At 55.2% G+C, this 57,671-nt stretch carries 50 protein-coding genes and 3 tRNA genes (2 of these 53 only partly in view); 22 read left to right on the forward strand and 31 right to left on the reverse strand.

What is annotated here, in order from left to right:
- A protein-coding gene (locus tag PT275_RS03540) for a catalase (protein WP_277152394.1) crosses the window boundary here: on the forward strand, positions 1-917 show its 3' portion. The gene continues 538 nt to the left of window position 1, outside the view; only the last 917 of its 1,455 coding nucleotides appear in the window; the start codon falls outside the window, past its left edge; the stop codon is at positions 915-917.
- 243 nt (positions 918-1,160) lie between these two features.
- Here the strand turns inward: PT275_RS03540 and PT275_RS03545 are convergent, their stop codons facing one another.
- Positions 1,161-2,177 (reverse strand): MsnO8 family LLM class oxidoreductase, encoded by a 1,017-nt coding sequence (locus PT275_RS03545; RefSeq protein WP_277152396.1) that lies wholly within the window; start codon positions 2,175-2,177, stop codon positions 1,161-1,163.
- Positions 2,178-2,455: 278 nt separating this feature from the next.
- Between PT275_RS03545 and PT275_RS03550 the strand changes: the two genes are divergently transcribed.
- The 3 genes from PT275_RS03550 (at position 2,456) to PT275_RS03560 (ending at position 4,502) form a co-directional block, all read left to right on the forward strand.
- A complete protein-coding gene (locus tag PT275_RS03550) occupies positions 2,456-3,016 on the forward strand; it encodes a TetR/AcrR family transcriptional regulator (RefSeq protein WP_277152398.1) in 561 nt (186 codons plus the stop codon).
- 41 nt (positions 3,017-3,057) lie between these two features.
- Positions 3,058-3,480, forward strand: coding sequence for a hypothetical protein (locus PT275_RS03555; RefSeq protein ID WP_277152400.1), 423 nt, complete (start codon positions 3,058-3,060; stop codon positions 3,478-3,480).
- 83 nt (positions 3,481-3,563) lie between these two features.
- The gene (locus tag PT275_RS03560) at positions 3,564-4,502 is read left to right on the forward strand and encodes a methyltransferase (protein WP_277152402.1); all 939 of its coding nucleotides are present in this window, start codon (positions 3,564-3,566) and stop codon (positions 4,500-4,502) included.
- Between the two features lie 95 nt (positions 4,503-4,597).
- Here the strand turns inward: PT275_RS03560 and PT275_RS03565 are convergent, their stop codons facing one another.
- Complete coding sequence (locus PT275_RS03565) at positions 4,598-5,008, reverse strand: cupin domain-containing protein (RefSeq protein WP_277152404.1); 411 nt, start codon at positions 5,006-5,008, stop codon at positions 4,598-4,600.
- A gap of 125 nt (positions 5,009-5,133) precedes the next feature.
- Complete coding sequence (locus tag PT275_RS03570) at positions 5,134-5,997, reverse strand: aldo/keto reductase (protein WP_277152406.1); 864 nt, start codon at positions 5,995-5,997, stop codon at positions 5,134-5,136.
- 373 nt (positions 5,998-6,370) lie between these two features.
- On the opposite strand from PT275_RS03570, the gene PT275_RS03575 reads away from it, so the two are divergent.
- Positions 6,371-6,811, forward strand: coding sequence for a GNAT family N-acetyltransferase (locus tag PT275_RS03575; RefSeq protein ID WP_277152408.1), 441 nt, complete (start codon positions 6,371-6,373; stop codon positions 6,809-6,811).
- Positions 6,812-6,978: 167 nt separating this feature from the next.
- On the opposite strand, the gene PT275_RS03580 is transcribed toward PT275_RS03575, so the two are convergent.
- Both PT275_RS03580 and PT275_RS03585 read right to left on the reverse strand, forming a co-directional pair.
- The gene (locus PT275_RS03580; RefSeq protein WP_277152410.1) at positions 6,979-7,719 is read right to left on the reverse strand and encodes a Fic family protein; all 741 of its coding nucleotides are present in this window, start codon (positions 7,717-7,719) and stop codon (positions 6,979-6,981) included.
- A complete protein-coding gene (locus PT275_RS03585; protein ID WP_277152412.1) occupies positions 7,712-7,897 on the reverse strand; it encodes a hypothetical protein in 186 nt (61 codons plus the stop codon). The genes PT275_RS03580 and PT275_RS03585 overlap by 8 nt, the downstream gene beginning before the upstream one ends.
- A gap of 483 nt (positions 7,898-8,380) precedes the next feature.
- On the opposite strand from PT275_RS03585, the gene PT275_RS03590 reads away from it, so the two are divergent.
- The 3 genes from PT275_RS03590 (at position 8,381) to PT275_RS03600 (ending at position 10,065) form a co-directional block, all read left to right on the forward strand.
- Entirely contained in the window at positions 8,381-9,298 is a 918-nt protein-coding gene (locus PT275_RS03590; protein WP_277152415.1) for a CPBP family intramembrane glutamic endopeptidase, read from the forward strand.
- 147 nt (positions 9,299-9,445) lie between these two features.
- On the forward strand, positions 9,446-9,721 hold the full coding sequence (locus PT275_RS03595) for a type II toxin-antitoxin system prevent-host-death family antitoxin (protein WP_277152417.1): 276 nt from the start codon (positions 9,446-9,448) through the stop codon (positions 9,719-9,721).
- Between the two features lie 179 nt (positions 9,722-9,900).
- Positions 9,901-10,065, forward strand: coding sequence for a hypothetical protein (locus PT275_RS03600; protein ID WP_277153646.1), 165 nt, complete (start codon positions 9,901-9,903; stop codon positions 10,063-10,065).
- Between the two features lie 276 nt (positions 10,066-10,341).
- Here PT275_RS03600 and PT275_RS03605 read toward each other — a convergent pair whose 3' ends face one another.
- Complete coding sequence (locus PT275_RS03605) at positions 10,342-10,827, reverse strand: hypothetical protein (protein ID WP_277152419.1); 486 nt, start codon at positions 10,825-10,827, stop codon at positions 10,342-10,344.
- Between the two features lie 310 nt (positions 10,828-11,137).
- Positions 11,138-11,211: transfer RNA gene (locus tag PT275_RS03610), tRNA-Pro, on the reverse strand.
- A gap of 284 nt (positions 11,212-11,495) precedes the next feature.
- Between PT275_RS03610 and PT275_RS03615 the strand changes: the two genes are divergently transcribed.
- Positions 11,496-12,689 (forward strand): ABC transporter permease, encoded by a 1,194-nt coding sequence (locus PT275_RS03615; RefSeq protein WP_277152421.1) that lies wholly within the window; start codon positions 11,496-11,498, stop codon positions 12,687-12,689.
- Positions 12,690-12,835: 146 nt separating this feature from the next.
- On the opposite strand, the gene PT275_RS03620 is transcribed toward PT275_RS03615, so the two are convergent.
- The 12 genes from PT275_RS03620 to PT275_RS03675 form a co-directional block, all read right to left on the reverse strand.
- On the reverse strand, positions 12,836-13,492 hold the full coding sequence (locus PT275_RS03620) for an NUDIX hydrolase (RefSeq protein WP_277152424.1): 657 nt from the start codon (positions 13,490-13,492) through the stop codon (positions 12,836-12,838).
- A 122-nt stretch (positions 13,493-13,614) separates the two neighbouring features.
- Entirely contained in the window at positions 13,615-14,529 is a 915-nt protein-coding gene (locus PT275_RS03625; RefSeq protein WP_277152426.1) for a Nif3-like dinuclear metal center hexameric protein, read from the reverse strand.
- Between the two features lie 101 nt (positions 14,530-14,630).
- Entirely contained in the window at positions 14,631-17,672 is a 3,042-nt protein-coding gene (gene polA / locus PT275_RS03630; protein ID WP_277153647.1) for a DNA polymerase I, read from the reverse strand.
- Positions 17,673-17,934: 262 nt separating this feature from the next.
- Positions 17,935-18,747: a response regulator gene (locus PT275_RS03635; RefSeq protein ID WP_277152428.1), complete on the reverse strand. Its 813-nt coding sequence runs from the start codon at positions 18,745-18,747 to the stop codon at positions 17,935-17,937.
- A 92-nt stretch (positions 18,748-18,839) separates the two neighbouring features.
- Positions 18,840-18,913 (reverse strand) — tRNA-Leu (locus PT275_RS03640).
- 251 nt (positions 18,914-19,164) lie between these two features.
- A complete protein-coding gene (gene pyk / locus PT275_RS03645) occupies positions 19,165-20,613 on the reverse strand; it encodes a pyruvate kinase (RefSeq protein ID WP_277152430.1) in 1,449 nt (482 codons plus the stop codon).
- Positions 20,614-20,753: 140 nt separating this feature from the next.
- Entirely contained in the window at positions 20,754-21,743 is a 990-nt protein-coding gene (locus tag PT275_RS03650; protein ID WP_277152433.1) for a TerC family protein, read from the reverse strand.
- A gap of 187 nt (positions 21,744-21,930) precedes the next feature.
- Entirely contained in the window at positions 21,931-23,262 is a 1,332-nt protein-coding gene (locus PT275_RS03655) for an MFS transporter (protein ID WP_277152435.1), read from the reverse strand.
- A 322-nt stretch (positions 23,263-23,584) separates the two neighbouring features.
- The gene (gene uvrB, locus PT275_RS03660; protein ID WP_277152437.1) at positions 23,585-25,699 is read right to left on the reverse strand and encodes an excinuclease ABC subunit UvrB; all 2,115 of its coding nucleotides are present in this window, start codon (positions 25,697-25,699) and stop codon (positions 23,585-23,587) included.
- Positions 25,700-25,841: 142 nt separating this feature from the next.
- Positions 25,842-26,564 (reverse strand): dephospho-CoA kinase, encoded by a 723-nt coding sequence (gene coaE / locus PT275_RS03665; protein ID WP_277152439.1) that lies wholly within the window; start codon positions 26,562-26,564, stop codon positions 25,842-25,844.
- Between the two features lie 109 nt (positions 26,565-26,673).
- Positions 26,674-28,158, reverse strand: coding sequence for a 30S ribosomal protein S1 (gene rpsA, locus PT275_RS03670; protein WP_277152441.1), 1,485 nt, complete (start codon positions 28,156-28,158; stop codon positions 26,674-26,676).
- A 139-nt stretch (positions 28,159-28,297) separates the two neighbouring features.
- The gene (locus PT275_RS03675) at positions 28,298-29,194 is read right to left on the reverse strand and encodes a bifunctional methylenetetrahydrofolate dehydrogenase/methenyltetrahydrofolate cyclohydrolase (RefSeq protein WP_277152443.1); all 897 of its coding nucleotides are present in this window, start codon (positions 29,192-29,194) and stop codon (positions 28,298-28,300) included.
- A 381-nt stretch (positions 29,195-29,575) separates the two neighbouring features.
- Here PT275_RS03675 and PT275_RS03680 point away from each other — a divergent pair, with 381 nt between their 5' ends.
- The 3 genes from PT275_RS03680 (at position 29,576) to PT275_RS03690 (ending at position 32,910) form a co-directional block, all read left to right on the forward strand.
- Positions 29,576-30,679: a zinc ABC transporter substrate-binding protein gene (locus PT275_RS03680; RefSeq protein ID WP_277152445.1), complete on the forward strand. Its 1,104-nt coding sequence runs from the start codon at positions 29,576-29,578 to the stop codon at positions 30,677-30,679.
- Between the two features lie 357 nt (positions 30,680-31,036).
- Entirely contained in the window at positions 31,037-32,077 is a 1,041-nt protein-coding gene (locus tag PT275_RS03685; RefSeq protein ID WP_277152447.1) for an ABC transporter ATP-binding protein, read from the forward strand.
- Positions 32,074-32,910, forward strand: a complete 837-nt coding sequence (locus tag PT275_RS03690) for a metal ABC transporter permease (protein WP_277152449.1) — start codon at positions 32,074-32,076, stop codon at positions 32,908-32,910. Before PT275_RS03685 ends, PT275_RS03690 begins: the two co-directional genes overlap by 4 nt.
- A 245-nt stretch (positions 32,911-33,155) precedes the next feature.
- Here PT275_RS03690 and PT275_RS03695 read toward each other — a convergent pair whose 3' ends face one another.
- Positions 33,156-33,767, reverse strand: a complete 612-nt coding sequence (locus PT275_RS03695) for a CarD family transcriptional regulator (protein WP_277153648.1) — start codon at positions 33,765-33,767, stop codon at positions 33,156-33,158.
- Positions 33,768-33,952: 185 nt separating this feature from the next.
- Here PT275_RS03695 and PT275_RS03700 point away from each other — a divergent pair, with 185 nt between their 5' ends.
- The 4 genes from PT275_RS03700 to PT275_RS03715 all read left to right on the forward strand — a co-directional run bounded on the left by PT275_RS03700 (position 33,953) and on the right by PT275_RS03715 (position 37,955).
- Entirely contained in the window at positions 33,953-34,702 is a 750-nt protein-coding gene (locus tag PT275_RS03700; protein ID WP_277152451.1) for a response regulator transcription factor, read from the forward strand.
- 68 nt (positions 34,703-34,770) lie between these two features.
- On the forward strand, positions 34,771-35,862 hold the full coding sequence (locus PT275_RS03705; RefSeq protein WP_277152453.1) for a HAMP domain-containing sensor histidine kinase: 1,092 nt from the start codon (positions 34,771-34,773) through the stop codon (positions 35,860-35,862).
- A 116-nt stretch (positions 35,863-35,978) separates the two neighbouring features.
- Positions 35,979-36,629 carry a S24 family peptidase gene (locus PT275_RS03710; protein WP_277152455.1) on the forward strand — a complete coding sequence of 217 codons (651 nt, stop codon included), beginning with the start codon at positions 35,979-35,981 and terminating at the stop codon, positions 36,627-36,629.
- A 9-nt stretch (positions 36,630-36,638) separates the two neighbouring features.
- Positions 36,639-37,955 (forward strand): Y-family DNA polymerase, encoded by a 1,317-nt coding sequence (locus PT275_RS03715; protein ID WP_277152457.1) that lies wholly within the window; start codon positions 36,639-36,641, stop codon positions 37,953-37,955.
- 69 nt (positions 37,956-38,024) lie between these two features.
- On the opposite strand, the gene PT275_RS03720 is transcribed toward PT275_RS03715, so the two are convergent.
- Together PT275_RS03720 and PT275_RS03725 are read right to left on the reverse strand one after the other, a co-directional pair.
- On the reverse strand, positions 38,025-38,753 hold the full coding sequence (locus PT275_RS03720; RefSeq protein WP_277152459.1) for a phosphoribosyltransferase family protein: 729 nt from the start codon (positions 38,751-38,753) through the stop codon (positions 38,025-38,027).
- A gap of 432 nt (positions 38,754-39,185) precedes the next feature.
- Positions 39,186-39,968, reverse strand: coding sequence for an HAD-IIB family hydrolase (locus PT275_RS03725; protein ID WP_277153649.1), 783 nt, complete (start codon positions 39,966-39,968; stop codon positions 39,186-39,188).
- Positions 39,969-40,092: 124 nt separating this feature from the next.
- Between PT275_RS03725 and PT275_RS03730 the strand changes: the two genes are divergently transcribed.
- On the forward strand, positions 40,093-40,530 hold the full coding sequence (locus tag PT275_RS03730) for a metallopeptidase family protein (protein ID WP_277152461.1): 438 nt from the start codon (positions 40,093-40,095) through the stop codon (positions 40,528-40,530).
- A gap of 86 nt (positions 40,531-40,616) precedes the next feature.
- Here the strand turns inward: PT275_RS03730 and PT275_RS03735 are convergent, their stop codons facing one another.
- Both PT275_RS03735 and PT275_RS03740 read right to left on the reverse strand, forming a co-directional pair.
- The gene (locus tag PT275_RS03735; RefSeq protein ID WP_277152463.1) at positions 40,617-42,335 is read right to left on the reverse strand and encodes a DUF5719 family protein; all 1,719 of its coding nucleotides are present in this window, start codon (positions 42,333-42,335) and stop codon (positions 40,617-40,619) included.
- Positions 42,332-45,472 (reverse strand): glycosyltransferase family 2 protein, encoded by a 3,141-nt coding sequence (locus PT275_RS03740; protein ID WP_277152465.1) that lies wholly within the window; start codon positions 45,470-45,472, stop codon positions 42,332-42,334. Before PT275_RS03740 ends, PT275_RS03735 begins: the two co-directional genes overlap by 4 nt.
- Positions 45,473-45,677: 205 nt before the next feature.
- On the opposite strand from PT275_RS03740, the gene PT275_RS03745 reads away from it, so the two are divergent.
- The 3 genes from PT275_RS03745 (at position 45,678) to PT275_RS03755 (ending at position 48,982) form a co-directional block, all read left to right on the forward strand.
- On the forward strand, positions 45,678-47,075 hold the full coding sequence (locus tag PT275_RS03745; protein ID WP_277152467.1) for an LCP family protein: 1,398 nt from the start codon (positions 45,678-45,680) through the stop codon (positions 47,073-47,075).
- 70 nt (positions 47,076-47,145) lie between these two features.
- On the forward strand, positions 47,146-48,447 hold the full coding sequence (locus PT275_RS03750) for an LCP family protein (protein ID WP_277152469.1): 1,302 nt from the start codon (positions 47,146-47,148) through the stop codon (positions 48,445-48,447).
- Between the two features lie 256 nt (positions 48,448-48,703).
- The gene (locus PT275_RS03755) at positions 48,704-48,982 is read left to right on the forward strand and encodes a WhiB family transcriptional regulator (protein WP_277144447.1); all 279 of its coding nucleotides are present in this window, start codon (positions 48,704-48,706) and stop codon (positions 48,980-48,982) included.
- A 221-nt stretch (positions 48,983-49,203) separates the two neighbouring features.
- Here the strand turns inward: PT275_RS03755 and PT275_RS03760 are convergent, their stop codons facing one another.
- Entirely contained in the window at positions 49,204-50,706 is a 1,503-nt protein-coding gene (locus tag PT275_RS03760; protein ID WP_277152471.1) for a PAS domain-containing sensor histidine kinase, read from the reverse strand.
- A 166-nt stretch (positions 50,707-50,872) separates the two neighbouring features.
- On the opposite strand from PT275_RS03760, the gene PT275_RS03765 reads away from it, so the two are divergent.
- Positions 50,873-51,901, forward strand: coding sequence for a hemolysin III family protein (locus PT275_RS03765; RefSeq protein WP_277152474.1), 1,029 nt, complete (start codon positions 50,873-50,875; stop codon positions 51,899-51,901).
- A gap of 125 nt (positions 51,902-52,026) precedes the next feature.
- Here PT275_RS03765 and greA read toward each other — a convergent pair whose 3' ends face one another.
- The 3 genes from greA to PT275_RS03780 form a co-directional block, all read right to left on the reverse strand.
- A complete protein-coding gene (greA, locus tag PT275_RS03770) occupies positions 52,027-52,509 on the reverse strand; it encodes a transcription elongation factor GreA (RefSeq protein WP_277152475.1) in 483 nt (160 codons plus the stop codon).
- Positions 52,510-52,625: 116 nt separating this feature from the next.
- Positions 52,626-53,033, reverse strand: coding sequence for an FKBP-type peptidyl-prolyl cis-trans isomerase (locus PT275_RS03775; RefSeq protein ID WP_277152477.1), 408 nt, complete (start codon positions 53,031-53,033; stop codon positions 52,626-52,628).
- A gap of 150 nt (positions 53,034-53,183) precedes the next feature.
- Positions 53,184-54,647: an L-serine ammonia-lyase gene (locus tag PT275_RS03780; RefSeq protein ID WP_277152479.1), complete on the reverse strand. Its 1,464-nt coding sequence runs from the start codon at positions 54,645-54,647 to the stop codon at positions 53,184-53,186.
- Positions 54,648-55,002: 355 nt separating this feature from the next.
- Between PT275_RS03780 and PT275_RS03785 the strand changes: the two genes are divergently transcribed.
- Positions 55,003-55,083 (forward strand) — tRNA-Leu (locus tag PT275_RS03785).
- A 16-nt stretch (positions 55,084-55,099) separates the two neighbouring features.
- Here PT275_RS03785 and PT275_RS03790 read toward each other — a convergent pair.
- The 3 genes from PT275_RS03790 to PT275_RS03800 form a co-directional block, all read right to left on the reverse strand.
- Positions 55,100-56,134, reverse strand: coding sequence for a Ppx/GppA family phosphatase (locus PT275_RS03790; protein ID WP_277153650.1), 1,035 nt, complete (start codon positions 56,132-56,134; stop codon positions 55,100-55,102).
- 158 nt (positions 56,135-56,292) lie between these two features.
- Positions 56,293-56,814: a DUF501 domain-containing protein gene (locus PT275_RS03795; protein ID WP_277153651.1), complete on the reverse strand. Its 522-nt coding sequence runs from the start codon at positions 56,812-56,814 to the stop codon at positions 56,293-56,295.
- A 301-nt stretch (positions 56,815-57,115) separates the two neighbouring features.
- Positions 57,116-57,671, reverse strand: the 3' portion of a protein-coding gene (locus PT275_RS03800) for a septum formation initiator family protein (protein WP_277152482.1). 104 nt of this gene lie beyond the right edge of the window; the window shows 556 of its 660 coding nt (coding positions 105-660); the start codon falls outside the window, past its right edge; its stop codon occupies positions 57,116-57,118.

The raw sequence follows: 57,671 nt of genomic DNA on the forward strand, positions 1-57,671 counted from the left end.
ACCGCGGCAACCCGGCCAGCTACCGCACCATGAACGGCTATGGCAGCCATACCTTCAAGTGGGTCACCGCCGACGGCACCGCCTTCTGGGTCAAGTACCACTTCATGAGCGAGCAGGGTGTGGTCAACATGAGCGAAGAGACCGCCACCAAAGCCGCCAGCGAAGACACCGACTACCTGCTGCACGAGCTCTTCGACGCCATCGAGTCCAAGAACTACCCGTCCTGGAAGGTCTGCGTGCAGATCCTGCCTTACGAAGAGGGTCTGAACTACAAGCACGACATCTTCGACATCACCAAGGTCGTCTCCCACAAGGACTACCCGCTGATCAAGATCGGCGAGTTCACCCTGAACCGCAACCCCGACAACTACTTCGAGGACGTCGAGGAATCCGCGTTCGCGCCGGCCAACTTCGTGCCGGGCATCGAGCCAACACCTGACAAAATGCTGCAGGGCCGCCTCTTCGCTTATAAGGACGCCGCGCGCTACCGCCTCGGTGCCAACTACGAACAGCTCAAGGTTAACCGCCCCATCAATGGGGTACACAACTACGAGCGTGACGGCAACATGACCAACAACGCGCAGGATGGCTCCGTTGACTATGAGCCGAACAGCTTCGACGGCCCGACCGAGGACACCTCCGCCCGCAACCACGGCGACCAGCTGGAAGGTAAGACCGGAAACTATGCCGCCTACGAGCCCGACAACTTCTCTGCCGCCGGCGCGCTTTACAATGTGCTGAGCGAGGAAGAGAAGCAGCGTCTGGTCGCCACCATCGCCTCCAACCTAGGTCAGGTCGAAGGCGAGCATGCCGAAGAAATCAAAGTCCTCGAGACCAAGCAGTTCTATCAGGCCGACCCCGATTACGGCACCCGCGTTGCCGAGGCGCTCGGGCTGAATCTTGACGACATCAAGTGAAACGGAGCAACTGACCTGACGCGTTCAATGCGAGTCTGAACAGTTCAGAGTGGAGTCCTTCTTGTGTACAACGCATGAGGAGGGCTCCACTTTTGTATGTTCACACCATCAAAATCCTTCAAGGATATTTGGAAAAATAAAAGGTATCCCTCTCAGCTCTTGGCGAGGAATACCTTTTGCGATATTCAGGCTATCAGCCGACAGAACTCGTCGCTGACAGCCTGAGTCCAATTCCAATGCGGTTTACAAGTACATTTCAGCCAAATACTTGTATGTGTTCTTGCGCGCTTCAAGGCTGTAGACCGGAACATGAACCATTAGCTCGTCAATCTGGTAGGCGGCGATTTCATCGTCCAAAATCTCCTTGACCTGCTGCTTTGTGCCCTTAATCAGTATCCGGTTATCATAGGCGTGCTTCAAGCGTTCCTCATCGGATTCGGTATAGACATACGATTCGGCCCTATCCGGAGACACCAACGTGGCTTGCGGATGGCCGAGCGTCAAATACGACAGTTCAAATGACTTCTCATGGCGGCGCAGCTCCTCCTCGGTTTCGGTGATGAGCACCCGGTAGTCCATACTCACGATTGGACGGTCAAAGAAGACGCTCGGTTTGAAGGATTCACGGTACTCGCGGAAGACGCTCGGCGAAATGCCAGGGTTGTAGCCGAACCATTTCACGAAGCTGTAACCTAGACCAAGCTGCGCGGCTTTCAACGCCGACTGCCCGCTTGACCCCAGCATCCATGGCTCCGGCACGTCTTCACCGGTGTTAGGAGCCGCGAAAACATTACGATACAGCGGACTGGCCTCGGTGGCCTGCGTGTCCTTGAGCAGCGCAAGGATATCGTTGATTTTGCCGTACATCTGCGGGTCCCGGTCCAGCTGCGACTGACCTTCCGACAACGCCATGATTTCCGCAGGCCCGCCGCCCGGAGCCCTGCCCAACCCCAAATCGATGCGTCCAGGAGCGATGGCTTCGAGTGTCTTGAAGGTTTCGGCGATTTTCAACGGCGAATAATGCATGATCATGGTGCCACCGGTGCCAAGCCGGATATTCTTCGTGGCAGCTGCATAGTAGGCTACCAGCAGTTCCGGCGCGATGCTGGCACTGGCCGGGAAACCATGGTGCTCGGAGAACCAATAGCGGCTGTAGCCAAGGCTTTCAACATATTGAACAAGCCCCTTGGTCTTTTGCACGTTCTCTTTCGGCGTTTCCCCGGTGTTGAGCATCAACAAATCATGAACGGCTAATCTCAAGGCTGGTCTCCCATCTGTTACTCGTATAGGAACATTTTCAATGTTGCGCTATAGTGGAATTTCTTTGCAACATCAATAACCAAACCGGTCAGACAGCTGCATTTCCTTATTTTCAACGCTACAACAATCAAGACGCAGGAATCAATGATTTCCGCTTTAGCCCGAAAAGATGCCGTTCCTAACTCAAGCGAGCTTATCGAACTTGGACACCAGGAGATAAGAAAACTTGAAATCCATAGTTTTTGACTATTCGTTCAAAAACTGGTATAGTGCCAGGTATGGCAAGACCAAGAAGTTTTGATGAACACAAGGTGCTCGAACAATGTCGCGAGATTTTCTGTATGCACGGCTACGACGCCACTTCGATCGATGACCTCGTAGCCGCTGCCGGGCTGAAACGCGGGAGTCTCTACCAGGCGTTTGGCAGCAAACGCGGGGTGTTTCTGAAAGTATTGCAAGGAACATTGGACGCTACTACGACCGGGAGCAGGGTAGCAGACAAATCTGAAACTGACGGGCATGATGAAATTCCTGCCGAAACCACTTCCGTTCCAGACCGATCCGCATCTACCGAAAAAATTATCCGAGCCGAACCGCAATCCCCCACAAACAACCTATTCTCGAAGGATGTTCTGAACCTTGTCACCATCGCCTGCTTGGAACTTGCACCACATGACGCGAAGGTCCGCGACACCATCGCACAGTGGCAATCTCTGATTCCGCCCGAACAAGCCGCACTGCTATCGCAAGCCCTCGGAGACAATCTGCTTAACCGTGCGGGCATTGTCGCAGGGCAGACAACAGACTCAATCAATTCAATCCGCATATATCCGAATTAATCAAACTTTTTAAAACCAAGATCACAAAAGGAAGTATCACTATGTCCGAAACACAGAATAAGCAGGAAAACGACAACGACGCAAGCCGTAACGATTCTAGGAATACGGGTAGCAACACCGTAACGATCGAAGGAAGGACCCTGAAAGTCGTGCCGAATGGTCTTAACAAACTTTGGTCGTTCAAGGGCAATCTCGAGATTCCGCTGAGCCACGTGGCAGGCGCGACGCTCGACCCCGGATTCAACATGTCCGGACGCCGTGCGTTCCGCAATCCCGGCCTAGCCACTCCCGGCAAAAAAGCCGGAACGTTCAAGTTTCCCGACGGAGACACTGAGTTTTGGAACATTGCCCAGCCCGAACAACCGCTGGTCGTTCAGCTGCACGATGAGAAATTCGACCGGTTGGTTCTGGGCATAGCCGACCCGAGACAGGTTGCAGATGCCATCAATGCTGCGATTGAATAAAAGACCGGGCTACGATATTCAATCGGTTTCCTGATAAGCTTGTCTCTATTGAAAAGAGACAACCGGAAGAAAGCCGATTATTTATGACTGCCAATGTTGACAACCCACAGGCGCAGGATCCCGCGAAACGCGATTCACAGGAGATCGAAGACAATCGCGAGAATTGGGACGACCGCGCCGCAGTCCATTTCAACGGCAGCTACGGGGATATTGACGCGCGGATCAATGCCTCTCCCTTGTCAAATCCCATCGTCCGGCGCGATTATGAAGTCCTGAAACCGTACCTGCCAAATCACTCAGTCGAAGGCCAGCGGCTGCTGCATTTGCAATGCCATATCGGCACCGACACTGTCTGCTGGGCCCAGCTGGGCGCGAAAGACGTCTGCGGGCTGGACTTCTCCCCCGCCTCGCTGCGTTACGCCCGTCAGATAGCCAAAAAGGCCGGAGAAGATATCACCTATGTTGAGGCCGACGCTCGTAAAGCGGCCGAAGCACTTCCCGGCAAACAATTCGACGTCATTGTCACCAGTGTCGGAACGGTGACGTGGCTTCCGACGTTGGATCAATGGGCGCAATCCATCTCCAAGCTTCTCGCCCCGAACGGCGTCTTCATGATCCGCGACAACCATCCGCTGCAGTTTGCGCTCGGCGATGACGGCTTGAGCATTGGCAACAGCTACTTCCCGGGCACCGAGGATTCGTACGATACCGAAAACACCTACACTCTGGCACCTCAGAACGAAGATTCCGACAACACCAATTCGGACAAGCCCGAAAACGAAGGCTCAGCAACACCGAAAATCACCCATACCCACAACCACAACTGGGCCCATGATTTCGATGAGATGACCACGGTGCTGATTGACGCTGGCCTACGCATTGAGAAGATCAGCGAATACGACATCTCCGACTGGCAGGCGACGCCGCTCCTCGAATTCGATGAACAAGACCAATCGTGGCATATGCCGCAAGGTTATCCGAAAATTCCACTTACGTTCTCCATTGTGGCGCGAAAAGCCTGAGCTGCATAATGATACCCACAAGTTCTACCAAGCCATCGACTACACGCTAGATAAGCTGCAGACACAATTCGGTAAAAGGCTGAAGTAAGCAGCGGTCAGTTCAGTTTGGCGTATTCTTCTGGGTCGACCGGTTCAAGCCACTCGTTCGAGGCGCTTTCCTGCGGCACCATCACGGCTACGTGAGAGAACGGTTCGTTCGGGCTGGCGCCGTGCCAGTGCTTGGTTTCCGGAGGCACGACCACCACGTCGCCGGGGCGCAGTTCGCGCACCGGCTCGCCCTCGAACTGGCAGTATCCGCGCCCGCCGACGGCGATGAGGATCTGCGTGGCCTTGTGGTGAATATGCCAATGGTTCCTGCAACAGGCCTCGAAGGTCACGTTGGCGACCCTGGCCTGATCCGTGCCACCCAGCGGGGCATTGTAGCTCTGGCCGTCAAAATACTGGGCGTAGGCATCGTTGGGATGACCCATCGGGAACGGGCTTGGATTCGTAAATGTTGTTGCCATTTTCTTTTTCTCTTTCTATCGAAATTGTTCGTAAGTGATATGCGACTCGGTTTATTAGCCTTCCGATAAGCTAAGTCAGATATCAATCGAGGTATCTGCAATTGCTGATAAAGCCGCCGGCACAATCAGCGGCCACTAAACACCGGGAAATCGCTGGCCTCGCCGTAATCTTTGACCTTCGGCATATTGCGCAGTGTCTGCATGTCTTCGGTGCTGATGCTGAAATCGACTTCGGCGTTGGCCCTGATGTGCGCTTCGGAAGAGGCCTTGGGAAGCGGCAACGTGCCAAGTTCCAAACAGTAGCGAATCATAAGTTGCGGCACCGAGACATCGTAACGTTCCGCCATCCTGGTAAGCGTCGGGTTGCCCGCCATCTCACCGTGGGCAATCGGCGAATAAGCCTCAACCAAGATGTCGTCTTTCTTCGCGGTGTCCAGCAGGTCGAAGCGCGTATTACCCACGTGCGTGAGCAGCTGGTTGACCACCGGCTTGATCTCGCCGTGCTGCAGGATGTTGTCAAGGTCGACGTCCTCGAAATTCGAGACGCCGATGGCACGCACGTTACCGGCCTTCACAGCTTCCTCCATCGCCCGCCATGCCTCAAGATTACCTTCGAAGCAATGGTCGCCCTCATGGAAGTGGCTCCACGGTTCGGGTGCATGGATGAGCAACAGATCGATGTAGTCGACGTCGAGGGCCTTGAGCGAGGCCTCAATGGAATCCTTGGCGGACTGGTAATCCTTGTGTTCGGCCCTTACCTTCGTGCTGACGAACACATCCTCGCGCTTCAAGCCCGAGGCGCGAACACCTTCGCCCACGCCACGCTCGTTCTCGTATGCCTGAGCCGTATCAACGTAACGGTATCCGCACGCGAGCGCCGTCTGCACTGCCGCCCCGGCCTTGTCATCATCAATCAGCCAGGTCCCGAATCCCAGCTTGGGAATTTTCACCCCGTTGTTCAATGTGTAATCTTCGTCGAGTATTGTCATCTTTGTTCCTTTCGAATCGCATCTATCGTCGTATAACGACATCTATCGCCAACTATAAAAACTTCAAGTGCTTGAACACCAAATTACGCCAGCAAAGTATTGGTCAGGTTCCGTCTATCGAGGCAACGGCAACCGCTTCCTCCGCCTGAATTTCGTCTGCCCGCCCGCCATGCTCTAGGACGGACTGCACAGACTAAAGGAATCCGTGGAAAGTTACAAAACTACCAACCATCAGAAAATAACGAAATCAGCAGATAAAAACTAAAGGGATATTGTTGCATCGACAGTATTTCGTGCTCACTAGGGAATTTGAAGACAAACCCACGAAACAATAAACACGGATCATTGATACGGACGTTCTAAGATTGCTGGTATGTGTGAAATTTCCATACGTCAAGCCGTCAGAAACGATGCGGCCGCACTGCAGAAGCTCAATAAGAACTGCCTCGGATATGACTATCCCCTTGACCGCACGAGTGAGCGACTTGCCGAGCTGCTGGCTAATCCGGATTGTCGCATTTTCGTCGCCGAAAAGAACGGGAATGCTGTCGGCTACGTTCAAGCCAATACTTATAAGGCGACTTATGGCGACCCTGCGGTCAACGTCATGGGACTTGCAGTTTCGCAGGACGCGCGCGGCAACCACGCAGGACGTCGACTTATGGAAGCCGTCGAGGCCTGGGCGCGCAACATCAATGCCAAAGAGGTGCGGCTCAACTCCGCCGAATTCCGCAAGGACGCCCACAAGTTCTATCAGGCCATCGGTTACACGCTAGACAAGATGCAGACCAGATTCGGAAAACGGCTCCGTTAGTGTGCATCGTATTTATCAAAACGTGACATTCAACAAAACTATTCGAATGTTCCTTCGACACGGCCGGCACCTAGTACTTTGCCATCCAACTCGGCTGCGAGTCTACGATAAGATGCCATCGGCCCACGATTGAATTTCCGACCCACAACAAAAGAAGCATCGTTCAGCTATTTTTCTTTTCTTTCCTTGTCGATATAGAGCTGATACAGTTTGGCAGACTGTGTCTCATCGATTCGGATTCCACTAGTTTGAGACGGCACATATTCCCCATGACTCAATGCCTGTAGATCAGGACCAGCGACAAGAGGCTCATCCAGAGGTTTGACAATCGTGTCGAACATTCGCTTAAGCAATGACAGGTCATCATCGTGCATAGCAGCGATTGATGCTTGATCATTGAAACTCTTTGTCACCAAGCCCCAGTCAAAATGCCAACCGGCATCATGAGCCACCAGTTCCCAGAAAATTCGTTGTGCACGTCCGTTGCCTTCACGAAAAGGATGCAGGTTGTTGAGATTGTCATAATTGACACTCAACCGCTGAATGAATGTCTTGCGGTCCATGCCCTTTAACATGGCATCTTTTTGTAAAACAGACTCAACATGGTGCGACCCGGTCGCCAGAAAAGCCACTGGCAGGAACGTTGAACCTCCCTTGGAGATATCGACGGTACGAAATTCACCGGCCCATGGATAAACTTCGAAGAATAACGACCGATGGATAGAACATAGCTGGCTGATTGTTCCTTCAGCATGCAACTGCTTGCTACGCAAAATAGCACTGGAATAAGTAACAAGCATACTTTCAGCGTGCAGCAAATCCTTCTGAGTCTTTGCACCAACCAGATTTTTCAGGACATCAGTGCCAGCAATAAGATATGGATCAACAAATCTGCCGCATTCAGGCATGGGCTAGATCCCGCCGGACACGGTCTTTAACTCGTTGGCCCCATTCCTCAACATCTATTTTGCCGAAAATGTATTCTTTCGCGTCGGCCATAAATTGCTCATCAACGTGTTGCCCTTCCATCTCAGTGGAATGAACGGCTTGATACACGTCTTGCGCACGCTTCTCGACAACAGTCATAGCGCCAGCATCTTCCTTTCAGAACAACACATCTCGAATAAATCCAGATTATCTCATCAAAGGTATATCAACTTGGGAAACTTGTATCGTTTAGATTGTTCCTGTCTTCAATTTTTAGAATCGAAATCCCCTTATACGCCGGCCGATAAAACAATGCCGGAGGAATACCCCCGGCGACTTGGAGCCTCTCCCTTTCAGAGTGAAGCAATATTCATTTTGACAGAAAACACCGTAATACGCAAATTATCTAAAATGACATATACCAGTAACTTTATGGCTCATTATCAATAACTATGTTGTCGTTTCAAAGGAGAAGATCTTCCAACAGTACCCACGAAACTTAAAATTGAATCTGGTTTACAAAGCCGGATAGGGATAAGCCAGCAAACGACGCTAAAAGCGACTACACAACAGTCCCAGAATTTCTCAATTTCGGAAAGCTTGCTGATATTATTCAGAAGTAGCATTTTTGTTGAGAGGAGCATGATGCTGACGCCAGACCACGAGGACGTGAAAACCGGAAAGAAGCAGGCCGCTGCCCGGACGCTGGTGCATTTTCTCGCCTTCATCCTGATATTCCTTGTGCTCTATGTGCCCGCCTTCATGCTGGTCAAACATGTTCTGCACATCCAGCGCCACGCCAGCGGCGAGAACCGTTGGATGCAGTCCATGTCGGTATCGGCCCCGCTGGAAGTCGCGGCGGTCGTCATCGCCTACCTCGTAGTGGTGATGTTGCTCGAAAAGCGCAGAAACCCTTACGAACTGTGGCTCTCCCGGCTCCCAGGCCTGCTGGTCGGAATGCTCGCGGGCTTCGGTGTCATTGCCCTGTGCGTCGGTATCCTCTTCCTTACCGGCAGCTATCACGTCATCGACTTCAACCCGGACTACTCGCCGTGGATGGATATCTTCGTCATGGGCGTCTGCGGCGGCATCGGCGAGGAAATCGCGTGCCGCGGCATCATCTTCAGGCTGCTCGAGGAATGGATCGGAACCTGGGGCGGCGTTCTGGTTTCCGCTCTGCTGTTTGGACTCATGCACCTGAACAACCCCGGAGCGACGCTGTGGGGAGCACTCGCCCTCGCGATAGAGTCCGGCGTACTGTTCGCGGCCATTTACGCATGGACCAGATCATTGTGGTGGGTCATCGGCTTCCATGCCATGTGGAACGTCGCCGAGGGACCGATATTCGGTTCCGTCGTCTCCGGCACCGGCAAGCAATCGTCATGGCTCATCGCGAGTTGGCAAGGCCCCGCGATCCTGACCGGCGGCGCTTTCGGCTTCGAAGCCAGCATCGTTCCAGTCGTGGTGTGCGGTGCGATTGCGATGTTTCTCTTGGTGTTTCTACAGAAGGAAGGAAAAATGGTAAAACCTTTGTGGAAACGAAGCATAAGCAGCCTATAAACGAACAGCAAAGATTATCTAAACTCACTCCTCGCTAATGATTTTAGAACCAAGTTTTATACAAAGACGCAAGAGTGAAAGCGAAATCACCTCTTACCTATATAATGATGATATACATGTAAATTTTCATGCAAATATGAGGTTGAAATGAGTATTGAAGTACCTTTGGACACGATGGTTCCTATCAGCACGTTTAGCCGCGGAGGCGCAAGCAAAGCTTTCGCGCGGGTCAAGGATGGCAGGCCAGTTACTGTGCTGCGCAACAATGAACCCACTTACGTTATCGTCGACCGACACGATTACGAAGAGCTTCGTCAGGCGCAAATCGAGCAGGAAAACGCTGAAGCACGACGTCAAGTGGAAGCCGGCGAAGGCCACACCTTCTCCAGCGTCCAAGAGATGAGGAATTTCCTCGATGCTTAAGAACATCCACTCAATACCAGCTTTCGAAAAAGACTATCGAGTCCTGAAAAAAACATCGCGACATGGATAAGTTGTGGGCTGCAGTCGACGCAATCATGACCGAAAACCGAGCGAAGCTCGATACATAATACCGTGACCACGCGCTCAAAGGGAACTGGCTGGGCTACCGAGAGCTGCACATCGAAGGCGATTGGCTTCTCATCTACCGTATCGAGGAAAACGGCATCTCATTAGTTCTGACCCGGACGGACACCCACGACAATTTATTTTCGGCCAAAATCTCGAAAAAGATCATAAGACAATACGGAAAGTCATCACGTCATTCTGGCAAAATTGGCAACTAGTCTGTAAGGCCGCAGAATAGAAGCTTTGAATAAATCTATATTTGAACTGAAACATATCTCGTAATCGAATACAACGTTTCAAATCTAAAATTCGGCATGAAGGATTTAAATCTGTGACAGCTTGTTTAGTTGACATATAAAACAACTAGTAACAGACAATACCGGAAATCACCGGAAACATTGGTATTTCAGGGGTTAAAAGCGAAAATATATGTCCGAACGGCTGCCAGTATCTCTCAGCTTTCTGCACGCACGCCCCGTTCCATGTGCTGGGTTTCATTCCGCTTCTTTAGGCACCTTGATAATTGGTTTTCGGTTGCCTTTGACTGCAAACGGGAGGCTGTTGGCCTGCTCGTAGATGTTCTGAACGAGCTTCTCGATTTCATCCGCATGGCCGGTCGTAGACAGAAACTGAGAAACGGCTTGGTCGTAGTGGTTTTTGTTGTCGGTATTCAGCCGCTTCCAATTGATGTTTTTAAAATGCTCCAACAGCGGTTGGGAATTCGGTGGAAGGCTGACCCTTCCCTGCTCGACGAGCACCGCGATGATGGGATATCCCGCATAATGCTGCCAGTACGTCGCGTTGTCGTTGGAGGAATACAGTCCGTCGGAAATCATCACCGTATAGCGTTTCATGTGGGCCGATGAAGTCACGATGGCCTTCGATTCCGGACCGCACAATTGAACACGGCCATCCGCCACCGCACTCAAAGCCTCGTATATCTTTGCAATCGGGGTTGGTTTTCTGAGAATATCAGGCATATGGAGACTTCCTTTCGATACGTCATTGACAAGGGCTAAATTTCTGAACCGGCAGCAACCAGATTACGGTTGCGACCAGACCGTCGCGATTACACTGAATACGTATGCGAAATTGCGGCCAGAGCGGTTGGATGAGTTTGCCGACGCCGTTGTTAGGGCGCGGGCTTCGGAGATGGAAAGATGACCTACAGTGTTGACTGGATGTTGACTGTAGCAGGGCATGTGCGGCAATATTGACTAATGTTAACTGTTTTGTTTTTCCATTGTTTTGGCGATACCTTGGAACCCCAGTGTTTCCAATGGCTCTAAGTCGGGATGACAGGATTTGAACCTGCGACATCCTGCTCCCAAAGCAGGCGCGCTACCAAACTGCGCTACATCCCGATGTGCCAAGCAAAACAAAGCACAATCAACAAGTATAGCGCAACCCCGGCCACACGACTCGCTAGAATGGGCAATAGCAAAAACAATAAACAAACATGAGTGCAACAGGCGTGACGAATTCTGAACCCCAATCGCTAAGCAGGCATAACGGAAACGTCCACGGCGACAGATAATAATCACAAGTTACGTGGCCATCGCCAACGTGTATCGGTCACCAACCAACAGCAAACCGAAAATCGGCACTCATCTGAAACACGAAAAACGACAACACACGAAGGGCAACAATGGGACTGCATCAGCGCACGGAGACCTCGGGACTCATCTCCTTCCTTATCTGCGCGATTACCGGAGCAAGCGGCATGGCGCTATGCGTCTCGGCACTGCCGGCCTCGTGGATGATCAGCCGACGCCAGTTCGTCATCGCCTCCATCATCATCGCTGCGTGCGGCACCATCTCCTTCATTTTCGGCTACGCACGACGCTCAAGTTCGTTCAACACGCACAACCGTTGGATAGCGATTCTCCGACGCCTGGTCGAAATCCTCGCACTCGCGACGGTCTACGCCTCCACACTGTTCCTCACCTCGTTTGCGATTCTGAGCATGGCCAACAACCTCATGGGTACGATGTTCCTCGAATACATCGTGGCAGTCTGCGCCGGTTTCTCAGGCGTCGCAGGCTACGTCACCTTCGTACAGGCCGAACTGATGGACGCGAAGACATTGGCCGGCTTATTGCCGCTTTTCGTGGTCGCCGGCGTCAGCGTCGCAGGCCTGACGACGGACGATCCGAACTGGTACACCAACAATTTCTCGCAACTTGGCGACCGCACCACCTTCGCCGCGCGCATGTTCAACTCGACCCTGGTTCTGGCCGGCATCTGCATCATTATCATCAGCTACTTCGCCATTTCCGAGCTGGTCACCTCATATCGTCAACGCCAGGAATGGAATCAGGAACAGGGCCCGCTGCACTCTAGTCATATCAAGCACTATAAGGCACGTCTGATCTGTCTTTCAGTGATGCTCGCTTTCTCCGGTATCGCCTTCATCGGTATCGGCACGTTCCGCTATACGCCGCATCCTATCCTACACAACGTATTCGCCCGTGGCATCGTCGTCGTCATGGGGCTGCTTCTGCTGACGCTCCCCTGGCTCGCCCCACAGCTTTCCCTCGCCATTTATGCGGCCGGTTACCTCGCCATCGCCGTTTGCGGATTTGTGCTTATCCAATGGCTCAACGGCGCCAATACGATGACTAACGTCGAGGCCTTGGCCGGGCTCGTCTTCCTTGGCTGGTTCATCATGTTCTCTCGTCAGATAGCCGCCATCGAGGCCGACCGTATCGCCGAGCAGGTTTTACATGCCGACGAAGAACAGTCTAAAACCGACTTGGATACGGCCAATATCGCCGAAACAATCCCGTCTTCGGTTGAGAAGAACCATCGCATGCATTCACGTATCGCGGCCACCCAGTAAGGCAACGCAACGATAAGATTACCGACTATTTAATATTTGTCACTGTGCTAAGAGTTTGTTTCATTGACAAATATTTGTAATGCGTGTGATTGAGAATCTAAAACTCACACATTCCTCGTGAAACCAACAGCACAAGAATTATGACATCAATCTTTCGCTGCCAACCGTTCATGCAAACGGCGAATCTGCTCATGCTGGATGGCGATGGTGGAATCGGCGGCCTGAATGCCGATGCCGGTGAGTTCCTGCCACGTCACCCAAGTGGACTGCACATGCTCGTCTTTGTCAAAACGACGTGGCTCCTGCGTCCAAGAAGACAAATGAACCACGAAAATATGCGCCAGCTCGTTGGTCATGCCGCCTGAGGAATAAAAATCGCCGACAAGTTCCAAACGCACCGACTGCTCGTCTTTCGGCGTCACGCCGGTTTCCTCCCGCAGCTCACGCAGCGCAGAGGTTTCGGGCTTTTCGCCGTCTTCCATCAACCCTGCCGGGAAACCGTACGTGAACCTGTCGGGTCCGACACGGTACTCACGCTCCAGCAGATATTTGTCTTGAACCTCATCGTGAACCAACATCACCACGGCCTGCGGATGGACCAGAATCTGCCTGCGGACAGGCACTTCCCTGCCGTCGGTTTTCGCGAGCGCCAACTGGCGGTCATCAATATGGAAGATGGCCCCGCGATAGACGGTCTCACTGGAAATCAAACGCACGGGTGCTTCCATGTCAACGCCGTCAGTCGAATCTTGCAGCCGCTTATTGACCTCGGCACGAATACGCTCCATCGCTTCTAAACCCATATTCCCCAACTTCCCCTACTGCAGTCCTTGACCGCAACAAATTATCACACGCCGACATATTGTTTCCGGCTAATTTCAGATTCTTCTTATTCCAAGATTCAAAGTAAGTCGGATGACATAGCCTAATTGTCAGACGCCATATTCTCATTCACGAGCGTGAATTCGTCGCGCCCCAGCACCAGTTGCCAAGGATCGGTGACGATACCGATGCGCTTGGTCTCGGGACGGAAACCGGTGGTCTTCTCCACGATATCCGCAACATCATCAAGCGCGTATCTGAACCACATCGACTCGATGGCCGAATGTGGCGTGTTGATCAGCGCCGGTTTCATGGTCGTATGATTGAGCGCCGCCTCGTACCAAGCCTGCTGCAGCGCGTCCGTGGCAGGATGGTGGCGCAAATCACTGGTGACATAGACATCGGCACCCGATATACGCACATCATTAAAATTCGAATCACCGGAACCCGGTAACACGGCAATGCGCTGCACCTCGGCATCAAGATCACCCGCCACCTGAATGCCGTACTTGGTTTTCGGCACCTCGTCGGCCACACGCTGCGCAAACGCACGTAGCGTCATCGGTTCCTTCAAGGTACCAACCCGGCCCAAACCCACCGGACGACCATCGTCCTGGCCGGTGGTAACCAGCGGTTGTTGCTTGCGCAATCCGAACGCATCGGCGGCGGCCTGGGCGACCCCGCGGTAGGCGACATCGGCGTTGGTGTGGCCGACCCACAGCCCGCAGTGTGCCCGATACAGTTTCCCGGTGATGGCGCCATGCACCCCGTAGCCCGAAACCTCGTGCACCGCACGGAAGAAGAGCGGGTGGTGGCAGACAAGCAGGTCAGCGCCCATCGCAATGGCCTTGTCGACCACGGCCATGGTCGGGTCGGCGGCGAAAACGATTTTGCCGACGGCATCGTTCAAATCGCCGACGATCAGCCCGGGATGATCCCAATCCTCGGCGAATTCGAGCGGGTAAAGCTGCTCCAACGCTCCGGCGACCTGCCTGAGATTCGGTTTCTGACCAGTCATATTGTCCTCCGTTTGTTGCTTCTTATCGCTGATATCGTTTATAACGTTTTCGTGCCAAACACGTCAGTTCGCACCGACATCACCCGGATTGACGGCCGGTATCAGTGCGCGGCGGCCTGCCAGTCGGAGCCGATGCCGATGGAAACATCCAGCGGCACGGCCAGGTCGACGGCGTGCTCCATGGCGTCACGCACCAAAACGCTGACCTGCTCGCTCTCTCCCGGCGCGACTTCCAGCACGAGTTCATCGTGAATCTGCAGGATGACGCGGCTCTTGACACCAGCCTTGCGCAGCGCATAGTCGGCGCGAATCATCGCGATCTTCATGATGTCGGCTGCCGAGCCCTGAATCGGCGCATTGAGCGCGCCACGTTCGGCGGCGTCCCGCACCTGACGACGCTGGGATTTGAGTCCCGGGAAGTAGCGTCGGCGTCCGAACATCGTCTCCGTATAGCCTTTTTCACGGGCGGTGGCGACCAGCGACTCCAGATAATCGTGCACCTTACCAAACGTGGCGAAATACTTGGTTTTCAGGACGTCCGCCTCAGCCGGGCTGATCTTAAGCTGCTGCGAAAGCCCATACGTGCTCAACCCGTAGGCAAGCCCGTAGCTCATCGCCTTGACGTGGCTGCGCTGGTCGGAAGTGATCTCATCCATTGGAATGTCATACACAAGGCTGGCCACGTAGCGATGGAAGTCCGCACCTGACTTGAACGCCTCGATCAACGATTCGTCGCCGGAAAGGTCGGCCATGATGCGCAGCTCAACCTGCGAGTAATCGCAGCTCAGCAACGATTCGAAGCCCTCACCCGGCACGAACGCGGAGCGGATCTCGCGGCCGGTGGCGTTGCGGTTGGGGATGTTCTGCAGATTCGGATCGACCGAACTCAGGCGTCCGGTGGCCGCGACGGTCTGCTCGAAGGTCGTGTGGATCCTGCCGTCCTTGCGGTTGGTGGAGTCCAGCAGCGTCTGCGCGATCTGCTTGAGCTTATTGGTCTCGCGGTGGCGCAGCAGCGCCCCGATGAAATTGCTCGCCTGCTCGTCTTGTGCGTACTTGACATACAGATCCTGCAATGTGGCAGCGTTGGTGGTGTATGAACCGGACTTGGTCTTCCGCGAAGGTTTGAGTCCCATTTCGTCGAACAGTACCGTCTGAAGCTGTTTGGGACTTTGCAGGTTGAGCTCGTGTCCGGCGGCGTCGAAGGCGATCTGCTGGGCCTGATCGGCATCGGCCGCGAATCCGTCAAGCAGCTCGTGCAACCGTCCCATATCGACCTTTGCACCTGCGTCTTCAATGCCATAAAGCACCTGCGAGACCGGCAATTCGATGGATCGCAGCAGCCCGTATTGCTTGCGCTGGTCGATCGGGGTCTTGAGGAAATCAGCGAGCGCCCGCACGATAGCGGCATCGTTCACGGCTGCCTGCCGAATTTCCCTTGAAGCGTCATCGTCGCCGGCGGAATCGCCTTCGTCACCAAAATCAAGTTCGCCCTGTGCCTGTTTAGGCTTGCTTTCGGCGATGTCGAGCTTGAGGAAATGTTCAGCGGCCTTTTGCAGCGTTTCGGCATGGAAATCGGGATGGACCAAGTAGCCGGCAAGTTTGGTGTCGAACAACGGCCGACGCAACGTCACACCAGCAGAAGCCAGCATATGCAGGTGTTCCTTGTAGCCGTGCACCACCATTGAGGTGTGGAAAATGTCCAACAAGGACTGCAAGACGGAACGCATGGCATTATCAATGGTTTCCGCGCCGAATGCGGCTGCCTCGTTATCGGCCAACAGCGCCACGGCTTCCAGTTTCGCGTTCCCCGGTTTGGAACGCCCGGAAGCGTAAAGAACCCACGAATGATTGACCTTTTCGGAACAACACATATCACGATCGACCAATTCTGGCCCTTTGGCACCGTCGATAATCGCCTGCTCGTCCGTCTTTTCGGCAGCGGCTACCTCAGCATCGTAACTGTTCTGTCTTTCCGCAAACGTCCGGCCTGAATTGTCACCCGGTTTGTCGCCCGCATGGTCGGCGCGTTCTGAGCCATCATCTTTTTCGCCAAAAGTCTGAATAATGCAATCAGGGTTGATCTTACCCGCCGGATACACTGGCGCGATGTGCTCGTTGATCCAGTTCCCCAGCTCGCCGGCATCGTGGATTTCGGTGATTTGCGGAACCTTCACACTAACTTCGTCATGACTCGCCTCGTCGGAAGTCACCGAATCCGCGTCCCCTGGCATGACCCCGCCATTGAAGGATTTGACCAGCCGGTTCTTGGAACGGTTGCCGAACTCGAGCTTTGAGAAGATCACGTTGACCTTGTCCATGTCCATGCCGCCAAGGGTAAAATCGTCAATGGTGGCACCGAGGTCAAGGTCGCGCAACACAGCGTTGACACGACGGTTGAGCTTGACCTGGTCGATGTTGTCGCGCAGCGCCTGCCCTTTTTTGCCGGGCAGTTCGTCGGCGTGTTCGATGATGCCGTCAAGCCCGCCGTACTGGTTAATCCACTTGGCCGCGTACCCGTCGCCCACGCCTGGCACACCGGGGATATTGTCGGCGGTCTCGCCTCGCATGGCCGCCAAATCCGGGTATTGCTGCGGGGTGACATGGTATTTCTCAACAATGGCATCGGGGGTCATGTGCTTCAAGTCCTTGAAGTGATGGCCAGGATAGAGCACAGTGATATCGTCATCGATCAGCTGGAAGGCATCGCGGTCACCGGAAAGCACCAGCGTCTTATATCCAGCATCCTCGCCCATCGAGGCCATGGTGCCGATGATGTCATCGCCCTCGTAGCCCTTCTTTTCCACATACTTGACGCCCAGAGCCTTCAGCAGGTCCTGAATAATCGGCAGCTGGCTCAGCAGCTCTTCGGGAGCAGCATCCCTAGTTCCTTTGTATTGCGGCAGCATCTTATTGCGGAACGTACCGCCGGCCATGTCGAAGGCAACGGCGAGATGGTCGGGCTTTTCATTATCAAGCACTTGCGCAAGCATGGTCGAAAATCCCCATACGGCATTTGTCGGTTGGCCGGCGGAAGTCGAGAAGCTTTCGACGGGCAGCGCAAAGTAAGCGCGAAAAGCAAGGGAATGGCCGTCGACTACCAGCAAAGTGCCTTTTGATTTTTCGGAACCGTTTGATTCCGTGATATCACTGGCTTTTGCGGCACCATTGGATTCTGCGCTATCACTCGCCACCGTAGCACCCTTCGATTGTTTTGTATCGCTTACTTTTGCGCTGCTTTCCGCCGCCGCGGCACCGTTCAGGTTCTTCGTGCTCTCGCTATCACTCATAAGACCGTTGTTCCTCGTTCTGTCGTTGCGTACGCCGTGTTGTCTCCACTATACAAATATCGCCTGCCGATTCATAGGCGAATCGACAGGCGACTTCATCAAAACTCAGTAATTTGGCTTAGCGCTGCTGGGGTTCCGGCTTCGGGTCGCCGTACTTGGCGATGATGGCCATAGCCAAGCGCTTCTTGGGGATACGCTGATCCATCGAGGTCTTCTGAATCCAGCGGAAGGCACCCTGTTCGGAGAAGTCCGCCTTGTCCATCAACAGGCCTTTGGCGCGATCGACGAGCTTGCGCTCTTCGAGCGTGTCCTCAGCCTTCTTGAGCTTTTCTTCGGCTTCCTTGAGCTGGGACTGGGTTTCCTTGAGCTTGCCTTCGTTCACCTCGACCGTGTCGAGCAAATCATTGATTTCGGCGAAGCGACCCATGGCGACTTCGAGCGCCGGCAGCAGCTTGGATTCCTCGTACGGCTTGGTGACGTAAGCCATGGCACCAGCGCCGGTGGCTTGTTTGACCAGGTCGGGCTGCGAATAGGCAGTGAGCATGACGACCGGCGCGATGTTCTCGTCGCAAATCGTTCCTGCAGCAGCAATACCATCCATACGCGGCATCTTGACATCCATGCAAACGACGTCGGGACGGAACTTGCGGGTAAGCTCGACGGCTTCCTCACCATTGGCGGCCTCGCCGACGACTTTGTAGCCATTGTCTTCAAGCATGGCCACCAGGTCCATACGATTCACCGACTCGTCTTCGGCCACGACAACGGTACGCTGGCGCGGCTTGCCATCATCCTCAGCCTTCTGCGGCTTGGCTTCATCGGCGACGGCATCGATGTCATCGGTGGCCGCAGCCTTCAATTCTTCATCTGTCAGAATCTGATCCATATCATTATCCATTTCTGTATTCACTTCCGCACCTGTTGTCTTCATGCCTTCTCAGTCTCTTACAACAATATGTCAAGTACAGAGCACATTAATACTATGATATATCAATCATTAAAAAGTGATAAACCCACTCAACGTGCCCTTGGTGGGACTCGAACCCACACTGCACAGATTTTGAGGCTGTTTCCTCTACCAATTGGGATACAAGGGCTTGTATCGGGCCGCAACCCAAGGGATTGCAACCATTCAAAAATAGCATAATCAAGCGACGTAGGAGTGTTGATTTCGTCATCTGCGTGTCTTCTCGCATATTCCGAACGATCCTAGCGACTTAACACAAACGGCAATCTCCGGCCCCTCAAACGTTCCCGTTTTACAAAGCCGAAAATTGCCGTTCAAGAAACGGTCAAGCCTTCAGCGAACGGCTATGTAACCGAACCAAAAAGCCTTTCCTCATGATTTTCAGTCAGTGTCGCAAGCGCCGACAGTGTGCACGTAAAGCGAGTCGGTGCGACCGGCCTTATGCTCACCTTGAGCAGAGCTCAGCACGACGATCTTGTCGCCATTGACGACCTTGCCGGCATCGCGGAGCAGCTTGTCGGTGAAGACCATCAGCTCATGACGGTTCATGTCGTGATAATCGGCATCAGTGCAGAATCCTTCGGTACCCCAGCTCAGAGCCAGCCAATGATAGGTGTGCTCGTTGTTGGTGATGCCATAAATCGGGGCTGCCGGACGTTCGCGGGAGACGCGGTGCACGGTGGAACCGGTCTGCGTGTAAGCCACGATGGCCTTGGCATTGATCTTGTCGGCCAGGTCGACGGCGGCGGAGGAAACAGCGCCGGTGCTCGACATGTCGAGGTTGTTCAAAGAGGGGATGCGGTTGAAACCATGCTCAGTGGCATAGCCGGAGATACGGGCCATCGTGTTGACGGTCTGTGCCGGATACTTGCCGACGGCGGTTTCGTTGGAGGTCATGGTGGCATCGGCACCGTCGAGGACGGCGTTGGCGCAATCGGAGGCTTCTGCACGTGTCGGGATCGGGGAATTGACCATGGATCCCAGGACTTCGGTGGCAACGATGACGGGCTTGGCGTATTCGCGGGACAGCTCGATGCAGCGCTTGGTGACCAGCGGAACCTCTTCGAACGGCATTTCAACGGCCATATCGCCACGGGCGACCATGATGCCATCAAACGCCTTGACGATCTCTTCGAGGTTCTCGACAGCCTGCGGCTTCTCGATCTTCGCGATGATCGGGATGCGACGGCCTTCCTCGTCCATGATCTCATGGGCGCGGTCGATGTCGGTGGCAAAACGCACGAAGGACATGGCGATGATATCGGCACCGGTTTGGATGGCCCAACGCAGGTCGGCCTCATCCTTCTCGGTCAATGCCGGCAGGCTCACGGCCACACCCGGCAGGTTGATGCCCTTGTGGCTGGAAACCGGTCCACCGACCAGAACCTTGGTGTAGACCTTGTTGCCCTCGACCTTGGTGACCTCGAGACGAACCTTGCCATCATCGATGAGGACGGGATCGCCGGCATGGCAATCGCCAGGCAGACCCTTGAAGGTGGTCGACGTGATATGCTCGTCACCCTCGATGTCTTCGGTGGTGATGACGAATTCCTGACCGGTCTCAAGCTGGACCTTATCTTCGCCATCGGCGTTCTTCTTGAACCAGCCGCAGCGAATCTTCGGACCCTGCAGATCGACCAAGGCAGCGACATTGCGGCCCGTGGTCTTGGAAGCCTGACGAACGTTGTTGTAGACCTTCAGATGATCTTCGGTAGTGCCGTGCGAACGGTTGAGACGCGCGACATCCATGCCGTTCTTGACCAGCTCGGTCAAGTTCTCCAGCGATTCGCTCGCTGGACCGATGGTGTCTACGATTTTTGCTTTCCTCATGAAATACCTGCCTATCTTAACTGACATGTTGATGGCGGGAATTGACCCGCAACAACTCTTCAGTCTACTAGCATTCACAAGTGTTTGTTGCCGTTACGCTGACTTTTCTGTGAGCGTTCACATTTATATGAGGTTAGTGATTATCGCTGCACCGCTTTGGCTTCATCTGATTTCATCTTGATGACGCTGACCAGCGCTGCCGTGCCGATAGCCACGATGATGACGCAAAGCGAGACCCAAGTCGGGATTTCGGGAACCTGTGCAAGTGGCCGGCCACCATTGATGAACGGCAACGAATTGCCGTGCAATGCCTCCATCACCAGTTTGACGCCGATGAATCCGAGGACAACCGCCAAACCATATGGCAAATATTCCAGCTTGTCGAGCAGCGCGCCGAGCAGGAAGTAAAGCTGCTGCAAGCCGAGAAGGGCAAAGATGTTGGAAGTGAAGACGATGAAAGGGTCTTTGGTAAGGCCAAATATCGCCGGAATCGAATCGAAGGCGAACATCACGTCCGTGGTGCCGATGGTCAGGAAAACGATGAGCATCGGAGTGAAGAACTTCTTGCCGTCACGCTCCGTACGGATTTTCTCGCCGTCATATTCGTCAGTGATCTTTACCACCTTACGAAGCGCGCGGATGATGATGTTTTCGTGGTATTCCTCTTCCTCATCGTCGCCTGTCACCAGTTTGACGGCGGTATAGATGAGGAATGCACCGAAAATGAAGAAGACCCAGGTGAACCGCTGAACAACGGCCGCACCGACAAGAATGAAGAGCCCGCGCAAAAGAAGCGCGATGGTGATGCCAACGCTCAACACATATTTCTGCAGTTTTTTGGGCACAGCGAAATTCGTCATGATAATTACAAAGACGAAAAGGTTGTCAATGCTCAGCGAGTATTCGGTAAGCCATCCCGAATAGAACTCAAGTGCCGGCTTCGAACCGGAAACCAACCAGACCAATCCGCCGAAAATAAGTGCCGCAACGACGAAGAAGGCGATGTGCTGCACGCATTCCTTGGTGGAGGGGACATGTGGCCTTCGGCCGATGACAAACAAATCGACAACAAAGAAAATCGCCAGCACCACGTATGTGACGATCATAAACGCAAGGGGTGTTTCGGCCATATTCATAGCCTACGGGGTAGCGATGACTGAACGGACCATTACCAACATAGCTCAAATTCAACGTTAAAACCCACGGCCCATCTTCACTTCGAATGGACCAAACAGAAGAAGGGCACCTTCAAAAAGCGAAACTCACGCATTTGAAGATGCCTTATATTACCGACAAACTCGCCAGAGCGAATGGTTGTCAGACGGACTGTTTGATGGCCTTCTCTTTCTTCAGGGTGAAGATGTGCAGGAAAACCGCGCAGACGGTGCAGAGCACCACAGCGACCAGCAACATGATCAAGCCGGCGTTCCAACCATAATGGTCAACGGCGACGCCGAGCAGGCTGGTGCCGAAGGTGGAACCGAGGACGTAGCTCATGAACCCACGCAGGCCGACCGTCGAACCGACGGCGAAGGGCGGGACGACTTCCATGGTCTGAACGGAATCAAGGAACTGCGGGATGTAGACCATGCAGCCGGCCAAAGCGGCGAATACGGTGACCGCCACGACCGAGGAACTCGTCCAATATCCGATGATGCAGAAGACAATGATCACCAAAGCGATAATGGCCGGAGGCATACGGTGCCCCTTGAAAAGCTTGTCGGAGATGATGCCGGCGAGCAGCGTCGAGGGGATGGCAGCCCACTCGAAGAAGGTGAAGGCCACCATCATCTGGCTATGGCTGAAGCCTTTGGCCTGGGTGAGGAAGATCGGAATCCAGGTGAGGATGCCGAAGCGGATCATATAGACGAAGGTGTCCATGAACGAGACTAGCCAGGCACCGACATTGGTGAAGACATACTTGGTGAGAATCTGCCAGGACGAAAGATCCTTGTAATCCACATCACCCTGTTCCTCCTTGGTCTCCTCAAGAGGCTCAAGACCCTCTTCCTCAGGACGGCCTTTGATGAGGAACCAGATCACCACCGCGAGGATGATCGCGATGATGGCTGGGAAGATGTAGTAGGCGAAACGCCAGTTTCCGGTTCCGACGACACCCAGCATGAAACCGGCGATGGGAGAAACCAGGCCGCCGCCGACATTATGGGAGCAGTTCCAGATCGAAGTGATGAAGCCACGATCCTTCTTCTTGAACCAGGTCGATAAAATGATGAATGCAGGCCCGACGCCCATCCCTTGGAACAGGCCCAAAAGAATAAGGATAAAGGCGATTGCCCAGATATTGACGCCGAAGAACGCCAAGCCGATGTTGAGGATGGCGCAGATGACCAGACCGGTTACCATGAAACGCTTCGGGTTGGCTTTGTCGGCCAAGGCGCTCATGAAGCCTTTGCCCAGACCGTAGGAAATCAACAGGCAACTGGAGAGCATGCCGATCTGGCCTTTGGTCAGATGCAGCTGTCCTTGAAGCTCAGGAGTGGAAAGCGTGAAGTTGTTACGCACGATGTAGAACGCAGCATAGCCAACGAACACGCCCACCAGCGACAGCCATTTATATCTGGCAAACACTGACTCGGCTTTTTCAGCAGGCACCGGCGGCTTATGCTGGATTTTCAGAAAACCTATCATATTGCTTTTCTCCCTATTTGTTTCCCATTTCCCAGTCTGTTTTGCTTTGCAAAAGACACAAAACAGCCATCATTTGCACTACCCTTCTATGGATATAGGCAAACAGACAAGAATAAATTTTATTATGGGATACTAATTAATCAATAGAGAAAAATTGGTGTGTCCAAAACCAATTGATAGAAAACAAAGATCTTTGAACGAAAATTGTCGTCTGAAATCAACAATTACAAGGTTCAACACCATATTATGAAACGCTTATAAAAGCAATCTGCATCGAGCAACGAAACAGCCAGCTAAAACAAGCCCGACGTATCAGAGGCTGTTATTTCTGGGCCTCCGTGATCTGACGAAGCTCTTTCTTGAGGTCTCGGATCTCGTCACGCAGGCGGGCGGCAAGTTCGAACTGAAGCTGCTCGGCCGCTGTGTGCATCTGATCGCTCATCTGGCGGATGAGGTCAGCCAGATCCTGCGCGGGCAGACCGGCGTTGATGATCTCGTCATGGTGCTTCTGCAAGTCGGCCTCGTCAAGCCCGGTGATGGCGATGCGTTTGTTGCTGCCGGCGCGCTTCTCATCGCGGTATCCACCAGCCAAAAGTGTTTCGGTATCGACATCTTCCTTCGCAAGCATGTCGGTGACATCACTAATCTTCTTGACCAACGGCTTCGGGTCGATGCCGTGCTTCTTATTATATTTGATCTGCTTTTCCCGTCGACGATTGGTCTCGCTGATGGCCGTTTCCATCGCGTCGGTGACCTCATCGGCGTACATGATGACAGTGCCGGAAACGTTACGGGCGGCACGGCCAATGGTCTGGATAAGCGAACGGTGCGAGCGCAGGAAGCCTTCCTTGTCAGCATCAAGAATCGCAACCAAGGAAACTTCAGGCAGATCAAGGCCCTCACGCAGCAGATTGATGCCGACAATGACGTCGATCTTGCCTTCTCGCAGTTCGCGCAGCAGCTCGACGCGACGGAGTGTGTCGACGTCGGAGTGCAGGTATTCGACCTTGATATCGCGTTCCAGCAGGTAGTCAGTCAGGTCTTCGGCCATTTTCTTGGTCAGTGTGGTGACCAGCACGCGCTCATGCCTGGCCACACGGTCCTTGATCTCACCGAGCAGATCGTCGATCTGCCCCTTGACCGGGCGCACGATGATTTTGGGATCCAGTAGACCGGTAGGCCGGATGATCTGTTCGACCACGCCGTCGGAAAGCCCCAGCTCATAGTCGCCGGGGGTCGCGGAAAGATAAACCGTCTGGCCGACACGGTCAAGGAATTCCGGCCATTTCAGCGGTCTGTTGTCCATCGCGGAGGGCAGACGGAACCCGTTCTCGACCAATGTACGCTTACGATTGGAATCACCTTCATACATGGCGCCGATTTGCGGGACCGTGACGTGCGATTCATCGATGACCAGCAGAAAATCGTCGGGGAAGAAATCGAGTAGGGTATGCGGCGGGCTGCCGGGCTCGCGTTCGTCGAAATGACGCGAATAGTTCTCGATGCCAGAACAGAAGCCGACCTGCTGGATCATCTCGAGATCATAGTTGGTACGCATTTCCAGACGCTGAGCTTCCAGCTCCTTACCCTGCTTGCGCAATTCGGCCGTACGGTCGACCAGCTCCTCCTTAATGGTCTTCAATGCATGTTCGGTGCGCTCAGGGCCGGCGATATAGTGCGATGCGGGGAAGATATGGACCTGCGGCTCGTGGGCGATCACATCGCCGGTCAACGGGTGCAGCGTGGAGATGCGGTCGATCTCGTCGCCGAAAAACTCGATGCGGATGGCCAGCTCCTCGTAGACGGGGATGATCTCGACAGTGTCGCCACGCACACGGAAGGTGCCACGGGTGAAGGCGATGTCGTTGCGCTTGTATTGCATCGCGACGAACTTGCGCAGGAGCGCATCGCGGTTGATCTCCTCCCCCTCGTGCAGGAAGAGCATGCGCCCGGCGTATTCCTCCGGCGTGCCCAGGCCGTAGATGCAGGAGACGGTGGCCACCACCACGCAGTCGTCCCGGGTCAAGAGGTTCGCGGTGGCGGCGTGACGCAGACGCTCCACGTCGTCGTTGACGTTCGAGTCCTTTTCGATATAGGTATCGGTTTGCGGAATATAGGCCTCGGGCTGGTAATAATCGTAATATGACACGAAGTAACTGACGGCATTGTCCGGCATCAGCTCGCGGAACTCGGCACACAGCTGCGCCGCCAAAGTCTTGTTGGGTTCCAGAATGAGGGTCGGGCGTTGCAGCTTTTCGATCAGCCATGCGGTGGTCGCGGTCTTGCCGGTGCCGGTGGCACCCATCAGCACCACGTCGTTCTCACCGTTCTCGATGCGTCGAGCGATCTCGTCAATGGCCTCCGGCTGGTCGCCGGATGGCTTGTACGGCGCCTTCACCACAAACGGATGATGCGTACGCTCGATATTGAACCCCATGCCTGTCTCAATTCCTTTCGTCTGCCCGGCAGCTCTCGAATCGCCTTAAAACGGAACCCTTCCCTCGGTTTTATTTTGAAAGCTTGTTCCAGGCCATTCAGCCAGATTCCCAAAACTTACTTTATGGCGAATCCGACCCCTTTCACTTCCATTGTGCGAACAGCATATCAATATGATCGAACATTTGTTCGATTGGCTGTGTCGAGTCGATGACCGCGTCAGAGATGGCCTCACGTTGCCGGCGGCTCGACTGATGGCGTATCCTGCCTTCGGCCTGCTCCCGACTCATGCTTCGTGTATCCATCATCCGCTGGATACGAATCTCCTCCGGCGCCTCGACAGTAAGAACATGGTCGAAAGTGAACGGAATGGTATCGATGACCTCGGCCAGCAGCGGCACGTCGTGGACGACAACGGGGCTTGGCAGAAGTTGCCTGACAGAAAGCTGATGGATTTCATCCACGTTAGCAGCGTTTTCAACATTGCCGGCGCTGCCAGTTTCGCTATTATGACCATCACCCTGTTTGTTGGATTCAGATTCATGTTTCTTTGCGATCTGCCGTTCCAATTTCTGGGCACGACGATAAATCAGTGGGTGCTCTATATCGTCAAGGCGTTGTTTGGCATCAGGCGCGGCTTGGGATGAAAAAACATGCGCAGCCATCCATCGGCGATTCAATGAGCCGTCAGGATTTATTGCATCAGTACCGAATTCCTCAACGATTTCGCGGATTCCTTCGCTGCCAGGCTCGACAACCTCGTGAGCCAGCTGATCGTAATCGATCAGATAGGCCCCACGTTCCTTCAAATGAGCGGCCACGGTACTTTTACCCGCTGCAATGCCCCCGGTCAATCCGATTCTCATCTATCCCCCGTTATCGCCGACCCTTGCAACAAAACGAAAAGGTCGGTGCAAGCCTAAAACCTGCACCGACCTCATTCACGAAATCACCGTGAAATCACCGAAGGCGATCTCACTTCTTCTCCTTGAGGAGCTCCTCGCGAAGAGCGGCGAGCTTGTCGGAACCGGCAAGCGTGCCTTCGGAAGCATTCTCGGAAGAGTACTTGGTGGATTCCTCGGCAGGAGCCTTCTCAGCATGGGCACCCTGACCGTCCTCAGCCGCGGATTCCTCAGCGTTGTCGAGTTCCTTGGCGACGAAGGCCTTATGCTGCTCCCACAAATCGTGGGCAGCCGCATACTGGTTCTCCCACTCCTCGCGCTGCTTCTCGTAGCCGGCGATCCATTCGTTGGTCTGCGGGTCGAAGCCTTCGGGGTACTTGTAGTTGCCGTCCTCGTCGTAATCGGCGGGCATGCCGTAGAGCGCCGGATCGAAGTCCTCGCTGGCGGGATCGACGGAGTCGTTGGCCTGCTTCAAAGACAGGGAGATGCGGCGACGGTCGAGATCGACGTCGATGACCTTGACGAAGATCTCCTCGCCCTGCTTGACGACGGTCTCCGGGTTGTCGACGTGACGGTTGGCGAGCTCGGAGATGTGGACCAGGCCCTCGATGCCGTCTTCGACGGAAACGAACACGCCGAACTGCACGATCTTGGTGACCTTGCCCTTGACGATCTGTCCGGGAACGTGGGTGCGTGCGAAGCGCTGCCACGGATCTTCCTGAGTCGCCTTGAGGGACAGCGAGATACGCTCGCGGTCCATATCGACGTCGAGCACCTCAACGGTGACCTTGTCGCCGACCTTGACGACCTCGGACGGATGGTCGATGTGCTTCCAGGAAAGCTCGGAAACGTGGATGAGGCCGTCCACCCCGCCGAGATCGACGAACGCGCCGAAGTTGACGATGGAGGAAACGGTGCCTTCACGAATCTGGCCCTTCTTGAGCTGCGCCAGGAAGGTCTCGCGGACCTCGGACTGGGTCTCCTCAAGATACTGACGGCGGGAAAGCACCACATTGTTGCGGTTCTTGTCAAGCTCAAGGATCTTGGCCTTGATCTTCTGGCCGATGTAAGGCGAAAGGTCGCGGACGCGGCGCATTTCAACGAGCGATGCAGGCAGGAAGCCACGCAGGCCGATGTCGACGATCAGGCCGCCCTTGACAGCTTCGATGACGGTGCCTTCGACAACGCCGTCGTCGTTCTTGATCTTCTCGATATCGCCCCAGGCGCGCTCATACTGGGCACGCTTCTTGGACAGGATAAGACGTCCTTCCTTGTCTTCCTTGGTGACGACAAGGGCCTCGACAGTGTCGCCGACCTGGACGACCTCATCGGGATTGACATCCTTCTTGATGGAAAGTTCGCGGGAGGGAATGACGCCCTCGGTCTTGTAGCCGATGTCGAGCAGCACTTCGTCGTGATCGACCTTGACGACCGTGCCCGTGACCAGATCACCATCATCGAAATTCTTGATGGTGGAATCGACTGCCTTGATGAAGTCTTCTTCGGTGCCGATATCGTTGATCGCGACCTTGGTGACTTCGTTATTGTTCTCTGCCATTAAACGTGGTTTCTTTGTTATTAGTTGGATGGATATTACCTATTAAGTTATGTTGGCGGCCTTGCGGCCACGCAAGTCATAAGATTACTAGTCGCCCTAGTCAAACCGTCCCGACGAATCCGGGCGTGTCGCCAGCGGCTCAATCCAGTTTCCGCTCGGCCATCTCCACGACGTTCGCCAGAAGCATCGCACGGGTCATCGGCCCCACTCCCCCCGGGTTCGGTGTATAGGCTGAGCTCAGGGCATGGCAGGCCTTGTCGATGTCGCCGCGCACGCGGTAGCGCCCGGCCTCTTCGTCATAGACTCTCGATACACCGACATCGACGAGCACGGCTCCGGGTTTGATGTCTTCGGGCTTGACAAATCCCGCGCGACCGACGGCGGCAACGATGACGTCGGCACGTTTCAGGTGCTGCCGGATATCCGTGGTACCAGTGTGACAAAGTGTCACCGTCGCGTTCACGTCCTTTGCCGTGAGCATGAGGCCAATGGTGCGCCCCACGGTGATTCCGCGACCGATGACGCAGACATCCTTCCCGTTCAGATCGATGCCGTAGTGCTTCAGCAACGTGATGATGCCACGAGGCGTACAGGGTCGCGGCGCGGGGTTCCTGCCATCGATATGCGTGACAAGCTCGCCGAGATTGGCAGGGTGCATGCCATCGGCGTCTTTGGCCGGATCAACATGGGCAATGACAGCGTTGGCATCAATGCCTTTCGGCAGAGGCAGTTGGACAATATAACCAGTACACTTCGGGTCGGCGTTGAGCCGTTCCACGGCATCGATGATCTCCTGCTGGCTGGCGGTTCCGGGCAGCTCGACGGCGATCGAAGCGATGCCGACTTCGGCGCAATCCTTGTGTTTACCGGCCACATATTTACGCGAGCCGACATCATCACCGACAAGAATAGTACCCAGTCCCGGCTCTATTCCTTGGTTTTTAAGATGTTCCACCCGTTCGCTCAAATCCTGTTTGATCGCAGCCGCAGCGGCCTTCCCATCAAGTTTAAGAGGATTGTGTTCCCCGTCAGTCATACCGATTCCTTAATAATAGAAATTTTCATCATTCTGCCCGAACACCGCAAATCGGACAACATAGTTACCGATTTTAAGGTAACGGTCGCCATACGGCCCAAGCGTGTCTATTAACGACATAGCGTTTGCTTATAACCACTTATCAAACGCGTGAAACGACAGGAATCAAGTCCCCTAAAGGCGAACGGGGCAATAGACACATGACTCAATGGGGGAGCATTCGAATCCTTTGTCTGATGGCATAGCTGCTTGCGTTCGTCAATGTCATGGCTATGATTTTATTTGACAATGATTTTCATTTTCAGTATATTACCGTGACGGTATACTAAATTAAAAACAATGTGGCTTCACGGCAAACACTATCGATTTTAGGGGGTCGTCATGAAACGATTCGGATGGCAGACCAAAACCGCAGCTCTTCTGGGTTCGCTCTGCATGATTTTCACTCTGACAGGATGCGGAGCCGGTAACGACTCCCAAACTCCGACAAAAAACAGCACTACGTCCAAGCAGGCAACCGGCCCTATCGATGTGGTCGCCTCCATCAACCAATGGGGATCGCTGGCCAAGGAAATCGGCGGGGACGACGTCAATGTCACCTCGATCGTCAATACCGTTTCCGTGGACGCCCATGATTTCGAACCGAAGACCACCGATATGGCCAAGCTGCAAAGCGCCCAAATCGTAGTGGTCAACGGCGCCGGATACGACAATTGGGCCAGCAAGTCCATCGCCAAAGGCACCACAAGCGTTTCTGCAGCCACAGCAGTGGGAGCCAGCACTGGCGACAACCCCCACCTTTGGTTCTCAAAAGACGCACGCAAGGCCACCGCCACGGAGCTCGAGGATGCCTTCGCCAAGGCGCGTCCAGCCAAAGCCAAGCAATTTGCGGCACGTCTTAAGACTTGGAAGGCCAACGAAGCCAAGCTTGAAGACTCCATGAAGACGTTCTCACAACAGCATAAGAACGTCACTTACGGTGCAACGGAACCGGTCGCCTACTATCTTATGGACGATCTCGGCTTCACCGACAAGACGCCCAAAGGCTATACGCAATCGGTCAGTTCCGAAGGCGAACCGGCGCCAAGCGACCTGCAGAAATTCGAGCACCTGATCTCGGGTCGTGAGGTCAATCTGCTTATCAACAACACGCAGGAGGCGAGCAACACCACCAATCTGCTCACCGGGACGGCCGGACGTACCGAAGTTCCCGTCGTGGACGTCAGCGAGCAGATGCCACACGACCAGACGACGCTCACCGGATGGATCACGACGTTGATGACGAGCATCAACAAGGCAATGGCTGATTTCAAAGCCAGCGAAGCCGACCATCAGAAAACGGGAAGCGGCGAGAATTCAGGTCAATCCCCTCAACCGACTCAACCGGGCACCGGATCCGGTACGAACTCAAACCAGCAGGCTCCTTCAACACCAAATAGCAGCACAGTGCCTTCGAACGAGGGACAGACCGACCCGGGCAAGTGATCGACCCTATAGAAGATAACCAAATCATTGAAAATATAAACGCGCAGTTCCAGGCCAACCATAGAAGGCGGTTTGGGGCTGCGTTTTCTTATTGTCGCGAATAATCCGATATCACGCCATCGCAAGCATAGCCGCACCGGAACACTTCGTGACCGGCCACCAGTACGGGTGCAAAATACGGTGTCAAATAACATTATTCGAGATTACCATTCGTCGATGGAGGTTGCCTATAAAACCGGCGCTTTCGCGGAAGGAACAATTGCACCACTAATTGAGAATGATTCTCAATTTCAGTTATAATATAAAAGCAGCCACTTTTCAGTGACATTTTATTATTCGCGGCACCAAGAGAGAACCATGAAAAAACAGCCGAAAGCGAGAAACCCACAACAGGGCGCAACAGTCGAGGATAGATCTGCTCTGGTCTTTAAAGACGCCAGCATCAAACGCGGCGAAAAGACCATCTGGCAGCACGGGAACTTCTCCATCCCATCGGGCTCCATCACCGCAATCGTCGGCACCAACGGCGCCGGCAAAACCACCATGATGAAAGCCGAACTCGGTCTGCTTCCTTTGGATAGCGGCAGCTTGACCGTACTCGGCAACCCTGCCGGCACAGCCAATCATCTGATCGGCTACGTACCGCAGAACTACGCCAGCGATATCGAATCGAACCTCACCGCCGAACAATCCGTTCTGCTGGGGCTTACGGGGACGCAATTCGGCATTCACGTCACCACGCACGAACAGCGGCAACGCGCACGCGAGGCCATGGCTTTCACCGGAGTCGAAAACAAACGTCATTACCGGCTCTCGCAGCTTTCAGGAGGGTTACGCCAACGCGTCGCCATCGCCCAAGCGCTTGTCAGTGGACCCAAGCTCCTGATGCTCGATGAACCGCTTGCCAACCTCGATCTAGCCGCCCAACGCGAAACGGTACACGTCCTGGCCAAACTCAACCACAAAATGGGCATGACCATTCAGGTGGTGGCCCACGACCTCAATATGCTGCTGCCCATCCTCGACGGCGCGGTCTACCTGCTCGATGGCCACCCGCATTACGCTCGCATGAACGAGGTCCTGGACGCCAACTTGCTGACCCATCTGTACGGCACGAAAGTACAGGTCGTCACAACTCCACAGGGCGATATGTTCGTTACACCAGGACCCGACGAGCCGGAAGACGTGACGCCGGACATCCACAAGCCTGACGAAGTGGCACGGTTCCATCGGCACGAAGCCGCGAACCGAAACGCCAACAAGGTTCACCTTGACCACACAGGCGGGGATGGGGAACCGCAATATTCCAGAAGTACGCCCCCTCCCAACTCCGGTCATCCAGAAGTACAGGCAGACGGAAACCAAGGAAATCAAGGTCAGGAGGAGACGCAGCTATGAACCATATCCAATTCGGCTTCAACCACGAATGGTTGGAAACGCTTTCCGTGCCCTTCATGCACAATGCATTCATCGCCGGCCTGTGCATCGCCCTGGCAGCAGGGGTTATGGGCTATTTCACCATCGCGCGCCACTCGACGTTCGCCGCGCACGCGCTCGCTCACATCGGACTTCCCGGAGCCACAGGAGCCGTTCTGCTCGGACTTCCGGTTTCGCTTGGACTCGGCATTTTTGCACTTGGCGGTGCGCTGACCATCGGAGCGTTGGGTAAAAAGGCGTCACAACGCGAAATTGCCACAGGTACCGTGCTCGCCTTTGCCACAGGCCTCGGCCTTTTCTTCTCTCGAATGTCAAGTTCGGCCTCACAGCAGATGCAAGCCATCCTTTTCGGTTCGATTCTGACCATCACAAACGATCAGGTACTGGGCTTTGCGATTTTTGATGTGCTGCTGCTCGCGGTGATGGCCGTTGTCTACCGACCACTGCTGTTCAGCTCCGTGGATGAGCAAGTGGCACAGGCCAAGGGCGTGCCGATCGGTGTGATGAACGTGCTGTTCATGGCCATCATGGCCGGTGTGATCACGATTGCGGTACCTGCGGTAGGCACGCTGCTGATCTTTGCGCTAGTGGTCACCCCGGCTGCCACGGCAAACATCCTCACCAGCACGCCGTTGCGTTCGATGGTATTGGCGAGCGTCTTGTGCCTGGTCTCCATCTGGGGCGGGCTCGTCATCTCCGCGATGTTCCCCGCTCCTCCGAGCTTCATCATCGTCACGATCTCGACGCTCTTCTGGGTCATTGCCAAGGGACTTGAGACATTACGCCGCCGCTGATGGGTAGGAACAAGGAACATGATATCTGTCAATATTTTATTGTCGTGTAAAGTTTCTTATTGCCTCATAACAAAAAGTTTCGTGCCATAGAAACTGATTGGGCCGAAAAGAAAGAATACTGGCAACAATACGATTGAGGGTTCCGGCCAATCAATGGGCAGGAACCCTCAATGTTTAAAAATTCGGTAGCAACTAGCCAACTGAGAAGCTCAATACCCTCTGCTCAATTCGTTGGACGCTATTCGTCACTTCTTCTTCTTGGCCTTCTTGGCGTCCTTGTTTTCGGCTTCAATCCTTGCCAGCGTCTTGCTCGCCGGTTCCTCAGGGGCCTGAGAATGATGTTTGGCGTCCTCCGGTGTCGGCTCAGCATACCCGAGATTGACATCAAGCAGGTGTTGGGCCTCATCCTCGTCGATATGCTCCGAAAGCGCGATTTCGGAAGTCAGGATGTTGCGTGCACGGGTCAGCATACGCTTCTCCCCCGCCGAAAGACCATGCTCATCGACATCGCGCTGCGCCAGGTCACGCACGACTTCGGCGATCTTGTTGACCTCGCCTGTGGCGATCTTCTCGACATTGAGCTTGTAACGCCTCGACCAATTCATTTTCTCGTTGTCGACAATCGGCGTGCGCAGGATCTCGAAGACCTTGGCCACCTCCTTGCCGTCGACGATATTACGGATGCCCACTTTTTTGGCGTTTTCAACAGGTACCTCAATGACCAACCCGTCGCTGGAAAGCACCGAAAGCTGCAGGTAGTCGCGCGTGACGCCTTTCACCGTACGTTTTTCAAAGGCTGTCACCTTCGCCGCGCCGTGGCGCGGATAAACGACCACATCTCCAACTTTGTAATCCATGGAACCTCCGAGAATGCTCATAAACGAATGTGTTCAGTTTTTCACGCGCCAAGGACGTTTATACCCGCCGCGAACCCGCACAACCAAAGGAAAACCGCCGAAAACCTTGGTTCTTCACCAATTGGGTGCGCCGGAACCTATAATGAATTGTTTGTAGAAATATTTTTTAAAAAGGCGGAGGATACATGCTCAACACTTCGGCACATCAGAAGACGCCGCGCACCATCCTGGTAGTCGAGGATGAACCGGATCTCGCCACGGCGATTGCCCAGCGCATCACAGCCAACGGATGGACCGCACGTGTGGCAGGAGATGGGGCCAGCGCGGTACGAGCCGCTAGCCAGATCAAGCCCGACCTGGTCATCATGGACATCATGCTGCCTGTTATGGATGGTATCGAGGCCACCAAACGTATCATCGCCGAGCGCCCGGTGCCGGTGCTTATGCTCACCGCCCGCGATTCGGAAGCCGACAAGGTGATGGGCCTTTCCGCCGGCGCGGATGACTACATGACCAAGCCGTTCTCCCCCCGCGAGCTCATCGCCCGCTGTGAGGCGCTGCTGCGCCGTGTGGAGCGTGCCACTCTCATCGCCAAGAACAACGAGAACGAGAAGGTACTCGATTTTGGCACGCTGGTCATCGACCCGCGTCAACGTATTGTGACCCAAGACGGCAAGCAGGTGCATCTGACCCCAACGGAATTCGACCTTTTGGCCACACTGGCACGTAAGCCAAAGTCGGTGTTCAAGCGCGAAAAGCTGCTCGAAGAGGTGTGGGACTGGCCGGACGCCTCCGGCACCCGCACCGTCGATTCGCATGTAAAGGCGCTGCGCCACAAGCTTGGCAGCGATCTGATCCGCACCGCGCATGGTGTCGGCTACGCCTTTGAGCCTCCAGAGGATGGGAACGCTGCAGCGCCCGCCTCGCACCAGTGACACCAATAAATCCTATTGGGCTGTTTTAAATAAAATTTGTTTTATAAGAGAATATAGTGACCACAGCGATGACGAATCATGAACATCAATCCGGCAAGAAGATATTGGACAATGAGCGTCCGATAGGATTCTTCTCATCGTTGAAGGTCGAGCTGAGCATCATCATCGTCATCGCCACTGCCATCGCCTTCGTCATGGCGTGGTTCCTGCTGAAAATGGGGCTGAGCGGATGGATCGCCATGCCGCTGACGCTTGTGGTGGCGCTGGGAATCACCTATTTCTTCTCGCGGGGTCTGACCGCTCCCCTGCGTCAGATGCGCGACGCCGCCAAAGCGATGAGCGAGGGTGACTACACGGTGCGAGTCAAGGTCGATGACCAAAGCCACGACGAGGTCGGACAGCTCGCTCGCTCATTCAATGAGATGGCCGAGGAACTCCAGTACGCTGACCAGATGCGCCGCGATATGATCGCCAACGTCTCACACGAATTACGCACCCCGGTCTCGGCGTTGCAGGCGATGATCGAGAACCTCGCCGACGGCGTGGTGGAGCCGACACCCGCCAATCTTGAAGGCATCCTCAACCAGACGCACCGTCTTTCCGACCTCATCGCGTTCCTGCTGGACCTTTCACGCATGGAAGCGGGGGCAGCCAGTCTTAACATCGAACAGTTCAATTTCGCCGACTTTATCGATGAGACACTGGAACCGCTGGAAATCGCGGATGCTGGGCATGCCCACGACGTCGATGTCCACGTGCCCGATTCCATCGAGCTCGAAGGCGACCAAGACAGGCTTCGCCAGCTTTTCACGAACATCATCTCGAACGCTTTCAAACATTCGCCGGATAACACGACCGTTTTGATCGAAGCCCATGAAGATAAGGTCCACGGCACTGTGGTCACCAACGTCGTCAATTTCGGCTCACAGATACCCGAAGAGGCCCGCTCGGATATCTTCCGTCGCTTCGTTAAAGGCAAATCCGGTCCAGGCACCGAATCGGGAGGCACCGGACTCGGCCTGTCAATCGCCCGCTGGGCGGCACAGCTGCACGGTGGCAATGTCAAAGTCGTGGACGACAACCGCGGCACCGATTTCGAAATCACTTTGCCGAAGTATCATATCGACGCCGATAGTCAGGTGAACAAAGCAAATCTCTGAGATCATTTTGGCTTTCCAGCACCTCTCATTATTCGAACTGATGTTCGAAATAGTATTGTCTCGACCTTTTGAAACAATATTATTCGAACAAACGTTCGAATAATGGAAGGTGTGCGATGACAGCAACAGCATCATGCAGATCAGTGCGCAACGATTCAGGACAGGACTGCAGGGTCACTCAGGTGTTCCGTTCAACGCTCGCCCCGACACCGATACCCATAGCCCTTGAAGCGGTGCATGCAGGATTTCCCTCTGTGGCGCAGGATTACTTTGCGGGCGATTTCAGCTTCGACGAGCACATCATCCGCAATCCGGATACGACCTTCATCATCACTGTGGCCGGGGACTCGATGGAAGGGGCCGGCATTTGGGACGGCGACCTTCTCGTGGTCGACCGTTCACTTGAACCGCAGGCCGATGACGTGGTGGTGGCGGTCCTCGATGACGAGCTGACCGTCAAGCGTCTTATCATGCGAGGATCCACGCCAATCCTGCATCCGGAGAATCCGAATTATCCTGATTTCTCACCAAATAATGCTGAGGAACTGGTGATTTGGGGCGTCGTCACCGGTAATTTCCACACGCAGAGCCGTTCAAACCGATTCGGCTCTTCCTTGCCTGGCATTACCCGACCGGGCATGTCAAGCCCGCCTATGCATAACCCCGATACCGCTGACAAAGCCAATGGAACCACAGGACTTGCAGCGCATAGCCAAGGATGGTCTGGTGGCGCCACCATCTACCCTTTCCCGCAGCGTCATCGTTAGCAGGCCGACATGGCGGAACCGCTCAAGGTCTTGGCTGACGCGAACAGTTTCTTCGCCTCATGCGAACGTGTTTTCGACCCCAAACTGGCCAACAAACCGGTCGTCGTGCTTTCCAACAATGACGGGTGCGTAGTGGCCCGCAGCGCCGAAGCGAAGCAGTTGGGCATCAAGGAAGGCACACCATGGTTCAGTATCCGCGATGAGGCACAACGTGCCGGCGTGGTGGCTCGCAGTTCGAATTACGAACTGTACGCCAGTCTGTCGGCACGGATGATATCGGTGATGAGCCGATTCATGCCCGGTCAGGAAATCTATTCCATCGATGAGTGTTTCCTCTCCCCTACAACGGATACGGCGCAGACGGTCCACGCCTCGGCGGCCATGCGCAAAGCCGTGCTGGAAGGCGTAGGCGTACCGGTAAGCATCGGAATCGCACCGACCAAAACACTGGCCAAGGTGGCGAATCATTGGGCCAAACGACATCCGTCAAGTGGCGGGGTGAGCCTGTGGAGCGACATCGAGACACAGTACGGCGATGCCGCCCTCGCCTCTGTGCCAATCAACGACATATGGGGCGTCGGCAGAAGACTCACCCGCAAATTACAGGCCATGGGCATCCTCACCGCGCTTGACCTGCGCCGTCAGGATCCGGTGACCATCAGGCATCGTTTCTCCATCACTTTGGAGCGTACCGTGCTCGAACTCAAAGGTATTGCCTGCATCGTCGACGATGCGAGCGCCAACGATGGCAAACGCAAATCCGAAATATTGTGTTCACGCATGTTCTCGACACCGATCACCGACATGACGCAGATGGACCAGGCACTGAGTGTTTACGCGCAGAAAGCCTGCCGACGGCTGCGTCGCCAGTCGAGCCTGTGTTCGTACGTCTCCGCGTTCTGTGCCACCAGCCCATTCGGGCCGGAAAACAGCTATCAGTCGTTCCATGCCACCACCACATTGCGCGATCCCAGTGACGATCCGCTTGTCATCGCCAAAGCCGCATGTCAGGCCATACGAGGTAAAGCCGATCCCCACGCGCGTTATATCCGCGCAGGTGTACTGTTGCTTGGGCTTCAGGACGCTAAGAATTTCACCACATTACATGGATTCGAAGCCAAACGCGACACCCATGATCTGGGGGCGGTGATCGATACCGTCAACAAAAAATTCGGCACCTCCCGGGTAGGCATCGGCTACGGCGGCATACGGGGCGAAGGGCGCGGTGACGAGGATACGGGAGCCGCATGGACGATGAGACGGGAGATGCTTTCCCCACGTTGCACCACACGTTGGGATGAGATGGCCATAGCACACGCCGACTGATGCCGAATCTCCGCGTGAAGGTCATGAGGAGCAGAGCAAAAACTAAGCAGGTCTTAAAATTCGAAAATCTCATCGATCCGACTTGTTTGGTGTACAGGCGAGTGCAAAACCCATGACATGGCGAGCACCGGCATCACGCAAAGCGGCCACGCAATGACTCATGGTGGCACCGGTGGTGACGATGTCGTCGATGACAAGGAACACGGCATCGTCATTATCCAGGTGCTGCGTAGCACGAACGTGGCCGGCAATTCGTTGTGTGCGACCTGAACCACCCGACATCTGCACGGATTTGCCGTGTACTCCTTCCAACCGCAACACCGGTCTGACCGTGGCCACATACCCATGCGCACGCAAATCACGCGCAACGCGCCTGGCCAACGGCAACATCTGCCAGCGTCCCCGATGACGCATTGACTCAGGCGACGAGGGCGCCGGAACCAGAACAAGATTGTATGAACGGTCGCATTTCCCGTATCTGGCTTGCAGTTCGAGGACATTGACGAGCAAACCGGCCAGCAACGAAGCGAAAACGACATCACACTGCTCATCACCGTGATCCTTCCATGCCAGAATCGCGCGGCGCACAGCCCCTTGGTACCATCCGCAGGCATAGCAACACCCGACATCACCCGACAACGGTTTCCGACATGATTGTTCGAAAAGCCTGTAGCAGGAAGGGCAGAGCACCTCGTCCGGCATATCGCATCCGGCACAGCCCCTGGGCAACAACAGATCGATGGCGGCACCAAACCATGCACCAAGCACCTCAAAATTCTGCCGCACAAAAGTATTCATGTCCTGAAACTATCCGATTTTTAAAACCTGTCGGCAGAAAACAAGCCACTGTGGTCGAACGCCCACGGTTATACACATTCCGGGCGTGTCACATTCTGGTTATCCACAACCCTTCGGAAACACCGATATCGAAACGATACTGCCTTCGACATCAGAGCAGCGTCGGAAGACTCATACCGTATGTAGCAAAGCATCACACAAAACGCTTTATTGGCATCGATTGACCAACCGCTTGCCCACATAAAACAAAGCATCGCGTTCGATATCGTCCACCGTCTTCAGCTCACCAGCCGTTATCGAGCGCAATGCAAAAATTGTTCGAGATGTCCGACGCTTCCGACCAATCGACGATCAAGTTTTAACGTAATACATAACAGAATACGCGCCGATTCAACATCTGACCGCACTCTTTGTCATGTTCATGTGCTTTGCCTATGACAAGGCGGCGATGAGCCGATCACAGACCTGCAGGGTATCAGAGGGCCCGGCGACCTGAATCGGCCTTGTACCGATGACGGCCGCAGGATAATCATTGCCGTCCGGATCCATACGGTCGCCGACGAAGACGATTTGGTCGACCACACAATCCAATATCTTGCACAGCTTGCGAACGGCATAGGCCTTGTCGATGCCGAGAGCGGAGATGTCAATGCTCGTCGACCCCCCGGAGCGCACCATCAGGTTGGGCAGGTCCGCGCCCACCGCCTCCGCCAGCCGATTCTTCTTGCGATTGTCGGGGTCCCAACGTTCCTTGTCTTCGAGCGGAGCCTGCTGCCCCAGTGCCGAAAACGTGATTTGGCTGCCCCGATCCTCGATACGCGGCCCCCAAGTGTGTTCCACCCAGATACCCTGCTCCTTGGCGTGGCGCTCGATCGATGCAATGGCGCTTTTGCGGTCAGCCATGTCAAGGTCGTTGGAATAAAGACATTTCCATCGCCCATCTCGCCAGCGGAAATAGCGCGTGCCGCTGGTCGGCATGATATGGATATTCGGACGGCACGCATCCGGTTCGAGGACATCAAGCACCTGGCTTTTGACCAGCTGAAAACTCCCCCCGGTAATGACGGCAACATCAATGAGACGTGTCAATGCAGAGAAACGCACGGCCATGTCGGCATGCATGGGCTTTTTCGAACGCGCCAGCGTGTTGTCCAGATCGAAGGCGATCACCTTGGCGTCGCGCGCAAAAGAAGAAAGCCCATGATCCTGCCACATCGGTATCGCCGCATCTGCATATGCTGCCATAGGTCGCTCCGTTCACTTCACCGATTGTCTGCCATTACCAAATATTCCTTCATGCTTAGACACCATTGCCCATGCCGGACCATAGAATGAAACCATGTTGCGACCACCTTGGCAGACCCATATCTATCGGAATCGTCACGGACGCGGTCCAAGAACACCGATGTTCGGCGTGCGTTTGCCTCGATACCGCACTCGTAGTGGCATGTTCGACGATATGGTCTCCTCGGAAATCAGGCGCCTTCTGGCGGCGTGGCCCGATTTGGTACGGCCTGTGCAGTTCGCCGTCGAGGATGTGCCGCCTTCCACACCCGCACCTTGGGAGCCCAAACGCAGCGCCACATCCCAAAGTTTCACTGCCAATCACGGTATCCCCGCTCGCATCGTGCTGTATCGCATGCCCATGCAAATGCACCATCCCGATAAAACGGAGCTCGAATGGGCCATCCGCGACGCATTGGTCGCCCGGCTCGCCGATCTTTACGGCCGTCGACCCGAAGAAATAGACCCCGAATGGGGCGGCACCGAATTGTAGCGGCTGGTGTCTGATCGCATAAGCGCGTACGGTATCGCTGAATCATAACCACACACGATATCGCTCCCGCCTATTTCAGAAACCTTTCAGCGCACGATACCGGCATCCGCTTTTGTATGTACCATCATGGTTCGTGGTTCGAGACGAGAAGACGGAAGATAGGCGACCGAGGCGATTTTGGCGTTTTGGACATCGGACTGGGTGATTCTCATGCCCAAAGAAACGTTTTTACCACCTTCCAGTGTGAACATCACAGCATTTTCGTCCACGTCCTTGGCCGATATGCTCACGCCTGCGTTACCCGGAATATCAACCGGCTTGTTCCCCGCCGACTTACCTGAGGCGTCGAAGCCGTGCAACGTGGCCTTGGTGGCGGTGCCCGAAGTATTGAGCAGTATCAGCGTGCCTTCGGTGTGATCGGGAAGCACAACCGCCGACTGTGCAAATGTCTGCGAAGGCGTGACATAGGCGAAATCGTCACCGGAATCCATGTTCTGGGTCACTTTTGCCATGACATTGACCGGGCTGACGGCAGTGGCTCGAAGTCCGACCACATCTTCAGGGCCCTTGCCCAAATCGACCAGGGCGACCTTGCCTGCCTCAAGGTGCTGTGTTTTTGCCTGAGATGCCCCGTTGCCGTCAACCCAGGAAAAATTGAGATCTGTGTCATGTTCGGCACGGGCGAATGCCGTCACGTCGTCATCGGCAGTGATTCCGGGCAGATAGGCCGTTTTCGAAGCCGTGGGAAGCGGAATCGCATAATCGGAACCTTTTGTGGAGAGGCCGTTGACTTCGATGCTGCGCACCAGCGCGGCGATGGGTGTTTCCGTGCTTTTCACCTTGACGAAAAGGGCATTGTTGCCGGAAGCCGCTGCCGACAGCTCCACACTCGCCTCACCGTTGGCGCCGACATTGACGACGTTGCCGGTAGCAAGCTGCAGAGGCGCCCCCTGCTTAGTGCTCCAGACCTGGATATGCAGCGATGTGGCCTTCGCCGAAAAATTGGCGACGGACAGCTGCTGCGTCGAACCGGTGGTGGTCGGTCCAAGCAGGAAATCCTGTTCAAGCGCAGGCGCCACACATGTGGAGGCGGCCAACCCCTTCAGATCGCCGTCGCTCGCCCACGATGCCACTGAAGCTGCGGCACCCGTACCGGGCTTCGTCTCCAACAGGCGGGTTTCAAAGGATCGTGAGCCTTGATCGGCCGAACCTGAATAGGTCTTCACGTTTGCACTGTCCAGTGCATCATCGCCCTTCAACTGCTTGTTGTCGGCTTCGCTGCCATTGGTGACCGCGCCGACACTGGCCTGATAGACGGAACCGAAAGCGGCATAACGGGCCGATGACGCGACATTGCCCTCCGAAGGCTGAAACGCGCTGTCACCGTACTTTCCATTGTCTGAAAGTGCCATACGAGACGGACAGTAATAGGTCAGGTCTGTTTGGCTCACCTGTTTGGTCGCGACAGTATTTCCGGCATTTGCAGGGTCGACGAGCCAGTGGGGCAAAGGCAGAAGCACCACTGCCGCCAGCAAAACAGCCATAAGAACCACGGTGATTACCGCCCACGTGACCCGCCGAACAGCCTTCACCGATGAAGCGCTGGCATGCGCTCCCACCGAATGGCTCATATGACGGTGTGTCTCACCACCGTTAGAGGTTTGCGGGAAACCAGAACCGTCAGCATTCCCGGATGCCGTCGAGGAAAACTGTGGGGCAACACCTGCAGCTTCGCGTTTGGAGACATTAGATTGGCGCTTGTTGTCATCCATACCATTGCTCATAGTTTCATCAACGTCTTTCATGCCTGTTCCTGTCCATACCTGCGTGCCCGGGGAATCGCCACCAGAACATAGACGACCATCACGATCGCAAGACACCACAACCATGTCTGTCGCCATGCACTATGCTGTGCGACGCCCTGCGCCTGAGTCGATATCCCTTGTTTGTCTTCGTCCACCTTGGTAAGCCGATAGTAGGTCCCCGACGAACTGGTCACCATGGATTGCGCACCGTCGCTGGAATTGATATTGCTGATCAGGCGCAGCGTGGCATCCTTATCGGTGGAGGTTTTGTCCGCAGAGACATAGATGCCGCCAAAGCCCAGTCTGGCGATGGAATCGACAGCGTTATCATTGCCGTTGGACAACAGTTCGGCACTGGCTTTTTCGATAAGATCAACGGAAAGATCACTGGCACCTGAGACGACGCTGGCTTCCCAAGCCGGTGAGACATCGACAAGATCACCACGACGCGAACGCATGACGGAGAAATCTATGCTGTCGTCATCTGTGGCCTGAAGCGCAAGTATACGATGGCTCTCTTTGCCTTGCAGATAGTCCGTAGCCACCATAGGCAACCCTGCATTGCTTGTTCGCACCGAATTGGTCCGCGAGAGCATACCAAACGCACCGATAAGAACCATTGATAGCATCAACAGCACGACCAGTACCGCACGACCGAATTTGGCGGCCACGCTTTTGGTCTTGCCGCTCATGCCATTTGATTGAAGGCTCTGCTTTTCCTGATCGCCTTCCGAAATCCTCAAAGGAACAAACCGTTTGACCGCTCCGCCGGAGGCGATACAAGTGCAGGAGAGCAACGCCAAAAGCGTCAGCACAACACCGGGAAGCACTGAAGCGGCAAAAGCCGCATCATCCTCAACGGCCACACAGATACGGGAAGCGGAAATGGCCAGTAACAAACCGGTAATGGCGACGAACCACATCATGCGTGAAGCCCGTAAGCTGAAAGGCAGGAAAAGCGCCAGAAGTGCTACGACCACAATAACGACGAGCGCAAGCAAAAGCCCCAGGCTTTCCATCCCCTGTCGGCTCAGCCACTGACCCATACCGGTTTGTTGCGGCAAAGCGAAGGCGCGGGCGATCACCTGTCCCAAAGAAAGCGGAGCCGGCGACAAACCGGCAGAAGGTTGAAGGACATCGCCGAACAACTGCCGCCAAGCCCCTGCACTTGCGTAGTGGACGCTGTTAACCATTGTCGGCAACATCAGAGCCAGTGCCGGGATGGGGATAAGCAACAGCATCAGCCGATGCGAACTGACAGACACCATGAAAAACACCAGGCAGATAATCAGGGGGAACATCAGCTGAGGTTCACACGCCACCGTGATGGCGAAGCACAGTGCGGAACAGGCGGCCGACTGCACCGAGGCGTGAGAGCGCACCAGATCCTCTGTTTCGTACATCCCCACAGCCCGGAACGTGAATGCGAATGCGGCCGGCAAAAACACCATCATCATCAGCAAAGGCAGGTTCGCGCTGCCGAACCCACCTAGTGCGAACGCCATGGCCACCCACAGCAGACCAGTGGCCACTCTGATGAAATCGGAACGGGTGAACACTCCCGCCAAGGCCCAGAACGCCAATGCCATGGCCGGAGCGGATACGAAGAACATCAATGACAGGGCGGCGACCGGATGACCAAGCGTGATGACGGAAGCGACCAGCCATACCATCAGCCACGGCGCAGGTGGTGCAGGCACGCCGGTGCCGATTCCGAACGCCCAGGAAGTGGTTGCCGAGGAAAGCAATGTCGAAAAACTCGCACCGCTGGGGACGAGCGATGTCGAATAGAGGCTGACACCGCCCCATATCTCGCGGAAGACATGCCATTGGAATGCCACAACAACCGCAAAGGCCACAACCGCCATTGCAGCGGCAATGCCGAAGCGCCGTATGGCGCGGGAGCGCAGATGGTTTTTCGCCAATGGGCTCAGCAGCGCAGTGTGCCGCTGATCGTCGAAGGCACGGCTGCGTTTACGCCATTCGGCTATCTGTCTGCGGTCGGCCGAAAGCAACTGCATCGCAGCAGATTGAGGCCCGTGACGCCTCTTTTGCTGATGTCTGGCGTGTACCATCTGCGGTAATATGCCCAAGGCGCGCCATGGCAGGCACAATATACACCACGCCCGCCAGGGGCTTTTGGCCAGAAGCGCCCCGACGGCATACCAGAGCGCCCGGAAGAGATTGAGCACCCACAACAACGGCCAGAACAAAGTGCGGATATCGGTGTAATAGTATTTCTGCGCCGCATCGAGGATCGACAATGTGGAATCCAAGGGATTCTCCTCGTCGACCGGCTGACCCGAACGGGTCCTTATGCCTTCAAACCGTGCACGCCGATGGGCGATATGCGCCTGCGGCACGACGATGACACGTCCCCCGCCCTCGCAGGTACGACGCGAGAAATCAGCGCTTTCAGCGAATGTGGTGAACCACGGATTGATCTCGCCTACGTCTTTTTTCGTCTGTAACGGCACCAATGCACCGGCCAAAGAGACGGCAAAGACATCGTTTCGCCCGTCGTACTGTTCCTGATCGGGTTCGCCGTCGACCACAAGGCTTTCCAAGCGATGTTTGGCAGCGTAGCTGCCGACGTCGTGCAGAGCGGTGCCGGCCCAATCCAATTGTTTGGCGCCAATCAACGAGACCGTAGGGGTGTTGTGCCAGGCCTCGGTCAGCATTTCCAGACAGTCAGCACCCGCAGGCCGGGAATCGTCATGCAACAGCCAGAGCGCCCGGACCGAGGCGGGAAGGCTGGCATAGCGGAAGGCCTTCATGATCGCATCGGAAAACGATTTGGCGCCCGCGGCACGCACCAGCTGGACATCGACCCGTTCGGGAGGTTCGGGAACAAGCTGTTTTGCGGCACCATGGCCAAGCTGTGGCATCGCCGAAACGGTGAAGCTTGTGCGCATGGGCTGAGACGTGCCACCGCTGCAGTCGGCGATGACAATGGTGCGTGGCAGAACCCTCTGTGCAAGGACGGCGTGCAATGTTTCCGGGAAAAAACGGACATCCTGCTCAACGGCGATAATCGCGGCGACACTTCGGTCGACCGTCTGTCCCTTCACCGCAGGTCGTTCACCTACCACACCGGCCACGATCTGCTGAATATCCACACTGCCATTGAGACTCATGTTCACCAGTGTAGACGAAGGCCTCGCTCGCCAAGAGGAAAACCAATGCAAAGGAGCCGGGTTTATTGGGGTCCGACAAGACCTTATGCCAAACTCTCAGGAAAAATTCAACCTCTAGGCATACAATGCCCTCTAGGAATAGTGAATTGGCAGTCCCGCGGCGGCCTTTGAGGCTTCGGCAGGCGGGTAAACAGAAAGGTAAGATATGGCTTCACACCGTATCAAAGACCTCAAGATACCTAACCTCAACGGATGGCATACCCCCAAACCCATGCACGGCACCGCCTATATCGTCCATCACCGCCTGCGCAGCGGCATCATCATGGCCATGGTCGGCATCCTGGTATTCGTATCCACTGCTGTGGGTGTAGCCGCGTTTACTCTGGCACGTGCGCCGAAATCAGTCAAATCCATTGTGCAGACCAACGGCAAGGAAGAAAAACTCGTCGACCCCAATGAAGGCAAGTCCATCGAATTCCTGGTTCTGGGACAGGATACACGAGACGGCGGGGACAATGCCTCCCTCGGCGGTACCGACGAAAAAGGCTCGCACAACGCCGACACCACCATGGTGGTGCAGATCAGCGCCGACCGTTCCTACATCAATCTCGTCTCCATACCCCGCGACTCTTTGGTCAACGCACCCAGTTGCCAGACTACCAAAGGCACCGTTCCCGCGCAGCACAACGTGATGTTCAACTCCATTTTCGCCACCGGCTGGAACGTCGGCGGCGACGTCGCCAGCGCCGCGAGCTGCACCATGAACGCGGTCAACGCCTTGACCGGCCTCAAACTCGAGCATTTCATCGTAGTCGACTTCCAAGGCCTCCAAGGCATGATCAACGCCATCGGCGGGGTCAACGTGTGCCTGCCCACCGATGTAAAGGACGGTTACACCGGCCTCGACCTGAAGCAGGGCCTGCAGCATCTCGATGGCACGCAGGCCACAGAATATGCCCGCATGCGCCACGGCTTGGGCACCGATGGCAGCGACGTGATGCGCACGGCACGCCAACAATACCTGGTCAAGGAAATCCTTACCGAGGCATTGTCGAAAAACATCCTCACCAACAGTGCACAGCTGTACCGACTGGCCAATGAGGCTTTGAAGTCCCTCAATATTTCCAGCGGCCTTTCCAACGCCACCACACTGGCAGGGCTTGCGTTGAGTTTGCACAGTCTCAAATCCGATCACATCTATGCCCGTACCATACCCGTCGTTCCGGCTCCCAGCGATCCCGGCAACCGCGTTGTCTGGGCCAGCAATGCCGATGAGGTCTGGAGTGTGTTGCGTAGCTTCAAACCGCTGGTCCAACAGGAGATTCCATTGGATACTACATCCGGCCAAAGCACCACAGGCAAGACCAAGAGCAAAAACGGACAGAGCCAGGACTCCACCGGCACACAAGCTCCGGTGGAAGGCACGCCCGATCCCGTCACCGGCCTGATCACAACCCCCGACGGCAGGCTTATCGACCCCATTACCGGAGGAAACGTCGACAAAAAGAACGGCATGATCCACGATCCGGTCACTGGCCAGTATATGGGTGTCGCCAATCAGTACCTCAACGCGACCGTATGTGCGGTTCCTGCACAGAAGTAAGGCTATCTATCACCTTATGAGCTTTCTGGCGAGTAAAAGTAGTAACTGCTTTTAGCGTTCGGGGGTGCACATGGTCAAGCAGTCTGGTGGGTACGACACACAAGGCAATCCACCCAGCTTTATACCGGCCGGTGCGCGCAAGCGTCCCGATACCGGGCGTCTGCCGCTCGCCTCGAACACGCAGGTTCCTCCCGCATTTTCACCGTCGGCACCCCGGAAAAAACAATCATCCCGCCAGACTCCGCCACAACCGGTTCAAACGGGGCAGCCTCGGACACCGCGTCAAAGCGGCGGTTCCTCTCGTGTCGCCTCCCCCGCACGTTCATATTCCTCTGCTGGCCAACCAGGCAGATATAGCGGGACAGGCACGCCGCCGAGGCGCCCCAACCGAGCAAAACCGTCAAACTTCAATGAAGCAGCCAAACCGCATAAGAAACGCCACTGGGTGCCCACCATCCTCCTGGCCATTCTTCTTGTCATCGTTCTGGCGCTTTTCGGATGCTGGAACTGGGCGAACTCCCAACTTGATAAAGCCGACTGGTTGACCGGCAAAGCCAACACCGGCGGAACCTCATGGCTCGTCCTGGGCTCTGACCAACGTGACGGTTCCGGTGTCGGCGGCAGCGCTGACGATACTCCAGGCTTCCGCACCGATACCATGCTTGTGCTCACCAAGCCCTCACACGGCAACTCCTCATTGATTTCAATCCCGCGCGATTCACTGGTCAAGGTCAACGGCGCCAGCATGAAAATCAACGCCGTAGCGGAGACACAGAGCAAAAAGACGCTGACCGGCGAAGTCGAGGATATCACCGGCAAGAAAATCGACCATGTCGCCGAAATAAAATTCAACGGCCTGACCAAAGTCGTCGACGCTTTGGGCGGCGTGAACCTGTGCTACGACCGTACCGTCAACGATAACCTTTCCGGCCTCAACTGGCAGGCCGGTTGCCATCAGGCCGACGGTGCAACAGCGTTGGCTTTCTCCCGTATGCGCTACTCCGATCCAAAGGGCGATTTCGGCCGCGCCGAACGGCAGCGCCAGGTCATTGCAGCCATCATGAGCAAAGCCTCATCTGGCAGCGCCATGAAAACCCCAAGCGGTCTGCAGAAAGTGGCCAAGGCCGCCCTCTCCTCCATCGAGGTGGACAAGAAGACCGATCCGCTGACGTTGGTGTCGATGGCCACGGCGTTCAAGGCCGCGACCGGCAAGAACGGCATTTCGGGCTCGGTCTACTGGACCGATCCAAACCATTACGTGCGCGGGGTCGGTTCGACGGTGTTGCTGGACGACGCCAAGAACCTTGAACTGTTCGACCAGCTTGCCGCCGGCACACATGCGCCCGGCACGGTGGGCACGTTGGCTGGCTAGCAACATTGACAAGCTAGCCACCAGGACGGATTTGGATTAAAACGTATTCGTAAGCTGACGCAGGATTTTTCTCATCGCTGCTGCGCGGACATTCGTGGGTTCGCGAAATAATCATTTCGGAACGTTTTCAAAGCTAGAAGTGAATGAAAAAAAATAGTACTATTTTTCTGGCAAAAACTCTTGAAAAAATGCGTGTTTCGTGATTATCTAGGTAGTGAAATGCAGTCGAGGACAACTAGGAAGGTCGTTTGCTTCTATGAGTAATGCTTTTGATTGGCGGGCCAAAGCCGCATGCCGTGACAAGGATCCGGAGCTTTTCTTCCCCGTCGGCAACACGGGCGCTGCCTATCAGCAAATCGAGGAGGCCAAGGCCATCTGCCGTACCTGCAAGGTCATCGATGCGTGCCTCAAGTGTGCGCTTGACACCAACCAGGATTACGGTGTCTGGGGCGGACTGAGCGAAGACGAGCGTCGCGCGCTGAAGCGTCGCGCCATGCGTGCACGTCGTAGCCAGAACATGCAGATGCAAGTCTGAATTTCATTTTGTGTTTCTAAAAGATATAAAGATGAAATAATTTCTATTTTTGTCGAATAGAAATGTCCTTCCGGTTTTTAAGCCGGGAGGACATTTCTATATACGCGATAAAACACTTAATCGGCATGTCAATCAAATCTCATCAACACAGCCAGTGACGCATTGACGGGAAACGGGTATAACGCGGATGAACCACACCTAGCCGCTATTCCATAGACGTATCAGTATTCGGGTTCATCACTTTCCTGTGCCGCGCGCAGATTGATATCGAGAATGACCCGTGTACCACCGCCATGACGCGCGTCCCAGCGCACGGTGCCATTGAAATCGTTGGTTACAAAGGTGTTGATGATCTGTGTCCCCAGGCCAGAACCGGAAGAACGGGCCATGCCGTTATCTTCCTCCGCGGCGAGGCCGGAGCCGTCATCTTCGACCACGACATTCAGATGATTGCCGCTACGCCCCACGGAAATGGTGATATTGCCTTCCTTACGGCCCTCGAAGCCATGCTCGACCGCGTTGGTGATGAGCTCGGTGAGTACCAGAGAAAGCGGTGTTGCGTCCTGTGCCGGCATCATGCCGAACTTGCCGATGTAGCGGATGTGAATATGCTGGTCGTCCATTGTGGCCAGGTCGACGCTCATTTTCAAAAGGTTCGAGATCACGGCGTCGTAATCGACAATCTCGTTGACGGTCTGGCTCAGTCCCTCATGGACAGTGGCGATGGTCTGGATGCGCCGTTGCGCCTCCTTAAGCTCAGTTTTCACCTCCTGAGACTTCGTCTTTCGCGCCTGCAGGCGGAGCAATGCAGACACTGTCTGGAGATTGTTCTTTACCCTGTGGTGAATTTCGGAGATCGTTGCATCCTTTGTCTGTAGTTCCTGTTCGCGGCGACGCAGTTCCGTGACATCACGGCACAGCACGATGGCGCCCGAACGTCCTGTTTCGCTGTAGAGCGGCAGCGAATGCATGGACACCATGGAGTTGTTGGCGTCAAGCTCACAGTCGGCGGCCGCTTTGCCGCTCAGGACCAGCGGCAGGGTCTCGGGGACCGGGTCGTTGGGATGAAGTAGTTGCGTTCCTATTTCGCTCAGGTAATGTCCTTCCATTGCGGTGATGGCACCAAGCCTGCGGAAGCAGCTGATGGCATTGGGAGCGGCATATTGCACGATGCCGTCAGCGCCGAGGATAATGAATCCGTCAGAGACTCTCGCATTGTGCCGCTGGCTCATGATCGCATCATGATACGGGAATTGGCCGCGCGGAATCATCTCGAAGAGCATTTTGCCAGCGTTGATGCTTTCGGATTCATAGCGGCCATTGGATTCGCGCGTGGACATGTTGGTCTCACGCACCACCACGCCAAGGGTTTTGTTGCCACAACGCACCGGCGCGTAAACGTTGCAAACACTTGATTTGCCGACTTGATGCAGCGTCGTGGTGTGCAGAACGCCGTTGGCGCTCATGGCAGTGTCGATTTCTTCGACAAGATTCTCGGCCACCTCATCGCCGACGGCATCATCACTGCGCATCGTCATCACGGTGGAGGGACGGCACTGTTCGGCGACAATGTATTTGCCATCGTCGCGGCGAAGCACCAAAAGAAGGTCAGCGAAACTCAGATCGGCGATAACCTGCCAATCCGCCACCAACAAATGCAGCCATTCACGATCGCCCGCGTCAAAATCGGATTGCGCGGCGAGAATCTCATCAAAATCAGCCATGCTTCAATGATACTATCGGGTCGGTTTTCAGAGTGTCGCAAGGCTGAATACTATGTCATCAATATAGGTTACGATAACGTAAGTTACGTTCGCGTAGGCAATCGTTTCATAAGGCTTTAGACTTTGGGTTGCCTGCTATACAAATATTTGAGACTCTGGAGGCGCCATGTCCGAAAAGCCTGTCGACAAGGCGATCGACGACGCCATCGCTATCAAGGCCCCCAACGATGGCCCGCTGAGCGGCGACTCAATACACCAATCTGCGAAAGACCTTGGTCAGAGTGCCGGCAATGCTGATTCGCAAGTCTCTGATAAAGACCCCAATGCTATTACGACAACCGTCAGCAAAGCCCAACAACAGGCCATGGAAGCCAAGGCCGAAGCCATACGCACTGAGGCGCACAACAAAGCCGACACCATTCGGCGCAAAGCCGAAGAACGCGCGACATATGTCATCGCACGCGGCGAGGTGAAGGCCGCACAAGCGCTGGGAATCACTCCCCCGTCGATGCCCGGACGCAAGGTGCGCCTCGACGTGCACGGCCGACCGAAACCGTTGCTGCGTGGCTGGATCCACGCAGTGGCTGCCCCGCTCGCCCTGGCCGCCGGTATCGTGCTCATCTGCCTGGCACACGGAACCGCGCTCAAATGGGCGTGTGCGGTCTTTATGGTCTGCTCGCTGATATTGTTCACCAATTCGGCCGCCTACCATCTGGGCGACTGGTCACCCAAGACCACTGATATCCTGCGGCGCATCGACCATATGAACATCTTCCTCCTGATCGCCGGCACCTATACCCCGGTCTCCTTCGCCCTGACGCCCAACTGGCGCAACGGGGTGATCGGCGGGATGTGGGCCTGCACACTGGTGGCGCTCCTGATCCACGTCATCTGGATCAACGCCCCACGTTGGCTTTATACGGCCGTCTACATCGTCTTCGGCGTCTCCGGCGTCGCCTTCCTCGACCTCTTCTGGTTCTCGCCATATGCCGGCCCGGCGGTAGTCGTTCTGCTGGCTGCGGGCGGTGCCTGCTATATCGCCGGCGCCATCGTCTATGCGCTGCGCAGGCCCGATCCGTGGCCGCGCGTCTTCGGCTTCCACGAGATCTTCCACCTCGGCACGGTGGCCGGTTACGCCTGCCACATGGTGGCCATTTATATGGTCATCGTCAACCTTTCGCAAATACATCCATAAGCCGATTGCACGATTACACATCCGCCTTTCAAAAACCGGGACATGAAAAGGTCCGAACCCATGATTTTATGGATTCGGACCTTTTACGATTCAACGGGCGAAGCGCAGGACCAAGCTCAAACCGACTACTTCATCGGCTTGGAATCCTTGATCTTCACCTTAATCTCACGGCCGTTCGGGGCCTTGTAGCTCACTTCGTCACCCTTCTTGGCGCCCATGATGGCGGCACCGATCGGCGATTCCGGGCTGATGACGTCATAGTCGGTGGCCACGGCGATATCGCGGGAACCAAGCACATACTTCATTTCCTTGCCGGCAAGCTCGAGCGTGACCAGCGAACCGTTGCCGACCTTGCCAGCCGGCGGTGCCTTCAGAATCTTCGTATTGCGCAGCTTGACGATGAGCTCGTTGATGCGCCCCTCGTTCTTGCCCTGTTCCTCGCGGGCGGCCTGGTAGCCGCCGTTTTCGGACAAATCGCCTTCGGCGCGGGCCGTGGCGATACGCTGGGTGATCTCGTCGCGATAATCGCCCTGACGATAGGCCAGCTCCTTCTGGAGCTTGTCATAGGCCTCCTGCGTGAGCAGAACGGTCTTTTCTTCCTCTGCCATGATTCCTCCTTGCCTTTTATCGGTTTGTGTTCCTGCCATGTCCGGCGGGTGCCAAACGTTCAAAAAAACAAATAAGACCGGCACGCTGGCCGGTCACCGTATTGGATTTCCTTGCCTTAGCGCGTGGCGATGATGTCGATGACAAACACCAGCGTGTCATCGCCGCCTATGCCGGCCTGCGGCATGCCCTGCCTGCCATATCCGTATTCCGGCGGAATCGAGACCACCAGGCGCGAACCCACGTTGTGACCGGGAACGGTACGATCCCAGCCCTTGATGACCTGGCCGACACCGATGCCGAAACTGGCCGGCTGATGGCGGTCGAAACTCGAATCGAAAGGTTCGTCCTTGCCCCAGACCACGCCATGATAGTTCACGGTGACATTGTCGCCGGAACGAACCATTGGACCATTGCCCTCGACCAGCTCGACGGCTTTCAGTCCGGTCGGTGCCGGGGCATCGGGAAATTCAATGACAGGCTTTGCACCGAACTCGGCATTTACCTCGGGCATATTCGCAGCCATACGTAGACCTCCTTGTTATTTTACAATGTTAATAGGTTAGCACTGCCGTACCCCCGCAACATCCATTGCGCTTAAAGTGCACAGAACTTGCGGAAAACCGAATTGATAAAAAACGATAATTATTACCGAAAAATAGCAACAATGCCGGCTTCAGCATTCGACCATATTGACAGCAAGACCACCTTCCGAGGTTTCTTTGTATTTGGACATCATGTCGGCGCCGGTGTCCTTCATCGTCTTGATGACCTGATCAAGGCTGACCATGTGCTGGCCGTTGCCCAACAAGGCCATTCGCACGGCATTGATGGCCGTGTTGGCGGCCATTGCGTTGCGCTCGATGCAGGGAATCTGGACAAGCCCGGCCACCGGATCGCAAGTCAGGCCCAAATGGTGTTCCATGGCGACCTCGGCCGCGTTCTCGACCTGCCGGGGCGTGCCCTGCATCACTTCGCACAGCCCTGCCGCCGCCATCGATGCGGCCGAACCAACCTCACCCTGGCAACCGACCTCAGCGCCGGAAATGGACGCGTTGCGCTTAAAAAGGTAGCCAACGGCCCCTGCCGCCAAAAGGAAACGGATGATGCCTTCCTCATCGGCGGAACCGGCGAAATGCCAATAATATTCAAGCACTGCGGGAATGATTCCCGCCGATCCGTTGGTCGGGGCAGTGACGATGCGGCCTCCTCCGGCGTTTTCCTCGTTGACCGCGAGCGCAAAAAGGTCGACCCAGGTGCATTCGGAGGATTCCAGCACAGAGGCGGGCCTACGCACATTATGGGAGAGGATGTCGGCATTGCCGGAAAGCTCACGGTAGATCTTGGGCGCACGCCGGGGCACGTCAAGCCCGCCGGGAAGGATGGTCTGGGTGCTCATGCAGCCGTTCTTGACACAATCGTCCATATGCCGCCAGACGTTGAGCAACGCATCCTTGATTTCCTTGGGCGTTCGCGTGGCCGTTTCGTTGGCCCAGACGATTTCGGAGATGCTTTTGTCCTCCCGCTTGCATATTTCAAGTAGCTCATTGCCACTGGCGAAGGGATACGGTGCCTCGGGCGGAAAATCATTGCTGCTGTCCACGCTTGCCTCTTCAGCAAAGGTGCTGCCCTTGGGTGCTTTTTCGTGGATGCCGATCAACAGATCACCAGGATGGCCCTCTCGTACGAAACCGCCGCCGATTGAATACCAGACTTGCTCGTCGATTTTCTCACCGTGCTCGTTGAATGCCTCGAAACGCATGCCGTTGGGGTGCGCAGCCAGCATCTTCCACTTTTCGAAAATCATGTCCGTGTCGTAATCGAACGCGATGTTGTGCCTGCCGCCAAGATTGAGCGTACCGGCGCTTTCGCATTCTTCCCTGATATTGAGCAGGTGATCCGTATTGACCGTAGCCGGCACGTTGCCTTCAAGCCCCGCCATGGTGGCCCTGTCGGTGCCGTGCCCCAGCCCGGTCATGGACAATGACCCGTACAACGTGCTTTTCACGCGGCCCACACGCCCGATCAAATCGCGATTTTGCAGCGACGCCACGAAATTCGAAGCGGCGATCATCGGGCCGACGGTATGCGAGGAGCTTGGCCCCACGCCGATCTTGAACATGTCGAGAATACTGAACATAGCCAATAGTCTAACGGAAAAGTGTGTGCAACGTATTTCTTTTCAGCAAAAACCATAAAATGAGACATTTTTCTTAAGTTGCTCTCACCCCACAACGCTTATGACTAATACCATCCAATATGACCGATACAAGCAACTTCCGCTTTTGGTATGTCAACAGCAATTGAGTTGCTTTCGTCCCTGCACAATAGTGTTGCGAGACAATCCCCTAAAGGGATTGAGTGCCCCCCTAAAGGGATTGAGTGCTACAGACAATAATCGTGTAAGAGGCAAGGTCTAAACGCCAACGAACATATCGCATTTCGTCCGGTAGAGCCGGCATGGCATAATAATGCCTTGTCGATTGATTCGATGTGCTCCCGTGGCGGAATCGGTAGACGCAGCTGACTTAAAATCAGCCGCCTTTGGCTTGTGGGTTCGAGTCCCACCGGGAGTACTTTTCTTCTTTGTTTTTACTTTTTCTTCAACAATCTGGTGCCATAGTCCAAGACGATGCCGTCGAGAAGGCCGTGGTCGCTGGAAATGAAGGAATCGATCGGCGTGCCATGGTCGCGTTGTGCGGCTTCGGATACTTTGACAAGAATACGGTTCCAGATCAGTGCTCCGCCGCCGACCACATCGATACGTCCGGGATGGATGGTCTTGTACATGGAACGTTCGGCACGTGTCATGCGCAGGAAACGATTGTTGACCCTGAAAATATCCTCGTACGACACCCGCACGCCATCGACAGATCGGTGATCGTATTCCTTCAGCCCCAGCGCCAACGCCGTCATCGTGGTCACGGAACCGGAAACGCCGATAATGGTCCGGGTCTTCCCTGCCGGAATATGTTCGAACGCTTCATCGATATGCCGGTCGATGTCCCCGCTCGCCTCGGCAATCTCGGTCTCGGTCGGTGGGTCGGTATGCAGATGACGTTCTGTCATACGAACAGAACCTATGTTCATCGAAAACGCCGATTGCACGCTAGTGGCCGGCGCGGATTTGCCATCCCCACCCATCACCATTTCGGTCGATCCGCCGCCAAGGTCGACCACCAGATAAGGCGCTTCAAGCCCAGTGCGCGGTACGCTGCCGATGGCTCCCAGGAAACTCAGCGAGGCTTCTTCCGTCCCCGGTATCACCTCAGGACGCACGCCAAGAATCGACTCGATCCCATCCTCGAAATCCTTGCGGTTCTCGGCGTCTCTGGTGGCGGAGGTGGCCACGAAACGCAGACCGTCGACCGGATGCTCCTTGAGTATCCCCGCGAATTCCCTCGCCGCCTCGTAAGCGCGTTGAAGTGCATCGTCAGCAAAACGATGGGTCTTGTCGACATCCTGGCCAAGCCTGATGACACGAAGGACGCGGGGCACGACATCTTCCACGGTTGTGTCGCCATACACCCTGGATACTTTGAGCCTGATGGAGTTGGTACCACAATCGATGCCCGCAACGGTCACGTAATTCTTGGTTTCGTCTTTCATTTCAGTACCATCCACCATCCATGTCATCTTGTTTTCCTGTATCTGACATTATCCTTGAGACGCAACATTATCCGCACAACAATCTATTGTCGAAGACCACATTCAAGCCGCGACACGCGTGGCCATTGCTACAGCACCGTAGTCCCGTCACCGCAATGATAACAATACCGTTTTATTCAGCCGAGCTCGGTGGTGCAGCGGCAGACCTTCGGATTGAACTCGTCGGTGATGCGCTCCATCACCAGGTCGCCGATAGGATTGACACCGTGGCCCATCACCAACGTCTGGGCAATCAGGGCGTGCAAGCACTTGACACGCACGGGCATGCCTCCCGCGCTTGTGCCGGCGATATGTTCCTCACTGTCGCCGAGTCTGGCTGCCAGCTCATGACGAAAAGCGAGATACAGCCGATGGGCGTACTGGTACTGGCTCCGAAGCGTTTCGTCATGCACCACCAGATCGGTATAGTGCTGCATGGACCCGTCAGCTTCGACCCGTGAAACGGCCTTGACCGCCTCAGGGCTGGTCAGGTAGCAGGTGGTGGGGAACGGTGTGCCATCAGGCAGCACAGGACGGGTCACCACGGCCAGCGGCCGCCCACAAACGCAACGCGCCCCTATTGCTACCATACCGCGCGGGAAACGGCCAAGCTGACGCGTCACTATGGCGATATCTTCGTCACCGGCCTTGTCTGCCATCACACGGTCGATCAGATTTTTGGCACGAAGCGAAAGATCGGTATCGGAGTCTTTGGCGACATCGACGAATCGCACTGAATTGCCATCCTCTGAAGTGCGTCGGTCTTCGTCCTTCCTCTCGTTCGCTTCCTGGTAGCTCTCGGATTGGTCCTGTTCCACGTTGATCCTTATCAAATATTACTTAATATTACTTAATATTATTTATTATCACTTATCGTATCGGTGAGCGGGGCGTGATATCCGACTTGAAACTCTGGACGTTTCCCTTCACCGCATATCAAATGAAGCTTGCCCTTGAGTTTCAGCGTTTTACGGTTTTCGTTCCGGATTTGCCGTTCCCGCCATTTTGATTGCCTGTACCGGTGTTCTGACCTGGTTTGTTCTGCTGACCCGTACCGGTTTTGCTGTTATCGTTAACATTCGTCTGACCGTCGTTGGCACCGGAGTTCTGAGCGTCCCTTGGCTGATTGCTTACAGCGCCAGGAGTTGTGACCTGCGACTTGTCTTTTTTCAGCGGTTCGTCGGCCTTTTTGAACCCATATGCCAGCTCGCGGTACCAAGGCAGAATCTGCTTGTCGGAATTGACATCGGTTTGGTCGGTGTTATCGGACTTCGGCTTGACTCCGGTGACGGCCTCCGGATGCTCGACATGAATGGCCTGTTCGCCTGGAAAGACAAAGCCCAGCCGTTCGCGTGCCTGTGCGGTGACATAGGCATTGTCGTTCCAGCGGGAAATGTCGTTTTCCAAATCCTGTTTCTTTGCGCTCAAAGCGGCTTCCTGACGTTTGAGCCCGTTAAGTTCGGAAAGGTTCATGGCATAGTTGTATATGGACGACACCAATTGGATGGCTCCAACC

The organism is Bifidobacterium sp. ESL0745 (assembly GCF_029433335.1).
GTDB lineage: Bacteria > Actinomycetota > Actinomycetes > Actinomycetales > Bifidobacteriaceae > Bifidobacterium.

What these genes read in the sequence shown, in the direction of transcription:
- PT275_RS03550 (WP_277152398.1), top strand. Translation starts at nt 2,456, where the DNA reads ATGGCAAGACCAAGAAGTTTTGATGAACACAAGGTGCTCGAACAATGT.
- PT275_RS03625 (WP_277152426.1), bottom strand. Translation starts at nt 14,529, where the DNA reads ATGACTGGTCAGAAACCGAATCTCAGGCAGGTCGCCGGAGCGTTGGAG.
- PT275_RS03590 (WP_277152415.1), top strand. Translation starts at nt 8,381, where the DNA reads ATGATGCTGACGCCAGACCACGAGGACGTGAAAACCGGAAAGAAGCAG.
- PT275_RS03775 (WP_277152477.1), bottom strand. Translation starts at nt 53,033, where the DNA reads ATGGCTGCGAATATGCCCGAGGTAAATGCCGAGTTCGGTGCAAAGCCT.
- coaE (WP_277152439.1), bottom strand. Translation starts at nt 26,564, where the DNA reads ATGAGAATCGGATTGACCGGGGGCATTGCAGCGGGTAAAAGTACCGTG.
- PT275_RS03760 (WP_277152471.1), bottom strand. Translation starts at nt 50,706, where the DNA reads ATGGCTGATTTTGATGAGATTCTCGCCGCGCAATCCGATTTTGACGCG.
- PT275_RS03565 (WP_277152404.1), bottom strand. Translation starts at nt 5,008, where the DNA reads ATGGCAACAACATTTACGAATCCAAGCCCGTTCCCGATGGGTCATCCC.
- PT275_RS03780 (WP_277152479.1), bottom strand. Translation starts at nt 54,647, where the DNA reads ATGTTCAGTATTCTCGACATGTTCAAGATCGGCGTGGGGCCAAGCTCC.
- PT275_RS03740 (WP_277152465.1), bottom strand. Translation starts at nt 45,472, where the DNA reads ATGAGTCTCAATGGCAGTGTGGATATTCAGCAGATCGTGGCCGGTGTG.
- PT275_RS03595 (WP_277152417.1), top strand. Translation starts at nt 9,446, where the DNA reads ATGAGTATTGAAGTACCTTTGGACACGATGGTTCCTATCAGCACGTTT.
- PT275_RS03750 (WP_277152469.1), top strand. Translation starts at nt 47,146, where the DNA reads ATGGTCAAGCAGTCTGGTGGGTACGACACACAAGGCAATCCACCCAGC.
- PT275_RS03690 (WP_277152449.1), top strand. Translation starts at nt 32,074, where the DNA reads ATGAACCATATCCAATTCGGCTTCAACCACGAATGGTTGGAAACGCTT.
- PT275_RS03560 (WP_277152402.1), top strand. Translation starts at nt 3,564, where the DNA reads ATGACTGCCAATGTTGACAACCCACAGGCGCAGGATCCCGCGAAACGC.
- PT275_RS03615 (WP_277152421.1), top strand. Translation starts at nt 11,496, where the DNA reads ATGGGACTGCATCAGCGCACGGAGACCTCGGGACTCATCTCCTTCCTT.
- PT275_RS03720 (WP_277152459.1), bottom strand. Translation starts at nt 38,753, where the DNA reads ATGAATACTTTTGTGCGGCAGAATTTTGAGGTGCTTGGTGCATGGTTT.
- PT275_RS03695 (WP_277153648.1), bottom strand. Translation starts at nt 33,767, where the DNA reads ATGGATTACAAAGTTGGAGATGTGGTCGTTTATCCGCGCCACGGCGCG.
- PT275_RS03745 (WP_277152467.1), top strand. Translation starts at nt 45,678, where the DNA reads ATGGCTTCACACCGTATCAAAGACCTCAAGATACCTAACCTCAACGGA.
- PT275_RS03685 (WP_277152447.1), top strand. Translation starts at nt 31,037, where the DNA reads ATGAAAAAACAGCCGAAAGCGAGAAACCCACAACAGGGCGCAACAGTC.
- greA (WP_277152475.1), bottom strand. Translation starts at nt 52,509, where the DNA reads ATGGCAGAGGAAGAAAAGACCGTTCTGCTCACGCAGGAGGCCTATGAC.
- PT275_RS03575 (WP_277152408.1), top strand. Translation starts at nt 6,371, where the DNA reads ATGTGTGAAATTTCCATACGTCAAGCCGTCAGAAACGATGCGGCCGCA.
- PT275_RS03790 (WP_277153650.1), bottom strand. Translation starts at nt 56,134, where the DNA reads ATGGTGGATGGTACTGAAATGAAAGACGAAACCAAGAATTACGTGACC.
- PT275_RS03650 (WP_277152433.1), bottom strand. Translation starts at nt 21,743, where the DNA reads ATGGCCGAAACACCCCTTGCGTTTATGATCGTCACATACGTGGTGCTG.
- PT275_RS03715 (WP_277152457.1), top strand. Translation starts at nt 36,639, where the DNA reads ATGGCGGAACCGCTCAAGGTCTTGGCTGACGCGAACAGTTTCTTCGCC.
- PT275_RS03655 (WP_277152435.1), bottom strand. Translation starts at nt 23,262, where the DNA reads ATGATAGGTTTTCTGAAAATCCAGCATAAGCCGCCGGTGCCTGCTGAA.
- uvrB (WP_277152437.1), bottom strand. Translation starts at nt 25,699, where the DNA reads ATGGGGTTCAATATCGAGCGTACGCATCATCCGTTTGTGGTGAAGGCG.
- PT275_RS03605 (WP_277152419.1), bottom strand. Translation starts at nt 10,827, where the DNA reads ATGCCTGATATTCTCAGAAAACCAACCCCGATTGCAAAGATATACGAG.
- PT275_RS03585 (WP_277152412.1), bottom strand. Translation starts at nt 7,897, where the DNA reads ATGACTGTTGTCGAGAAGCGTGCGCAAGACGTGTATCAAGCCGTTCAT.
- PT275_RS03725 (WP_277153649.1), bottom strand. Translation starts at nt 39,968, where the DNA reads ATGTGGCAGGATCATGGGCTTTCTTCTTTTGCGCGCGACGCCAAGGTG.
- PT275_RS03705 (WP_277152453.1), top strand. Translation starts at nt 34,771, where the DNA reads ATGACGAATCATGAACATCAATCCGGCAAGAAGATATTGGACAATGAG.
- PT275_RS03675 (WP_277152443.1), bottom strand. Translation starts at nt 29,194, where the DNA reads ATGACTGACGGGGAACACAATCCTCTTAAACTTGATGGGAAGGCCGCT.
- PT275_RS03730 (WP_277152461.1), top strand. Translation starts at nt 40,093, where the DNA reads ATGTTGCGACCACCTTGGCAGACCCATATCTATCGGAATCGTCACGGA.
- pyk (WP_277152430.1), bottom strand. Translation starts at nt 20,613, where the DNA reads ATGAGGAAAGCAAAAATCGTAGACACCATCGGTCCAGCGAGCGAATCG.
- PT275_RS03795 (WP_277153651.1), bottom strand. Translation starts at nt 56,814, where the DNA reads ATGGCAGACAAGGCCGGTGACGAAGATATCGCCATAGTGACGCGTCAG.
- PT275_RS03620 (WP_277152424.1), bottom strand. Translation starts at nt 13,492, where the DNA reads ATGGGTTTAGAAGCGATGGAGCGTATTCGTGCCGAGGTCAATAAGCGG.
- rpsA (WP_277152441.1), bottom strand. Translation starts at nt 28,158, where the DNA reads ATGGCAGAGAACAATAACGAAGTCACCAAGGTCGCGATCAACGATATC.
- PT275_RS03635 (WP_277152428.1), bottom strand. Translation starts at nt 18,747, where the DNA reads ATGAAGACAACAGGTGCGGAAGTGAATACAGAAATGGATAATGATATG.
- PT275_RS03555 (WP_277152400.1), top strand. Translation starts at nt 3,058, where the DNA reads ATGTCCGAAACACAGAATAAGCAGGAAAACGACAACGACGCAAGCCGT.
- PT275_RS03765 (WP_277152474.1), top strand. Translation starts at nt 50,873, where the DNA reads ATGTCCGAAAAGCCTGTCGACAAGGCGATCGACGACGCCATCGCTATC.
- PT275_RS03735 (WP_277152463.1), bottom strand. Translation starts at nt 42,335, where the DNA reads ATGAAAGACGTTGATGAAACTATGAGCAATGGTATGGATGACAACAAG.
- PT275_RS03700 (WP_277152451.1), top strand. Translation starts at nt 33,953, where the DNA reads ATGCTCAACACTTCGGCACATCAGAAGACGCCGCGCACCATCCTGGTA.
- PT275_RS03680 (WP_277152445.1), top strand. Translation starts at nt 29,576, where the DNA reads ATGAAACGATTCGGATGGCAGACCAAAACCGCAGCTCTTCTGGGTTCG.
- PT275_RS03580 (WP_277152410.1), bottom strand. Translation starts at nt 7,719, where the DNA reads ATGCCTGAATGCGGCAGATTTGTTGATCCATATCTTATTGCTGGCACT.
- PT275_RS03570 (WP_277152406.1), bottom strand. Translation starts at nt 5,997, where the DNA reads ATGACAATACTCGACGAAGATTACACATTGAACAACGGGGTGAAAATT.
- PT275_RS03710 (WP_277152455.1), top strand. Translation starts at nt 35,979, where the DNA reads ATGACAGCAACAGCATCATGCAGATCAGTGCGCAACGATTCAGGACAG.
- PT275_RS03755 (WP_277144447.1), top strand. Translation starts at nt 48,704, where the DNA reads ATGAGTAATGCTTTTGATTGGCGGGCCAAAGCCGCATGCCGTGACAAG.